Raw genomic sequence first — 55,652 nt, 5'->3', positions numbered from 1 at the left:
CATATGATGGGTGAGAACAAAGCCCGCTTCGACAGCGCTATAGAAGAGATCTTAGACTGTTCGCGTCAGTCGCTTGGGTCGTCACAGTTGCACTTAATTTGAGATTCTCGGCCGACAGAATCTCTAATTAAGTGCCAAATGGGAAACAACGGCCGCAATCTCACGGTTAACAGCCAAACGACACCGCTGGTCGTTCCCGGCCGTCGGCAGTGCTCCAAGAGCAGCCGTCAGTTGGGCTGCCAAGGATTGCGCATGGGCGTGATAATCGTCGCGACGAGGCTTACGATCCTGGGGGCGGTTAGGAAACTCATATTGTGCCTCGACACGAAAAGGCTCGAAACGGATATGCAACAGCTCGTGCGCCGAATAGTCGTCACCGTTCGCCATCAATCCCCCATTTGATCAGCGTTGAGCGTTCAAGCGTCCCTTGAGTGCCTGGCGATCGTCCAGCGCGGCACGCAAGGCGGCCGGTGACAATGTCTTTGCGCCTTCGAGGATGGCATCCTTGACGACGGTGTCGGCGGCCCGCACGAGTTCGGCCTGGCTGAGGCCCTTTGTCGCCGGTTCCACGTCCGACCACGCCTTGTCGGCCAGCTTCAAGGGGCGGAGCCGCCGCGATAGCAGCGTGCGGGCGGCGTCACCGTTCGGCACGTCGTATTCGACGATCTCGTCAAATCGGCGCGAGAGGGCGCCGTCCAGGATCTCGGGATGATTGGTAGCAGCAATCACGATGCTGTCGGTCGCGTTCGGCTCTTCCATGAAAGTCAGGATCGAGTTCAGGACGCGGCGGATTTCGCCAACATCGTTGCTATCCCCGCGGACCGAGCCGACCGCGTCGAACTCGTCGAAGAGATAGACGCCGCGCGTCCTAGCAACCTGGTCGAACAGCAAGCGTAGCCGGCTTGCGGTCTCTCCGAAAAACCGGCTGAAGAGCGAATCCAGGCGAACCGTGAACAGCGGGAGATGAAGCTCTGCCGCCAAGGCCGCCGCTGTCATTGTCTTCCCGGTGCCCGGCGGTCCTACGAGCAGGATATGCGAGGCGGGAACCTGGCCGTGGTCGCGCAGCAACGCACGCTCTGACTGCTGCCGGACGACCCGGTTGAGGCGAGCGCGGATCCGGTCCGCCAGCACCATTCCATCGAGCCCGGTCTTCGGGTAGGCGCTCTGGACGAACTCCAGCAGCTCGCCACGCGGCCTCGCCATTGGCACGACGGACTGCGCCTTGGGCGGGTCGCTGACGCGGTCTCGCAAACGTTGGACGATCCGCTTCAGCTTTTCGGCCTCGGCCGCGTTTCCGCTGCGAGCCTCCTGGGCCGCGACCTGCAGCGCGATCGACAGAAATTGGTCCTCGTCGCCGGCAACATGGGAGCTCAGGAGTGCGATAAACTGCTTTGCCGACATCTGCACCTCCTGTCATGTTGTTGGCGAGCGACTGCGCACATCAGTGCACGTTTGATCCAGAATGAATATACTCGCGACAAGGTTTCCAAGCTATTTTGTCAGGGCGGAAAATCGTATGGTTGCTTTTGCGTATATAATTCCGGGCACGTGAGCAATGCCGCTGAGAACCAGATCTCTCACTCAGCCTGGCTGGATGTTGAGCTTGAGGTCTCCCGGCACTCACACATTCGACACCCCCATTTTTCCAGCTGGCCCGCAGGATGATGGACAGCCGTTCGTCATTTTACTTTTGAACGGTATTGCACCTGACACTAGTGGAAGAATTGAGATAGTTATCAATAATGGCAATCTTGTCATCGACCGAGGGCTTGGTGCTCCTACGATTGTATCTGCGTCATATGAATTGTGTTTCCCGAACTGCTAAAAAAAGTGGATAGGCGCGCCTTATAGTGGTCGCCTACGAAAATTTCTCGATAATGTTGTGGCTGGGCTTATGTTGTTGTTGAGATTTCGAAGTCAAAACAATAGGATTGGGCTACAAAATCAATCCGCAATGCTCGGATCAAGCAATTGATTTCAAAGCCCACTTTATCGGAACAAGATGCCCGCGATTTTTGTCCATGTTTCCGACATCCACTTTGGTCAAGAGCGCGATGAACGCGTTCACATCCATTCGGATGTCAAGGCACAGTTGGTTGCCGATGCCTCCGAGTTCGTCGGTCGTTTGCCCGGTACGGTGGCGCACGGAATTCTGGTGACCGGTGACATCGCCTTTAGCGGTGTAAAAGAGCAATACGATGATGCTGGCGCTTGGCTCGATAGCCTTGCGCAAGGCATCGGCTGTCCTATCCACAGCATACAGGTCATTCCGGGAAATCATGACGTCGACCGTAAGAAATCATCCCTGAGCGCTAGCCATTTGCTTGACGTCATTCGCAAAGGTGGCGCCTCGGATTATGAGCGCGTACTGGAAAACGATGTAGATCGCGCGTCACTCTTTGCCCGCTTCGAAGACTTTGGCCGGTTTTGTGAGGGCTACGATTGCGCGCTTGACGTACACGGTCGTTCCTCATCCAATCTTCGCGTTGAATTGGCTCCGGGGCGAACAATCCGTTTCATCCGGATGAACTCCTCGCTTCTGTGCACGGGCGATGAAAGCGATGACGAGCCAGAATTGATGGTGGGTCACCGCCAGTTTATCATTCGCCCCACGAAAGGAGAGGAAACAATCGTTCTCCTTCACCACCCGCTTAATTGGTACAAGGACAGCGAAGACGCCAACACTTATCTGAGGAGTCGCGCACGCGTCCTGATCACCGGGCACGAACACGATCCAAAGGTGAAGGTAGAGGAAGTCGAGGACGGAAGTGACCTGCTCCTGCTTGCAGCTGGCGCAACAGTGCCGTTTAAATCCGACGACATCTATACGTTTACCTACAATATCATTGAATTTGATTGGGACTCGGCAGCCGACGCCCTCGTTGTTACGATCCATCCTCGCGCCTGGAATCCAAACCGGGCCCGTTTCGAGGCTGATGAAAAGCGTCTCGGCGGAAAATGTCCGAGGTTCGTGCTAGGATCACCCAATTTCAAGAACAACGCTAGCCCGCAAACTTTACAGACCGACCAGAATTGCGCCGGTTCCACTGCAGACATCGAGGTGGAACCAGTCGTCGAAATTGTCGCCGCACAGGATTCAGATATGGAGCTGCCCGTGCCGCCCGAAGTCGAAGGATACCGTCTGCTGCTGCTGCGCTTTTTTCGCGATCTCACTGAAGCTGATCGTCTGCGCATGCTTGTCGAGCTGGGCGCATTCGAGGACAATTCTGAGGCGCGGGTGACACAAGCCATTGAGAGGCAACTTTTCGACTGGCTGGTGCGCAAAGGACGGATCGCGGACATAGAAGCTTCTATCCAAAACATCCTGGACAAGAAAAGGGAGGACCATGCTGAATGAGCGACATAGCAACGCATATGCGGATCACCGGCTTACAAGTGACGAATGATGATGTCGATTCGCGCAGTGCAGCCGTCGCTGCCTTGAAAACCGCCTGGGGCAAAATCACCGCTACGGAAAACATCCTCGGTAAAGCAGCCGACGTTGCTAGCGCAATATCAGGCGATGGAGTCCCGAGCGTCGCATTGGGGACGGAGGTCCAAACTGCGATACAAAAGCGCGCTTCCGCATTCCTTTATAACGAACGTCCGTTTGACGTGGGCATTGTCGCCTCCAGCGCTGCTCTCGGGATTATGTCAGACGAACCTCATTTGTCAGGGTGGGTGATCGCAGACGTCTGGGCCGCTGCCCTTTGGTCTGTTCTTGGTTTTCAGCAACCGCTTGAAGATCCGAAGCGAGAGGCCCTTCGGCTTCAAATCCTCGAAACCGCAAGGATCAGAAGCACGTCCGGGTCAGAAGTTGCGCGTCGTCGCGTCGCCGTTGGTGAGTTCAAGAAAGTTGAACTCGTCGCGGGCGAGGAGGAAAAATTCTCGTCGGCTTTCGAAAAGGCCACCGCCTCGACTATTGATGCGCTTCGCCGGAACTCCGCGCTGGACCGCGAAGAGCTCGACTTTCTTTGGTGGTCGCTCCGAGGCCGTAGCCGGCTTTTGGGCAAGGCGTTTTCGGAATCAGACGGAGTGGTCAGCGCGGTAGCCGCCGGAATCGAGGCCGCCTCTCAGCTGCGCCGGTTGCCTTGCGAAGTCCATCACGACCTGGTTCTCGCGAAACTTACCAATAATCCCAAAGTTGATCTCGTCGAACTGCTCGCCAGAGTCGGTGAAGATCGGAGCGCCCTGGGCGATCCTTTCGCGGATGGATTTGTCGCCAGACACCCCTCGGTCTTTCCCTTACTTCACGCCCTTGCAACGGGAAATGCGAATTCCGACTACGCCGCGGTCAAACGATCGGCGGAAGAGTGGGCCGGACGGGGTCTGCTGGAGGCGGGATTGGAGACGGTGCTGAGAAACGGGCCGGCGAAAATATGAGCAAAGCCTGTCAGTATGAGGGATGCACGGTCGGCGAGACCGGTCGCTGTGCTCTCGAAAATGATCCGGAAACCTGCGCAAACCGCACAGCCGTTCGAGGGGAAGGCGACGAAGCTACACTCTCCCCTGACGGTTCTGAAAGCGGTATTGGCGCCCCGGTGCTGACTACACCAGAAGAATTGCCATCATTTCCCCCAAGCTCGACGCTGAAACCGGAGGTGATCGAGGCGATGATGGCAGGTCGTTACGTGACCGTCGTTGGTATTCTGGGGGATCCGGAAGCCGGGAAGACGGCTTGCCTGGCGAGCCTCTACCTGTTGTTGTCACATGCGCTGTTGGGCCGCTGGTCGTTTGCCGACAGTCAAAGCCTCATGGCATTTGAGGAGATTTCCCGCGGTGCCCGACGCTGGAACGATGGGCAGACGCCCGACGAAATGACGGTGCATACAGAAATGGCTGACGAACGTCAGCCCGGTTTCTTGCACCTTCGACTTCGGAGAGCAGAAGATGGCAAATGCTTCGATCTAGCGCTACCAGATTTGCCCGGTGAATGGACCAAGACACTTATTCGATCCTCCCGAACCGATCGCCTCGAATTCGTCCGCTCCGCCGACGTGGTCTGGCTCGTAGCCGACGGGAGGATTTTGTCCGATCGAGAACTACGCCAGGGGGCCATAACCCGTCTTGGGCAGTTGGCGGGTCGACTGCGATCGCTTATGAATGGCCAGTCTCCAAAGTTACTGCTGGTCGTGACGCACCGTGATTTGGTCGAAGTCTCCGACGCTGTGCTAACCCGAATTCAGGCTGAATTTGGAAAGCACGGGCTTGAAGCGGAAATTATCCCGATCGCGCCGTTTTCAGACGACGCAAAAATCGCACCGGGGTTCGGACTCAGCAATCTCATCTCGTCCACCCTTGAGCGGACGGTGGACCGGCCGGATTTCTGGCCACAGTCGCCTAACTCCTCCGGCGAAAGATCCTTTCTGAGCTATAGGCGGAACTCATGAACGACAAATCAATCATCCTGCTCGGAGGGCCCGACTCAGGTAAGACGAACTATGTGGGGCGGCTTTGGCATTCGCTTGACGCGAAAAACTGCCGCCTGATCGCAGCAGAGCAACCCTCTGAAATTGGATTTGTTCTCGACACGGCGGAGCATCTGTTTCAGGGGCGATTTGCCCCTCGCAGCGAACATGCTGATGACCGCCGCGACTTCGAGGTTGTCGTCTGCTCTCCCGATGGAAGCGGCCGCGCCGCGATAGTGATACCAGACATCTCCGGTGAGCTTTGGCAAAATGCCGTCGCAAGTTCCGAGATCGCCTCCGACTGGATGGACGAGCTGATCCATGGGCATGGAGCGTTGCTATTTGTACGCGTGGGTTCTGACCTAGATGTCCGACCGCTGGATTGGGTCACATCGAGAAGCCTTCTCGCGAAAGTGGGGGTCGAGGAAGACCGGGGGAAGCTTCCAACCCAGGTAATGCTCTGCGAACTCGTGCGATATCTTGAGCTGACCATGGCGAATGGACAAGATGGCAAGAAGCCAAAACTCTCCGTGATCGTCGCAGCTTGGGACAGAGTGGATCCGGGTACGTTCGAGCAGGGCCCGGTTGCCTACCTTGGCCGGGAATACCCGCTGCTTGCTGGCCGTCTATCGGACACTAAAAAGCTCGACGTCCAGGTCTTCGGCCTGAGCGTGGTCGGCGGTGACCTCGCGGTAGATCCGGAATTCCGCGATCGATTTCTCGAACATGGCCTGGATGACCACGGGTGGGTTGCGGTCTACGACACGGAAACTGGCGCGTGGCGGAAAGATGTGGATTTGACCCTTCCCATAGCGTGGGCCATCGGTGCCTAGCCGATGACAGGAACGTTCACCAGTCAACTGCATGGATATAAGCACGGACACCAACTCCTGAGCTCTTCTGCGAAAATTTCCAAGGGAGATCAGGCGGTCATTGATAGGCTTTCCGATGTCGCTGGCCCGCTGAGGCCCGGCGAAGCATTCGATCCATATCTGACAGCTTATCCTTTGCCCAGCGGCGAGTTCTTCGTCCTCGCAAGGACCTGGCAGGACCTCTCGGTACCAAGAGCTGGATGCGTCAGAACGTTAAGCCTGGTCATTCCGATCGAGACATGGTCGTCATCGCCGACACTGAGTGATTTCCTCGACAGCCTTGCACTCTCCGAGATGCCAATGACCGCTACAAGCGGGACAGTCACTCACGCGCGCCACACACCGCTGCCATCGGTTTCCGATTTCGCCGGAAACGAGTTACTGGAGGCAATTTTCTTGGAAGAAGCCAAGCCGGTCGCTATTTTCGATGCGCCTGAACCTGAGTTGATAACCGTGAGACTGTTAACGGCGCTATGGCCGACAATGCGGAAGCGATTTGCCGTCTGCACCTTTGCGCTGTCACCACGGAAAATCGAAGGTCGAAGTTTTGACCTCGTATTCGCTCCAAAGGATGCGCGTTCCCGGTTCGCAAAGTGGGAGGGTCGGCGCATTGATGCAAAAGGAGGGACAAGCACCCGTCACCGCTGGACCCGCTCCATTATCGACCGTGTGTTTCACGAGCCGATTCCAAAGCTGTTAAGCGACCAGGAGCTTCGTCTCGTCGGCTCCGAAGACAGTGGTAGCTCGTCCGCGCTCCGCATTGTTCTTCTCTGGGAGGAGTTGCACAAGAATCTGGAACGAACGCCTTCAGCGGCACTGGGACTATTGGATATCGCCAACTCAAGATCGGGTGCCGACCCCGGGGTCATTGCGTCCTTGCAGCCCGCCATCGCCGAAGCCGCCCATAGAGCTGTGTCGACCTTTCCAGCGACAGAAGCTTGGGAATTCATTGGTGCGCTTACAAAAAAAATGCGGGGATCGGCGTTTGCTTCTGCCCTCCCGGCAATCGGCGATGCGGCTGGCGATCTTGCCGCAAAATCGCCAGCTGGGGCTATTGCGTTGGTCGAGCAACCTGACGCACAAGGTGCCCTTTCGGCAATTGTACCGCAAATTGCCAACGGTCTTCGTGTGGGCTTCGGCGACGCGACTGAACATGCGCTTATTCAAGCCCATCCGCTGGCTCTTTCGCGTCTCATTTCGTCCAGCGTGGATCTCGCCGCGACGCTCGCCAGCAGCGCACCAATGATTAGACGCGTCGCTGAAATATTGCCGCAACTTCCACCAGATAGTTTTGATGCCGTCAAGGAAGCGCTGCTCCCTGCTCTCGTACAGGATTTTCAACGCGAAGCCTTCCTACCACTGGTCGCATCGCTCTCAACCGAAGAACTTCTCGAGGAAGCGCGCCACCTCGCAGCAGTCAGCATGTTTGCTGCAGAGAGTTTTATCCCCGTACTGAGCAATCGAGCTCATGAGCTTGGCGCCGATCGACGCTTGCGCGACTTGCTTGTCACCTTTGGCGCGTCGCAAGGCCGTGACCAGCTTTTGGCCGCGGGCTTGGAGCCGACAGAAGAAGATGTCGATTGGTTGCTCGATGAGCAATCTATAGGTCCCAAGTTGAAAGAAAATCTATTTTTGGAGTTGTTGCGGCGAGCCACAACAAATGAATTTGCATCCTTCTTCCGCAATGATCACTCGGCAGAGGAAATTGTTCGCAGCATTCCAGACAGCGCTTCGGACATCCTGTTGCGGGCAGCCGGCGAGATCTGGTTGCCGCTATCGGTGCATCTGGATGTTGTTTCACGGCTTCTTCCTATGGTCTCGCAGCATCAAGCGCGCGACCTTCTATGGCGGGTCATCGAACGATGCCTTCGGGAGGAGTCTTTGGAGAATGGGCCAACCACAATCGCTCACTTACTCGACCTTCTTGGGGAAAAGCTGGACGGAAGCCGCCTGGCTAAAGCCGGGTTGGGCCAAGACCTTCCGCCTCGGCTTTTCAACCGGAATATGGTTGCCTTTGGCGCAACTGCTGAAAAGGCGCGTAGTCGCCTCCTTCATGCCATTGATGATTTTGCTCGCGTTCTTTCCGAGCGATATTCGCTCGATATGGATCGCGATGCCGGGATTGCTTGCGCACAGCTATTTTCTGACGCAGAATCTCTTGATCGCGGAGCCCATCTACGCGCATCTGGCAGGCTCTTGCCTACCTTGTTGAGATCCGGGGGATCGCCGGTCTCGCCCGTGATCGCTGCAACATTTCCGGCTGTATATCGTGAACTGGCTAAGGAAGATGACGTGCCAGATCTACTCCGGTTCATCCCGTTTTTTGATTGGGACAGATGTAAATCTGCAAGACGGGAACTTGTAGACGCTTTTCTTAGATCTCGTACTTGGTCGCCGGGCGATCTGGCATTGACCGCCTTTCGTGCAGGAGACCTCCAGAGATTACTTAGACGCGTCGCGAAAGATGATGAAGGTGGACAGTATATCAAGAGGCTAAGCCACGAGATCCCTCGCCTCCCCTTGGATGCCCGCAGTGACATCACACGAGCTGTCTCCAATTTGTATGAAGACTGGCCAGCGAAATATGATTGGCGAGATTGATGATTTTCCCTTTCGAAGGTTCGCAAGTGAGCGTGCTGCCCAAAGCCTCTTGGGTAGAACCGCCAAATGCTAGTTGAGATCGACCCTCATCAGAAACGCCAGTTCGACAAGTTCCGCATTTCCGTCATGGACATTGCCCATTCTCTTCAGTGCGCGCGCTTCCTCATCAAGAAGGGCTGGCATTCCAACGAATGGGAGCGGCGCGGCAGCATTTACCTGCAGCAGTCCGCGTTCATGACGTCCCTTGTCGTTTCATACGCTCGCCCGTTCACAACGGCCCGCGGTCTTCCGGGTCTGCCGGCGCGGCTTATAAAGTGGACCGACGAGGAAAAGATCTTGCACGACCGAATTTTAAGATTGCGCAATGAGGTTTACGCTCATTCCGATGGGGTCTCTTATTCATTCCAGCCATGGCAATCCGAGGGCTTAACCACGGTCATTGAAATGTGGCCGCAGCGGCGCCTATCAAAGGAAGACACGTTGGCCTTCGACGCAATGGCAGCGCGAATCTTGGAAGCGCTACGCGAGCGCATGCGGAATATCTTTCCCGCGCATTGAAGGCCTGAGGGAAGGAGCTTGGTTGATAGTACCGCAGCTTGCGTACTCCGAGAGAATAAATCTCATATTAGCGATAGATCAAGTCACCCCCCACGCCCGAAACCTCCCCCTCCCCGTCATCTCGCGCAGACCGAGCTCCAAAACAATCCGCCGCGCCGCCTGCGGCGTGACGCCGAGGGCTTTCGCCACCATCCCGGCCGACACCAATGGCTTTGCCATTACCAGCTCGACCAGCTCCGGCAGTTTTGAAGACGTCCGCCGCCCATCGAGCTTTCGGTCCATCATTGTCTTCGCCAGCGCCAGCCGGTCATGCTCTTTCAAGCCAATCTCGGCGGCCGCAAGGAGCCCATGGGAAATGGCCAGCAGCCGGGTCTCGCGATCGCGATGCCGGCGCCGATCGACGGGAATGGTTTTGAGGCCGAGGTTGATGGCGGCGAGATGGGTGCCGGTGGTGACGCCGGCCTGCCGCAAAATCGAGGCACAAAGCAGTCGGCCGAGCCAGGGGACATGCTGCAGGACAAAAATCTCGTTCCAGGCGTCGAGGGCGATGATCGCCTGCAGCACTGGCGGCAAGTTCTCCGTCTGGCGCAACACGCCGCGCCATTCATCGAGCCGGGCGTCCTCGTCCCAGTCAAGATCATAGACCAACGGATCCTTTTCCGCCGCGCCGCCACGGCCGGGACGGGTTGCGTTCTCGATCGCTGCCTCCGATCGGGCGAGCACCGCATCGATGGCGGCATAGTCGAGACCGGGGAGATTTTCGACGTCATCACCATCCTCTGCCTCCCCTTCCGGATCTGTCTCGACTGGGCGCCGGTTGGCAGCGGCCGTCGTCGCCTCGTCCGCATCGGCAGATGTGATCTCCGCAGTTTTTCGCAAAGTGCGAATGCCTTCGGGTAACAGTGCCCAACCGGGGAGTTGGGATGCGATGCGCCGGCGGGTCCTCAAAACGTCGCGGGCAATGGTGAGTTCGTGAGTGGGGGTACGGATATCACGGGTGGCGTCGTGGAGGACGAGGTCTTCGAGATGGACGAGTTCGCCGTCGATCCAGAGGGACGCACAGGCATCGGCGAAGTGGGAGCGCTCAATCCATCCTTGGCCGACCGGCGAACGGGCGATGCGCTCGTCCAGGCGCGTGAAAGCGATACCAGCGTCGAATGCCGGCCGCATCAGGGCGGTCATGCTGATTTTCGCGATCTCATAAGCCATTGAAATCATGGTAAATGATTTCTTAAAGGAACTCCATCTGAATATTATGGTTCTTCACATGGTACGATCGCGGGTTGGGCCTCTAACCATCGATAAGTATCTATTATCGGAGGTGATTGATCTCGAGTCGCAAATCAGAAAGAATCCGGCAATCCCACGGCCGCTCAGCCGTCAAAAGCCGCCGATCCGGAGTTTCTCTGTGGCCAAACCGTCCATTTCCAAGACCGCAGTCGATCGTCGCGTCGACGAACTCGACACCATTGCCAGCGTGCTGCCGATCGATCGGCGCGACGAACTGGCCGAATTGTTGACCGACCAAGACATCGAAACGCTGCGCCACCTGGTCAACGAGGGCATGGGCGAAAACACCTTGCGCGCCCTCACCTCCGACCTTGCCTATCTGCAGGCATGGTCGCTGGCCGCAACCGGGGCCTCCCTCCCCTGGCCGGCGCCCGAAACCTTGGCTCTGAAATTCGTCGCCCACCATCTCTGGCAGCCCGACCAGCGCGAGATCGATCCTCACCACGGCATGCCAGCTGATGTCGAGCAGAGCCTGCGCGAGCAAGGCTTTCTTCGATCTTCAGGACCGCATGCACCCGACACGGTGCGGCGGCGGCTCGCCAGTTGGTCGACACTGACGAAATGGCGAGGGCTGTCAGGCGTCTTCTCCTCCCCTTCGCTGAAATCCGCGATACGCCTCGCAGTTCGGGCAACGCCGCGGCCAAGGAAACGCAAGAGCGCGAAGGCCGTCACCGGCGACGTCCTGGCAAAGCTGCTCGCGACCTGCAGCACCGACAGCCTTCGTGACATCCGCGACCGGGCAATCCTGATGGTGGCTTTTGCCTCGGGCGGTCGTCGTCGCAGTGAGATTGCCGGTCTGCGCAGGGAGCAGCTCACCGTCGAGCCACCCATCACCGTCGAGGGAGCCCCTCCCCTCCCCTCTCTCGCCATCCATCTCGGTCGCACCAAGACGTCAGGTGCCGAAAGCGATGAGGCCGTTTATCTGACGGGCCGGCCCGTGGATGCTTTGAACGCATGGATGGCGGCTGGAAGAATCGAAAGCGGGAGTATTTTTCGGAAGATCGATCGTTGGGGCAATGTCTCGAAGCGGGCGCTGGAGCCGGGCGCGGTCAATGCGATCGTCAAGCAGCGGGCCGAGATGGCTGGACTCGACCCTGCGGAATTCTCGGCGCATGGGTTGCGGTCGGGATATCTTACGGAAGCCGCCAACCGCGGGATCCCCCTCCCCGAAGCAATGGAGCAGTCGCGACACCGTTCGGTGCAACAGGCCTCCAGCTATTACAACAACGCGACCCGCCGAAGCGGGCGCGCTGCGCGTATGCTTTGAAGACGCGGATCGGCCGGCACTGCCTCCAGATAGACCGCGATGAATCTACAACGAAGACTTGCCGATTGAGGCCCCGCCATCGACATGAAGCGTCTGCCCCGTAATAAACCCATCGTCATCCGATAGCACGAATTCGATTGCCCCAGCGACTTCCTCCGGTCTTCCGAAGCGGCCCATTGGAACGCCGAAGAGGTAACGCGCTTCGCTCTCGCTGCCGACAGGATTGTTCGCCCGAAACAACGCCGTCTCCGTTGGCCCCGGCGAAACGGCGTTCACCGTTATTCCGCCCGCAGCCAGTTCAAGGGCCCAGCTCCGGGTGAAGCTGACAAGCGCCGCCTTTGCTGCGGCGTAGCTTGGCGGGGCTGGAGCCTGCGGAGTTTTCGGCACATGGGCTACGATCAGGATATCTGACCGAAGCGGCTAACCGCGGCATACCCCTCCCCGAAGCCATGGAGCAGTCGAGGCATCGTTCAGTGCAGCAGGCGTCGAGCTATTACAATAGCGCTACCCGTCGAAGCGGTCGTGCTGCACGTTTGCTGTGAAGGCAGGCGTCTACCCGCGATAAAGCTTTCGTCGTCCGGTAGCGTAAAAGCCGCTCTCGCGTCGATTGGCATAGACCAGGCCCAGCCATCAATTCAACGAGAAATTACGCGCACTCATCTCGTATAAGCATCAGTAATTTATGAGGAAAATTCCAAAAAAAACGGCTGACAAGATTGTAGCGGTTGTATGAGAGCCCTACCTCGTCATCTAGGTTCAACACATTGCGCTTATTGACATCGCTAACCCGCAAGCCGGTTGCCATCGTCGTTTGCCTTGAGCAGCGACATCAGCATAGGCCCAATTGAAAACTCTCCTCGTTCCGAGCGTTTAGTCAGATCACGTAGATAACCACCGGCCGAGTTGATGTAGTTCGAGCGCTCTAGGATGCACGCCATTGCCGCGGCAGCATTCTCCGGCCCCATCGCATTGCAGGCCTCTTCGTAGGCTGAGGGACTTACTCCGAGCATTGAGCGGACCACTACGGCCGCCGTCATCAACTCGCGCCAATTCGATATGCCACCGCCCGGCCCATAGTCTACGATCTGGGGGCAAGCTCGAAGGACCATACCGAGCGGAAACGACTTGATCTGTTCTGCATTCGGCCTTTTCTGTTCAACGCCTATCCTCTTGGCTGGCGGCTCTTCCGGCAAGCTTTCGCCCTGCTCTTTTCCAGAGCTAGGTTCAAATTCATGGATAGATTCGGTATTTGAATTCTGTATGTGGCGTTCATTTTGAATGGCATTGCCGTGCATATAGTCGGTATTTAACTGCATCTCCAGGAGGTTGATGACTTCATTCCTCAAAAGCTCCATCTCGTCGAGTGTTGCTTCGACCTGGGCTCTGTCGGGATAACGAGGTAGTCGACCAAGAATTCCAACATACATCATCTCGACGTCCAGCCAGTTTCCTGACGCTCCTTCTTCAATCGCAGCCGTAATCAGCTTACGGACATCGCGACGGCAGATCGTCAGTGCTTCTTTTGCCCTGCGGAAGCGTACACGTTCTGCTGCGACTTCCTGCGCAAGTAGGGCAAGCTCCGCCGCACGCGTGAGCAGCGGGCTGAGATCGAAGCCGTATGCCTGCTCAATTACGCCATCTCGACTGCGATGCGCGTAACGCTTGCCGTTTGGACTATCCCGGCGCTGGATAAGTCCGGCATCGACCAGTGCTCCGAGTTGCCGGCGGAGTGTGCTTTCTGTGATCCCATGAGCGCGGACAGATAGCTGCGCATTAGATGGAAACACGACAAGTCCATGATCCTGGTCGAGCTGTGGCTCAGGGTAGAACGTCAAGAGAGCATCGAGAACAGCGAGCGCTCTGTCTTGCAGACCGAAGCGCTCCCTCGCCTCACACACGTCACGAAACACTTTCCACTTTTCTACGCGTGCGCCTGGGCTCGGTGCTGTGATGGCCAGTTGCCCCTTAACTAGGGCAAGAGTAGCCGGTCGCCGCCCAAAAGGCGTCGTTACATGTCCCGTTTGCATTTTTTCTCTCACCTTTCTCTAGGCAAAAGAAATTCGCTCACCAAATCGGTGCCAACACTCTTGACTGCGATTCCGGGAAATGCGATTCTCGATCCTGCTAGAGATGACGAGAGAGGCTTCCACGGTTTACCGTTTGGGGGCCTTTTTCTTTTGCGGTTTAATCTCCGTTGCGTTCGGTTTTTGACCGTTTGTACTCGTCATACAAACGGTCCATCCGGCCCGAAAGCCACTCGCTGAAGGGCTTCGCTTCGACATTCGAAAGCTCAATCGCAACCTTCTTCGATTTGGTGTTCATTACGAAATTCAGTGAACTGTCGCTCGACGTCCAATCCCTCCCGGATGCGTTGCCCTTGGGCTTCTTAGCAGCCGATTTGACCTTGTAGCGCTTCAGGTAATCATGAAGTTCGTCGAACCGCTTCTCTTCTGCCAGTTCAACGAACCCTGCGGTCTCCGTAAATTCAGTGGCAACCTTCAAGAGGGCAGGAACGAGAAGTAGTTGACGCAGGCTAAGCCACTTGTCGCGCCCGATTTTTTTGGACGCACCGAGAGCTTTGATGATCGCAGCAGGGACCACTTCCACGACACCGAGCATCTTGGACAACATCGCCTCGTCGATCGCGAGAGACGACCGCACCACGTCCTTCGTCATGTTGGACGCAAGCAGGTTCTGTGCGAAGTACGCACGTTCGATGAAGGATAAGTTTGAGCGGGCAGAGTTTTCCTGCCCTTGGGCGATTGCGGACGTGATGTCGTCAAGTTTTTTGACAACCGCCTTGACCGAAATCCCGAGCTCTTTGGCGACCTTGAGACGACGGTGCCCGAAAACGACCATGAAGCGTTGGCTGTCATACGAGCTAGGCCGAACCAGGATTGGTGTCGTCTGACCGGATTCTTTGATCGCCTGTTTGAGCTCCTGGTATTCTTCGCCCTCATCCGACAGCCGATCGGCCACGAATGATACATCTAGCAGCCGCGGATCCAGCTCCACGACGACCTCGCCCTCCATGAGCTTCTTGGTGTTTTCGGCGAGATCTTCAATCGATCGCACAACCGTCTTCGCGGCGCCCGTCATCGCGTATCCAGGCTTTACGGGAGATTTGTCGGTCGATATCGACGCTATATCAAGCTTCGCAAATGGATTGTCACGCGCCATGACCGAACTCCAGCTTTGACTTCAACTCCGCTAAGGCATTATTTCGCCTTGCAAAAATAGGGAAAAAAACGGCTGACAAGTTTGTCATTTCCGCCCCCAAGCATTGTGTATCAGGTCGACAATTTCACCATTTGCGGCATTCAGGCTTTCCATTGCTCGATCGTAAGTAGACCGAACGAACTCTCCCCGCTCGACCTCGTACAAAGTCTGCTTTTTGATTGAAGCGTCGGAAATAGCGGTAGATTTAAGAACGTGGTTTCGCAGCATCTGCTGAGCAAACATCGACTGCATGAAGCCGACCATCTGCGCTTGCGGAATGTCGGTCGGCTCAAAGCGTGTCACGAGGTAGCGGAACCATTCCACCCTGATTTCGGCACCAGCCTCTGCAACAGGGGTCATAATCCCTCCCAGCATCTGTAGGAACTGGCTCATCGACATGATGTCCAACATCTGGGGATGGATTGTAATCAGGATGCCCGTGGAAGCCATCAACGCGGTGATAGTAAGGTAGCCGAGCTGCGGCGGGCAGTCGATGACAACCACGTCATACTTGTCGTCCACTTCTTTAAGCGCATTGACGATGCGCATGTGGAACAACCGACCCTCGTAACCTTTTCGAGAAGAAATTGACAGTGGCACATCGTATTCAAATTCCTGCAGCACAAGATTCGCCGGTACAACGTCTAGTCCTGGAATATTGGTCGACTGAATTACCGCTGATATTGGCTTTCGCTCCTCATCGAAACGAAGCGCTTCGTATAGGGACGCTGTATCATCGAGTTCGGGCTGAATGCCGAACAGTGACGTTAGCGACGCCTGGGGATCTAGATCGATGGCAAGCACACGGTGACCGGTGAGGGCGAGATACTGTGCTAAGTGTGCGGCGGTCGTTGTCTTCCCGCTTCCACCTTTGAAGTTCACGACCGAAACGACTTGCATCGGCTCGCCTTCGCGACGTTGAGGAACGTAATAGCGCTTGTCGGATTTTTTGTTGGCTTCGAGATATTCGCGAAGCTCCCGCATTTGATCGGCCGTATAATATCGGCGACCGCTGACCGATTCGATCTCCGGGCCTTTCCCTTCGGAATGGATTTGTCGGAGATGGCTTTGGGTCACACCCATGAAATCGGCGACCTCGCCGAGCTGAAACTTGCGTAATCCCTTACGAGCGTCCGGCGGATACTGTTGGCTGCGCAGCATATGCAACGCGCTTGAGATCTTTGCCCCTTGCTGGGCGATCTCGACGTCAAATCTGTTGGGCAGCTGGCTCATTTTGCAAACTAATTCCTAGGTGGCGTCACTTTCGAAAAAATGGCCATAAAGCCATAATTTGCGCAACTATCGTCCGATTCCCCCTGCGCGACAAGGAATTTAAAGTTAACAATGTCTTAAGATGATCCAAGACCATCGCAAAAACGCGTGATTAGGTGTTATATTTCAGTGATTTGGACATTTCATCGCTATCGTCCATGTCCTTTCTTTCCTCAGATTTTTCCGCCCTTTTCTGAGGCGACCCAGAAGCCCCTTGAGAGAATCGATGGGAACCTGACGGAATCACCTCACGCAGGCGACCCACAAATTTGTACGTGGACATCAAAGCGTGGCGCGGCTCTTTTCCCTCACAAACCAATCAGCGAGGAGAAAGCTGCAATGCTTCAGTCGCATTCCCGCCTTGTGCGCAAGCTTCAAGAAGCACTGGGCGATCGTTTATGTATCGCCCTCGACGACCCTGGCGTCGTCGAGATCATGCTCAACCCGGACGGTAAAGTTTTCATCGAGCGGTTAGGGCAGGGCATTGCGCCCGCGGGTGAGATGGCTGCGACAGCAGCGGAAACAATCATCGGCTCCGTCGCACACGCTCTACAATCTGAGGCGGACGATGAGCGGCCGATCATTTCGGGCGAACTTCCCATTGGCGGACACCGCTTTGAAGGGTTGCTGCCCCCGGTTGTCGCGTCCCCAACGTTCACGATCAGGCGCAGAGCCTCCAGGCTGATCCCACTCGACGACTATATCGCTGACAAGGTGATGACTGAAGCGCAAGCCACAGTGATCAGGAGCGCAATCGCGAATCGGCTCAATATCGTGATCGCGGGTGGAACGGGCTCGGGCAAAACGACTCTCGCCAATGCCGTGATCGCTGAAATCATAGCCTCAGCGCCGGACGACCGCATGGTCATTCTTGAAGATACTGCGGAAATCCGGTGTGCGGCAGAGAATGCGGTGTGCCTGCATACCAGTGACACGATCGATATGGCGCGACTGCTCAAGAGCACCATGCGCCTCCGTCCCGACCGCATCATCGTTGGCGAAGTCCGCGACGGCGCCGCACTAACGCTGCTGAAAGCCTGGAATACTGGCCATCCCGGTGGCGTCACCACCGTCCACTCCAATACCGCCATGTCCGCCTTGCGTCGTCTGGAGCAACTGACCGCCGAGGTCAGCCAGCAACCGATGCAGGCTGTGATCGGCGAGGCCGTTGATCTTGTCATCTCGATCGAGCGCGCGGGGAGGGGGAGACGGGTACGAGAGGTCATCAATGTCGAGGGCTTCAGCGGTAGCCGGTACCAGACCGAACATTACGCTCAAATTGATGAGGACATTCATGCTGCATAATCGCTCTTTTCGCCTCGGACTGCTCGCTGCGATGTTTTGCGCGGCGCTTGCCGCGCCAGCCCTTGCCAGTTCCGGTGGGAGTCTTCCCTGGGAGGGGCCGCTTGAACAGATTCAGGAATCCATCACTGGGCCAGTCGCAGGAGCAATTGCCCTCGCCGCCATGGCGATCGCCGGCGGAATGCTGATCTTCGGCGGCGAGCTCAACGATTTCGCGCGACGACTCGTCTACATCGTACTGGTCGCCGGTATCCTGCTGGGGGCGACGACGATTGTCGGACTGTTCGGTGCGACCGGCGCGTCGATCGGCATCACTGCCACAAGTTTGCCAGGGACCGTTTCCCAGCCGATGTCCGTTGCAAGAGGGGAGGGGGCCAATGGGTGAGCCGCATTCCGCTCTCCAACGCAATCGCATTCACCGCGCTCTTTCACGACCGAATCTGCTGATGGGGGCAGACCGAGAGCTCCTGCTTGTCACAGGGCTGGTGGCGATCATCCTGATCTTCGTCGTGCTTACCCTGTATTCAGCGCTGTTCGGCATCGCCATCTGGTTCGTGATCGTCGGCGCACTGCGCATGATGGCAAAATCCGATCCCCTCATGCGTCATGTCTACGTGCGGCATTTGCGCTACCGGCATCACTACCTGCCCACGTCTTCGCCGTGGCGGCGTTTTTAGAGGTGCAATGATGGTCGCTTTGCGTTCCCTTCGCCCGTCTGCACCGTCGTTCGCCGATCTCGTGCCCTATGCCGGACTGGTCGACAATGGGATCATTCTTCTCAAGGACGGAAGTCTCATGGCGGGGTGGTATTTTGCCGGCCCTGACTCCGAGAGCGCCACGGATTTCGAGCGCAACGATCTGTCCCGTCAGATCAATACGATCCTTTCACGGCTAGGTTCCGGCTGGATGATCCAGGTCGAGGCCGTGCGCATCCCAACGACTGACTATCCTTCTGCGGAACGCAGTCATTTCCCCGATGCTGTCACTCGAATGATCGATGATGAGCGGCGCAAGCACTTCGAACAAGAGCGCGGGCATTTCGAGAGCCGGCATGCGCTCGTCCTGACATATCGCCCTCCCGAGCGCCGGCGATCTGGCGTCACGCGTTATATCTACTCGGACACTGAGAGCCGGACGGCGACCTATGCCGACACGGTGCTCGACAGTTTCAGGCGCTCCACGCGAGAGATTGAGCAATACCTCGGCAACGTCATCTCCATTGAGCGTATGCGGACGCGTGAGGTGCCGGAACGCGGTGGCACCCGCATTGCCCGCTACGATGAGCTGTTCCAGTTCATCCGGTTCTGCATCACCGGTGAAATCCACCCAGTCCGTCTACCTGAGATTCCCATGTATTTGGACTGGCTGGCGACCGCGGAGCTAGAGCACGGCCTAACCCCGAAAGTCGAAAGCCGTTTCCTGGGCGTGATTGCGATCGACGGTTTGCCGGCCGAGAGCTGGCCAGGCATCTTGAATCGCCTCGATCTCTTGCCGCTCACCTATCGCTGGTCGTCGCGCTTTATCTTTCTGGATGCTGAGGAAGCAAAGCAGCGGTTGGAGCGCACGCGCAAGAAATGGCAGCAAAAAGTACGGCCGTTTTTCGACCAACTTTTCCAGACGCAAAGCCGATCCGTTGACCAGGACGCAATGGCCATGGTCGCGGAAACTGAAGACGCGATCGCCGAGGCATCTTCACAGCTGGTCGCCTATGGCTACTACACGCCGGTGATCATTCTATTCGACGAGAGCAGAGAAAATCTTGCCAATAAAGCCGAGTCCGTTCGACGGCTAATCCAGGCTGAAGGATTTGGGGCGCGGATCGAGACGTTGAATGCGACGGACGCGTTCCTCGGGAGCCTGCCAGGCAACTGGTACTGCAACATCCGGGAACCGCTGATAAACACCCGCAACCTCGCAGACCTGATCCCTCTCAATTCCGTCTGGTCGGGCAGTCCGCTTGCGCCCTGCCCGTTTTATCCACCCGACGCGCCGCCACTGACACAGGTGGCTTCCGGATCGTCACCCTTCCGACTGAACCTTCACGTGGATGATGTCGGGCATACGCTTATTTTCGGACCAACCGGTTCCGGCAAGTCAACGCTTCTCGCGCTCATCGCAGCGCAATTTCGCCGGTATAAGGGTGCGCAGGTTTTCGCCTTCGACAAAGGCAACTCTATTCTGCCGCTGACGCTGGCCGTGGATGGCAATCACTATGAAATCGGCGGCGAGGCAGGAGAGGGGGCTAAGCTTGCCTTTTGCCCTCTCTCCGATCTCTCGACCGATACCGACCGCGCCTGGGCTTCCGAATGGATCGAAACACTCGTCTCCCTGCAGGGTGTCACGGTCACCCCGGACCACCGAAACGCCATATCTCGGCAGATCGGTTTGATGGCGGGGGCGCCAGGCCGGTCGCTGTCGGATTTTGTGAGTGGCGTTCAGATGCGGGAGATCAAGGACGCGTTGCACCACTATACTGTTGACGGCCCCATGGGCCAGCTTCTCGACGCTGAACAGGATTCGCTGACCCTCGGTCAATTCCAGTGCTTCGAGATCGAGCAACTGATGAATATGGGCGAGCGAAATCTCGTGCCAGTGCTGACCTATCTGTTTCGACGTATCGAAAAGCGGCTAACGGGGGCACCAAGCCTTATCATTCTCGATGAGGCGTGGCTGATGCTCGGTCACCCGGTTTTCCGCGACAAGATCCGCGAGTGGCTGAAGGTGCTGCGAAAGGCAAACTGCGCCGTCGTTCTTGCCACTCAATCAATTTCGGACGCAGAGCGTTCGGGCATCATCGATGTCCTGAAGGAATCCTGCCCAACCAAGATCTGCCTCCCGAATGGGGCTGCCCGCGAGTCCGGGACACGGGAATTCTATGAGCGCATCGGCTTTAATCCTCGCCAGATCGAAATCGTCGCAGCCGCTATTCCAAAGCGGGAATATTACGTGACGTCGCCGGACGGACGCCGTCTTTTTGATATGGCGCTGGGGCCGCTCACCCTCTCCTTCGTCGGTGCTTCCGGCAAAGCCGACCTCGCTCGGATCCGGGAACTTCTCTCAACCTTCGGCAAAGACTGGCCAACCCAATGGCTCAATGAAAGAGGGATCAATCGCTATGCTTGACCATATCCTATCGCTCAGAAGAAAATCCGCCACCGCTGTCGTGGCAGCTTTTGCAGTCTGCGCTTCGGCACCAGCATTTGCCGGCTCAGCGACGGGCGCTGCAACCGAGTGGACACAGCTTGCCAACAATGCACAGCTCGTCGACCTCCTTAAAAGCTCCGGCCTGCAAGTCGACAATCAGCTGACACAGATCAGTCAGCTGGCCGAGCAGATCCAAAACCAGCTGAACATCTACGAAAACATGCTGCAAAACACGGCGCAGCTGCCCGATCACATCTGGGGCCAAGTCGAAAACGACCTCAACCAGCTCCGGGATGTCGTCGATCAAGGACAGAGCATCTCTTTCTCGATGGGGAGCGCAGATGATGTGCTGAAGCAGCGCTTTCAATCCTATGCTGAGCTACAGACTGCCGCCGCCAACGGGACAGACCTGTCCTCGAGCTATGCCAGTTGGTCAGATACCAACCGCGACACCATCGCCAGCACGCTCAAGGCTGCAAGCCTGACGGCTGACCAGTTCGACAGCGAGGAGGACACGATGGACTCGCTCCGAAACATGTCGGAATCGGCCGATGGTCAAATGAAAGCTCTCCAGGTTGGCCACGAAATTGCGGCGCAGCAGGTCGCGCAAACGCAAAAGCTGCGTGGTCTAGTATCCCAGCAGATGACGATGATGGGGACGTGGTTGCAAAGCGAGCAGACCGACAAGGATCTCGCGCAGGCAAGACGGAAGGAATTCTTCAGCGGCGCAGCACCGTCCACCTCCGGCGGCGAGAAGATGAAGGTGGAATGGTGAGAACGAAGCTAATCTTGATCGCAATCGCAACGTCGCTCGCCATTGGCAGTGCCGGTCTATGGTTCTTGATTCCCGAGAAACAGGGCGCGCAGAACCGACGCGCAACGTTTTTCGGCTCGTCGAAGACCTACCCGACTTCTGGCGGAGAGAAGATGAAGGTCGAATGGTGAACCGATGACAATTTCCAACAGCGAACTTCGGGTCGCTCTGCTAGTTGTCACACTACCTGTCGTGATTGCTCAGCCGGCTCTTGCACAGGAAGGCTCTGTTCTAACTTCTCTTCAGACCCAGATTACAAGTGCGGCCAAAGGGTGGGAGACCACCGTGATGGACGCAGCGAAATCTCTCTTCTGGATTCTCGCCACTATTGAAATCGGAATTGCTGCTGTTTGGTTGGCATTGCAGGCCGCATCACTGGACAGCTGGTTCGCCGAGCTCGTCAGGCGGATCCTGTTTGTGGGATTCTTTGCCTTCGTGCTGACGCAAGGACCGACATTCGCCAAAGCCGTGGTGGACAGTCTTTTTCAGATCGGCGCCGGTGGAGGTACGGCCTCACCTGCAGACGTCTTCAATGCCGGTCTGACGGTAGCAACGAAGATGTCAGCCAAAGTGCAATTCGGGCTTTTCGAGGATAATGCACTGGCGATATCGGCCGCATTTGCAATGGTCGTGACGGTGATCGCATTTTCTCTCGTCGCAGCAATCTTTGTCTCCGTCATGGTCGAGATGTATCTTGGACTTCTCGCCGGGATGATCATGCTTGGGCTTGGCGGCTCGTCGTTCACCAAGGATTTTGCTGTCCGATATCTGGTTTACGCGTTTTCGGTTGGCATGAAACTGATGGCGCTCGTCATGATCTCCCGCATTGGTTCCGAGGTACTAATCGGGCTCGCCAACGAACCGAATATCGGTGATCAATTTCAGACCGCACTTGCGATCGCCGGCATCGCCGTCGTGGTGTTCATCATCGCGATGTATGTGCCGAACATTATCCAAGGCGTCGTTCAGGGAGCGTCCGTCACTGGCGGCATGGAGACCATTCGTCATGGCGGCCAGGCTGCGTCGTTCGCTGCCGGCGCCGCCTTTCTTGCGGCTGGCGCTGCGGGGGCAGGATATGCCGCAGCACAATCGGCTCGGGCCGCGGGATCTTCGACCGCCGGCGCTACTCTTCGCGGGATTGGTGCAAGCTTTGGTTCAGGAGCACAGGCCGCAGGATCCGCGGCCAAGGAGAAGGCGATCGGGTCACCCGGTGCCTATGCCGGCTCCATCCTTGGCCTGGCGAACGCGAAGCTCGACCAGGCTCGTGGCAAAGGAGCCTCACCCGGTCAGCCGCCGGAGCGGCAGGACAAATCGTAAATTCAAGACAGGGAACACAATATGGCAGCGCAACGCGCCCCCGAGAACCCGTACCTTGCCGCGAGGCAGGAATGGTCGGAACGATACGGCTCTTACGTGAGGGCGGCCTCGGCATGGCGGACGGTCGGCATCTTGAGCCTTGGCATGGCGGCAATCGGTTTCGGCTACTCGCTGTATCTGAGCACGCAGGTCAAACTCGTGCCGTACATCGTCGAGGTCGACAAGCTCGGAAACACCGTCTCGGCAGGATTTCCGCAGCAGATCGAATATGCTGATGCCCGGGTCATCCGGGCCACGCTCGGCGGTTTTATCACCAGTTTCCGCTCCATCACGCCTGATGCCGTCGTCCAGAAACAATACATCGACAGGACCTATGCACTTCTTCGGACAAGCGATCCATCGACCCAGAAGGTCAATGCCTGGTTCCGGGGCAACTCGCCATTCGAAAAGGCTGTGAAAGCGACCGTCGCCATCGAGGTGAACAACATCGTCGCGCTGTCGAACCAGACCTATCAGATCGACTGGACTGAGTACGAACGGGACCGCAAGGGCAAGGAAATCGCGACACGCCGATTTCGCGGCATAGCCACGGTGGCGATCACCGCGCCCCAGGACGAGGCAACGATCCGGCTCAATCCCATCGGCCTCTATGTCAAGGACTTCGACTGGACCGCGCAACTGTAAGGGCAGGGGACTTCAATGAATACAAGGTTAGAGCGGGCAGCGCTTTGCTGCATGACCGCACTTGCGCTTTTGATCACGGCGACGACAACGGGCTTTACCCAGAACCTGACAACGAATGAGGCCAAGGGAACCACGCTCTCCAACAAATGGCGTGGGCAGCGGGGACTGGTGACGACGGGAGCCGACGGAAAGGTCATCTTCCTGTTCGGTGAGACGCAGCCTTCTGTCGTCTGCTCACCTTTACAGGTCTGCGACATCGAGCTTCAGGGTGGGGAGATTGTGCGCGACGTTCTTGTCGGCGACACCGTGCGCTGGAAAATCGAGCCCGCAACATCCGGTGCTGCCGGCGGACAGGCAATTCACCTGATAGTCAAACCGTCTGAGGCCGGGCTGGTCACATCGATGGTCGTGACGACGTCGAGGCGCACTTATCATATTCAGCTCAAATCGCATCCAAGCCAGTACATGGCCCGCGTTGGTTTCGAGTATCCGGAGGAGGCCGCGACGAGATTGTCCGACATCAACGCTCGCATTCAGACGATGACCAATGCCGACGGCGGCGTGCCGCCAGAGCAACTTGCCTTCGCCTATTCACTGAGCGGCAGCGCGCCCTGGAAGCCGAAGCGCGTCTATTCAGATGGACAGAAGACCTACATACAGTTTCCGCGAGCACTCTCTGGTCAGGATGCGCCGGTCCTCTTCGTGGTCTCTGGCGGGCAAAACCGGATCGTAAACTACCGGATGAAGAACGACATGATGATTGTCGATTACAACATCGACAAGGCTGTCCTTGTTTCGGGCGTCGGCTGGCGTCAGCAGAAAATCACCATCCGGCGGGGAGGCTGATCGATGCGCCTTTGCGTTCTTCCTTTTGCTGCTGGCGTTCTTCTCTCTGGTTGCCAGACCGGAACAGACGCGCTTTCGACGAGCGCCGCGCCTTCGACGGTAACCGGCCCCGCCGCAAGCGCGATCGCTGGCGACATAGCTGGGCGTTATGCCGAGCAGGCAGGGTCAACCGTCACACCGATCAGGCTTCACAGCGACGCATCGGAGTTCTCGACCGCGCTCGAGGCCGCGTTAAATGGGTGGGGTTTCACTGTCGTGACGGATGACAAGGCACGCTCCGTCAAAGATACCGCCAAACCGATCGAGCTGGCATATTCGTTGATCGACGTTGATGGACAGGTGCTAGTGAGGCTTTCCAGCGAGACACTCGAGCTTGGGCGGGCCTATTCGGTGTCATCTGGTGGCGCCACGCCGGCGAGCCCGCTTTCATTAATGAAGCGAAACTGAGGAGAGACAGATATGGTCCAGTCGCTCCAGCTCGGCAATCCGAGCAGCGCCTCGCAGGAAAAGGGCATGAAACGGCTCAATCGCCTGCCGGTGTTCTTTGGTATCGGTATCGCAGTCGTCGTCGCCGGTGTCCTTGTCTACGGCATCTCATCCCGGGGACTACGTTTCGGCGACAGAATTCCGGATGAAGCAGGCTCGAACGTCCCGGCATCGACCTTCGCTGATCAGATGAAGCGCGGGGTGAAAGACGGCATCATCGGGGATCGCGAAGAGCAGCCCGTATTCCAGCCCACGCCTGCAACCCAGACAAAGGTGGAGGCCAAGCCGATTGAAGAGGAGCAGATAAAGCAGCAGGCACGGGAAGAGCGCCGACCGCGAATGGAGTCGGAAGAAGAATGGTTGGCCCGACTTCGCCGCGAGCAGCGCGAACAAGTCCTGCGTGAACAGCAGCGACAGCGGATGGCCAGCCTTCAGGCCCGTGCGACTGCATTTGACTCGCCGCTGAAGGTCAAAATCTCGGAGTTGGGAAATATCTCCAACGACACCAGGACAACAGACCGGAAGCCGGCCACCAATAACGGTGCCTCTGATCTCTACGCCGCTGCCATGAAATCAGGTTTGATGGGGCAGAATGCCGATCCAAATGGACAGACTTCGAAGGAAGATTTCTTCAACGCCGACATCAAGGATCTCGGCTACTTGCCGAACCAGGTTGTACCCCAGCAGTCGCGCTATGAATTGAAGCGCGGCTCGGTCATCCCTGCGACCATGATTACCGGTATCATTTCCGATTTGCCGGGCCGGATCACAGCGCAGGTGAGCCAGCACATCTACGACAGTGCCACAGGGCATTTTCTTCTCATTCCGCAGGGTACCAAATTACTCGGCCGCTATGACAGCAAGGTCTCGTTTGGCCAAAGCCGCGTTCTGGTCGTCTGGACGGATGTCATCTTCCCGAATGGCTCAACACTACAGATCGGTGGCATGGCTGGAACGGACTCGCAGGGCTATGGCGGGTTCTCTGATAAGGTCAATAATCACTATTTCCGCACCTTCGGTTCGGCGGCGCTTGTTGCACTGATTGGTACTGGCATCGATATGGCAGTTCCGGAGAGTTCCACCCTCGCCACACAGGATACAGCCTCTGACGCGGCACGCAGGAACTTTGCGGAGACCTTCGGCCGCGTCGCGGAGCAGACGATTTCCAAGAACCTGAATGTTCAGCCCACTATCCAGATCCGACCGGGCTACAAGTTCAACGTTCTCGTCGACCAGGATATTGTCTTTCCCGGAAATTATGGCGGTTGAGGCACACGTTGCCGCAACCGCCCTTTGGACAATTCCTGGGTCAGGCCGATATGCGCACGGTCTCGCTGTCCGCCTTTTTGTGCGGCCGATATCCTGCATAGAGGGGAGCCCCGACTCCGAGCGCCTGCTGCATGCGCGTGCGAACCTCCTCTGAAACTTCGAAAACACCGCAGCAAACCGGCGAGCGACCATAGCCGTTTGCGCGGCCAACCTCTTCAACGGCGAGCCCCGCCCGACGATAGACGCGCGCCAGGTGCGGCTCGTAGTTCGAGACCAGCGTCTCGATACCGTGCGACAATCCGCATTCGCACAACGCCAGCAACAGCATGCCGAAAGCCTTGCCCGTTTCCAGGTTCGCAAAGTCCTCGGAGAGTATTTCCTCATCGAGGCACATTCGCGTCCCTTCGTAGATTCCGGGTGCGATCAGGCTGGCACCCGCAAACGTGTCGCGGAAGACGTTGTAAAGAAGCGTCGGGCCGGTGGTTGGCATCAGCCGCAGCGTTCCGTAAAGGCGATCCGCGCGATCATTGCACCACATCAGGTAAGCCGGCCGCAGAGCATCGTACTCGTCGCGCTCGCAATCACCATCGATTGTCACGGCCCAACCGAGTTGATCGTGAAACACGCGTTTGCGCAGGCGAAATGCCTGATCCATGAGAGCCTGATAACGGGTGTATTGATGCGCTTGAACCAGAATGAACAAGGTTTATCTCCAGCTGTTGATCTTGGCTGGAAGATGCCGCCCGGCGGAGGAGCCAGATATTCCCGCATATGGTCAGACCCATATGCGGGTATTGTCAAAGGCTGGCGGGCGGTCGGCTCATATCGTGATCACGCGTAGCTTCAGGGCAAGAGTGGCCGCCGCCGAGATCGTGGCGCAACCGAGTTTTGTCCTCGCCGACTTGATGTAGCTGCGGGTCGTGTGATGCGAAAGGCCGAGAATAAGCCCGATATCTTTGTAATCTTTGCCGAGCGCGCTCCAGTACAGGCACTCACGTTCCCGCGGACTCAAGACCGGGATCGGATCGCTCGCTCCATGTAGCTCGAACACTGCCATCTGGTGGACGAGATACGCGAGATCGAGCCATTCACTCCGATGAGCACTGACCAGATCCTCCCAGTCTTCGGCGGTGGCGTTCGAATTCAAAGAGAGGATGGCACGACGGCCGGCTTTATCCGATATCGGGATGGAAAAGCCAAAGCGGCCGATCCCATGGCGTATTGCGTCCTCCAGAAACACCTGCATCTCGGGCGTGACGTCAAGTTCTCGCCAATCGAATGGCAGTTGGCGCAGAAAGCCCTCGCGCGCGACAGGATCGATGGTGACATAGCCCTTCAACAAATAGGTGGATACCCACGCATCCGGGTAGGTCGTGCGCACGAAAGGAGCATCAAAATCGCCGATCACAGTCGAAGCGAGATGGTAGGTTATGAAATCGACGCGATAAACCGACTGTATCAAATGGAGTGCTTCGGTCACCGCGCCCGCCTTTGCAAGGAGCTCCTTGACGTCAGAAAAATCGGCGAGAGGTCCTGTCAATATACGCTTCCTAAGCACTGCGGCCTGACAATCTGCCTCAGAGATCGAATGATCAGCCAAAGGAGTTCGGCAGCAATGCAGAACTTCATGGGATTGTGCCGTAACCTGATTGCTTTCTCGGTTCAAACGCAACTTCCCGGCGAGGATAGGCATTGCTATGCGGAGGTTAATTTAGTTCGACGATTGGACGAACCTTCGTTTCAGTTTGGACACCAAAACGACAGCGCCTCTAGGCTCCTTCTTCAATCGCTGCCGCGAGCCGACCTCGGACGCCAACAAATCTGCGGTGGCGCGGATGAGGTTAGGTCGCTATAAGCGCTGGTGAGGCAGTACGCGCTGCCTCCGGGCTTAGTAACCCGACGCATGCCGGTTTGGCGTCCGCCGTTAGGGCGCCGAATTCCTCGATCTATGGTCGGGGAGCCATGGACGTATGTCCAGGTTCCTCGGAACTAAAGGTCTATGGGCCGGCGCATGCTCGGTTACTAACTCCCCGATCGCCAGGGGTCAGGAACTATGCGGGGGCGCACCGCGCATTCCTGTTTTGGGAGTTGAACATGGACGCCAACGACCGATTGAATGGCGAGGCAGTCGATCTTAAGCCGCTGATAGGGCTCTTGCATGGGCTTCCGTCACCGCTCGTTGAGCGTCTCACGATCGATGCAATCCGCGAACATCGGGATCTATTGGAGCGGGCAGAAAATCTGTTCAATGAACTGCCGGCTGACGTTAAAGCCGGCAAGGAGCTTGTTAGCGATACCCATATTGCCTATCTCGAAGCAACCATCAGGATGCACGCGCAAATGTCGGCGCTGACCACCCTCCTGCACATTCTGGGCTATACGCCCAAGGTCTGACCCGCCAGATCAGCCTAAATCAGGCCGCGTCGTATAGCCAAAGCCACCACCTGCGCATGATTGGCCAGATTGTAGCGCGTTCTGACATCGTCAATCGCAGAGCGGACGCCAGCATACTTTGCCTGCTCCAGTTCAGCGATCACCTCGACCGTTTTGCCAAGCGACAGCCAGCGAATGTAGTTTACCTGCTTCGGCGTCAGGACGATCTTTTCCTCGATGGAGGGCGTGACCCGCATGTGCTCAAGACGCGTATGAAGCTGGGCGACCGCTGAGGCAGCCATAATCGCATCGATCTCCATATCACTGGCAAGCAAAGGCTTCGCCGATGCAAAGGTCAGCATGGACATCGCACCGTTGGCGGTGGCGACCGGGATGGAAACGCCCGAGCGAATGTTGAAATCAGCGGCTTTCGAAAAGAAGTTTTTCTGCTCTTTTGACAGCGAGCTCTTGTCGGCTTCGCCGGACCAGGCGAAAGCGCGCCTTACCAGCTGGGCCTGACGCATGACCGGATCGATGAACCGGTAGTCCAGCGTGTCATAGATTTTCTGCCAGTCGATATCGTAGTTGGAGACCGCATAGGTCTGCCCGGGACGAATGTTTACGAAGGCATAGCCCACAAAATCGAACCGATCAGCAAGATTGGCCAGGGCGCCCTTCACCATGGACTGATCGTTTCCGATCACGGTGATATCCAGCAGTTTCTCGACCCAGTTTGACATCCATACTCTCCCTGTAAATCGCACCCGTTGCGCGGTGGCGAAATGCGTCGGCAGTCAGAGGGACCGCGACGCGCGCGAACAGTGACCTGGTAAAGAATGAAGCATATTCAATCGCATAAGTTGACCATCACGGAATGGTTTTCTAAATCGTTTCCGCGAGATTGAAAACCTCGGAATTTGTTTATTCGCGGAAAACGTGTCGGGGTGTCGACCGACCGACCTCACTTTTCAGACAGTGCGGTCCATCCACCTGTTATTGTCTTTAAAAATGTCCTATATCTGGACTGTCATTAGAGAGAGACCATGTTGCAGCTCACACACGATACCGAACAGCTTGCCCGAAAGGTTGCGGCCCGTGTGGGCCGTAGACCGGATGATCTTATTCGCGCGGCGCTCGAACGTGAGGCTGCGGCGCTTGGCGTTTCCACTGATTTGCCTGTTCGCAACCGCATGACCGTCGAGCAGATGATGGCCGTCGGCGAAAAGGTCTCGGCGCTGCCGCTGTTTGACCCATCGTCGCCGAAAGAGATTCTCGACGACCTGAACGAACAATGATCGTCGTCGATTCCTCCGCAGTAGTCGCCATCCTCGAACGGGAAGACGACAGTGGTCTTTATGCTCGCGTAATTCAGGATGCCGACGATCTCACGATGTCGGCCGTCAACGCCCATGAATGTGCGGTCGTTCTACGACGCCGTAGAGGGCCGGAGGGTGAGCGAATCCTTTGGCTCTTTCTGACAGACAACGGCGTCCAGATCCTGCCCTTTGATGAGGAGCAGGCTCGAAGAGCTTCAGAGGCCTTCGGAAAGTACGGCAAGGGCATCGATGCGAAGGCCAGGCTTAACCTTGCCGACTGTGCCGCATACGCGCTCGCCAAAAGCCTTTCGGCGCCTTTGCTGTTCAAGGGAGATGACTTCATACACACCGATATCGAAGTCGCGGCACGGTAGGCATAAGTGTCCGCGCCGGGCTATCTTGACGCCCGAACTCCAAGTTCGGTGGATGGCCTTGACGAGCTCAGTGTCACGAATACACCGCCGGATTGCAGTGTTTGGGCGTTACTGCCCGCCGATCCGGGACAGATCGACCCGAATTCCCGCGGTTCCAACCTCCTTTTCGTCTGAGGGCTCCCCTTCGCTCTGGGAGGCGGTGGCATCAGCAGGTTTGTCTGCGGCATCCGAAGAAACTTCCTTCCGATCGACGATTGTACCACCTGGATCCTCCGCCTGAAACACGCTTTGCCCCTCGAACTGGCCGGTGTTCCAAGCGTAAACGGCATCTTCGAAGATCTGTGGAAGCACCTCTTTGCTCGTTGGGTTGCCATACCATTTAGCAACGATGCGCATGATCTTGGAAAACATCCTCGTCCCCATGCGAAGATTTTCGCAAGGTGCGATCAGATCTGGTTTCAGCTCGGACGCGTCCTTCACGCCGACACCCGCCGGGAACTGTGTGAGGCCCACACGCACGACGGCCTGTCCGACATACTGGCGTATGACCTCCATCGCCTCGTCTGGCGTCTTCGGTTTTGGTACAAGGATGAGCCGCCCTCCGGCTTTGACCGTGACAGCAAGCGGATCGCCCGGACCGACAGCGGACACGAACTGCTCGACGATGGCGGGTTTCAGGGAGGGATCGGCACATTCCGCGATAAAGGCAGCATCCATGACGAAGGCTCCAAAGTTCAGCTGTTGAAGGAAATCACAAGGGGAACGCCGAACAGAGCGGACCAGGCTTTGGCGCTCGCGCGCTGGATGGCAACAATGTTGCCACCCGTCGTCCACCAGCCATTGCCGATCAAAACGATCGCGTCGGGTCTATAAAGCATCGACTGGAGAATGGGCCACAGTACGAGCTGCTCGTAGCAGATAAGAGGCGCGATCTTTCGGCCAGCGACCTCGACGACAGGATTGGCCAAGAGGTTGGCGCGGGCGCCGCCGGTCTCTCCTGTCCATCGCTCCCATGGACGCCACATAGAAACCGGCACAGGCATGCGCTCGTGATAAAGGACACGTCCGCCACCCCCATCAATAGCCACCATCACATTGTCGTAGCCATTCGCTTCAATCACGGCCGCACCGGCGATTACCGTCACATCGGCCCCCAGCAATTCTTCCCGCCAGAGACGTTCAAGGGTTGGCGTCCAGAAGCCCAGCGCGCTCTCAGGCAGAACCACCACGGCTGCGCCAGATCCCGCAGCCTCCCGAACGAACGCGATCAGGTGGCGTTGACGTTCCAGCGAGCGGTCACGGCCGAGGCTTGCACCCATTTCAAGGTCGACACCACGCCACCCCTCCAGTAGAATCTGGTTTGTCCCCGATGCGGCGGACCAAAGCCATAGACCTGACAGGGTAATGGCGATAGCCGGCCCGATCCGGGTTACGAGACCGATCAGGCCGGCTGTCAACGCGAGCAGCCCCCACCATCCCCATCCCGGAAACAGAATGCCGGCCGCCGTCAACGGATGCGCCCAGCCGGTGATGCCGAGTGGCGGCAGACCGTTGAGAGCCAAGATGAGCAGATAGCGCCTTGCTTTTGCCGAGCCCGACCGCGCCGTCCAAAGCGCCGCATGGACAGCAACGAAAGACGATGCTGCCGCGACCCAGAAGCTGAGGCCGGCCCAGAGATCCACAGCAAAGAACTGTGCGACGCCCGACGGCAATCCTCGCGACGCCGCCAGGAAATAGCCGGCCGCGACTAGAGCTGCCGCGATCCGCGTCGGCGATCGTGCCCAAAGAAGCGGAAAGAAGGTTGCCGCAGGCAGCAGGAGCGCCTGGCCGCTCCAGCCGATCGTACCGACCACCACGGCAAGCGGGACGAGAACGGCAATCATCATGACCTCACGGCGCATAGGTCAACACCTCTTGTGCTAGACCGAGTACGCCGGATTGAGGCACCGGCCCGAAATACCGGGAGTCCCATGAGCCGATAAAGCCGGAATGCAAGTAAACCTCTCTGGCGCGCACCATTCCGCTTTGACCGTGCCGAAGAGACCGCCCCTGTGCGTCCTTCTCCATGATGCGGGAGCTGGGGATTGGTACGCCATCAATGGCGACACGATCGGTGATGTCCACGCGCTGTCCCGCCACCGCGATGACCGTCTTTATCAACGGTGCGAACCCACCGGGGCAAAGTCCCGGGCGGAGATATTCGCGCTGCCTCGCCTGGCGCATGGTGACATTGTCAGGCGGGCAGACGAAAACCGTATCCCCGGGCAAGACGGAGCGATTGAGCGGAACGATGCGCCAGAGGCCGAGCCGCTCACTCGGTGTCGTGTTGATGCGCAGACCACCAATCCAACCGGCGGCAAAGAGGACGCCCAACAGGCCGGCGGCGACGGATAACGTGACGCAGGCGCGGCGTCGCTGGCGAGGCATCGTGCCACTTTCAAGCATCATCATAATCATTTCAGGGAAAGCCCCTTGGTCTGGGTTTGCCGCGCTGTTTCAGCCTGCTTCAACGCCAGCGTGGTGCGCTCGTGCGCGGCGAGTTGCTGCACAGTGCGCATGCTGTTCCAGGCCGACTGCACTTCGCTTTTCTGCGACGGGTTCATCCCGGCCGTTATTTTGTGAAAGGTCTCGCCGTTTGCATCTTTTGCAGAGATCGGCAGCAGGCTGCGTTCTCCGAAACGCTCGGAAACAGCCTTGGCGAAGCCTTCAAGCTCAGCTTTCACGTTTCTGTCGGCCAGCGCATATTCGAGACCGGCGGGAAGATCGTTGCGATCGATCGCATCGCGGATCCGCTCAAGCGTTTGCTTGGCCGATGGCGAGAGGGCAGGGATGTCGATGGAGACCTTGAGACGGATTGCCCGCTCTTGCGCTTCATGCTTGCGCTCCGCCTCGACGCGCGCCGTCACATACCGCTCGAGGTTTCGCGCCAAGGCAGGCGCGTTGACAAGCGCCATGTCGCGCGCGGCCTTCTCATTCGCTCCGGCGAAGATGCCGGTCTTGCCCTTGAGCGCTCCAAACCTTTCCGGCTCAGCTGCGATCTTCGCAAGCGTTGTCTGCGCTCTTGCCGGATTTTTCAGCATGGCATCGACATTGACCGCCTTGAACGCGGTCTCCGGCTCGGCGAAGACTTGGATAAAGCGTGTCGTGACCTCCTGCCATTGCTTCTTCAAACCGGGATCGGCGACTAGGCGATCCTCAACGGCCTGGCCGATCGATTTCGGGAACGTCGTAATGCCTGATACCATCGGCTTGGCCTCCATGACGGGTTTCGAGGTCGTTTGAATGTTCGTGCGCTTGAGACCGAGCTGTGCGCCGCTCGTCGTCAGGCGGGCGGTGAGATCGAAGAGCTTCTGTTTCTGGCGCACGGTCCAGTCGAGGCGGTCGCGAACGAGGGTGCGCGCGACATTGACCAGATGCAGGCCGCGCGCGTCGGCGAAGCGAAGGGCCGCGCGATAGAAGGCGCCCTTTTCGTAGTCGAGCGTCGTTTCCTTTGCGCTCTTGCGCGATAGAAGCTCGGCCAGTCCGCCCGCCTTGGCGAAGGATCGCGAGCCATAATAGACGCCGAGATCCTCGCGATGACGGGTCATCGCCACATAAGTCAGGTGACGGTCGAGGGATAGCGAGGCCAGAACCTTGACCCTGTCGACGGTTGCGCCTTGGCTCTTATGGATCGTCGTCGCGTAACCATGATCGACGTTGTTGTAGAACCGCTGCTCTACGCTGATCGTCCGCCGGCGCTCGCCCTCGCCAATCTCGGCAACGATACGCCCCGGGGCGGCTTCCACGACCTTGGCCAGCATGCCGTTCTTGACGCCAAGCGAGCTTTCATTTTTGAGGAAGACGATCCGATCGCCGGCGGCGAAATGACGGATACCGTCTTCCGTCTTGAAGGCGTGACCGCCATCGACAAGCCCGCGCTCGACGAGCTTGGCGCGTGCCAGGGTATTGAGGATCCGCACGTCGCGGCGAAGGTGGGCTAGGATCAGCGATGACCGGGCCGGATCGTACTCACGGTTCCAATCGGAAATAAGGTTTTCGACGGCTTGCGACTTCAAGGTCGATCCCATCATCCGACCGTTTGCACTGTAGGATGCGACAGCCTTGGCGATGTTGCCGCGGGCGAGATCGAGCGAAGCGTCGCGCATCCATTGCTCGCGCTGGCGATAGATGGTTTCGAGTTTGGCGTAGCCGATGCGGTCAGTGATGGCGCGGAAGGCGGCACCTGCCTCGATCGGCTGCAACTGTTCGGGATCACCGATGAGAACGAGCTTTGCCCCGCGCACCGTTGCCTCTTCGACAAGCAGCGCCATCTGTTTCGAAGAGACCATGCCGGCTTCGTCGAGGACCATGACAGTCTTGTCGTCGAGTTGGTCGCGACCTTGGGCCCAGCGGAGTTCCCAGGAGGATAATGTGCGGGAAAGAATACCCGCTTCCTTTTCCAATCCTTCGGCCGCCTTCCCCGCCAGGGCGGCGCCAACGACACGATAGCCGGCCGCTTCCCAGGCCTCGCGCGCCGCCTTCATCATCGTGGTCTTGCCGGCGCCGGCGCGGCCGATCACGGTTGCAATCCGCTCAGGACCTGCAACATGCTCGATGGCCGTTTTCTGCTCATCCGAGAGGCGCTCATGGCGCTCGAACACCGCCTCGATGATCTTCTGACGGACGCCATGTGATGATCGCTGGGACAGCCAAATCGACCGGTTTGCCATCTCGGCCTCAAGGCGGATCATCTCACGCGTGGTGAACCGCGCCGGCGTACGCACGCCTGAGCTAAAGTCGATCCGCTCGCAGTCGAGACGCAGCACGTCCAGATGCTGCATGATCCGCGCCATCAAGTTCTGGAAGAGAGCTGCGTCGTCGACATAGCGATGGAGGACCTTCGCCACGTCCTGGTTGTCGAAAACGCTCTTCTCCCGGGTGATCAGATCGAGCACGATACCGGGATTGCGCTGGATGCGCCGGACATTGTCCGCGCGCCGCTCCTCCTGCAATTCGATCCGCTCGAGCTTCCGTGACCGGGCTGTGGCCGGCCCGTTTTCTGTTTGCGATTTTCGCTCGATGGCGGTGGCGCCGACCCCGATATGAATGGTCGGTGTCAGGTCGATACCCTGCTTTTCGAAGGATCGGCCATCGATGCGGATATCCAGCCCGGCAAGCACCAGGTGCCGGTTCTGCACAGCAAACCATCCATCACGAAAGGAATTGAAGTCCTCGGTGCCACCCGCCCAGAGTTCATAGATGATTTTGCCAGTGTCATTGCGAATGGGCTGGCCGTCTGGTCCAAGAACAGCAACCTTCTTGGCACCAAACCCGTCCCCGCTCAGAGGCCGCAATGTCGTCATCAGGTGGACATGCGGGTTTCCGGGTGCATCGTGATAGACCCAGTCCGCGACCATACCCTTCGACGTGATATGCTCGGCAACGAAGTCTCGCATCATCGCGATGTTCTGCTCGGAGGATAGCTCGATCGGCAGCGCGATGGTGACGTCCTTGGCAAGCTGGGCGTCGACCCGCTTCTCGAACACCTCGACCTTGTTCCAGAACGCTTCTGAGGCTCCCGAGACCGATCGATCGGCAATCATGGCGCGCAGCCAGTTTGGCGCATCGGCAGGGATCACAAACTCCTCGTGCAGAAGACCCTGCTTCCTGGTGTAGTCGATTGTGCGTGCTTCCCGCTCATACTCCATCCTGGCGCAGTGCCGGTAGGCCGCAGACAGCACTGCGCTGCGGCCAGAGCCACGGGCGACAATGCTAACTGAGAAATGCGGGACGGCCACGGGTGGAGCGCTCCTTCTTGCGAACGAAATCAACAGGTTGATCGCAAGAGGTGGCCCCGCCAGGGGGCAAAAGCAGAACGTCGCGTCAGCGACGTATAATTGCGCCCTTGGATCCGCTCTTGTCGAGCGGCGGGATCATTCGCCAAATGCTGACGTTTTGGCGAGGTACAAATTTGTACCTGTCCTGCCGGGGAAAAATCGAGGACTCTCATCCCACCATTCCACGGATATCACTGGAGATTGCATCCCGATGAAGAAGCCAACGTCGAAAATCCGCGAAGAACTTGCCCGCTTGCAGGAACAGCTGAAGCAGGCGGAAACGCGTGACGCCGAACGCATCGGCCGCATTGCGCTGAAGGCCGGACTTGGAGAGATCGAAGTCGACGACGCCGACCTTCAGGCAGCTTTCGAGGACGTTGCAAAGCGGTTTCGCGGAACGAAAGCCGGATCGAACGGAAAAGAAAAGGGTGCCGCTGGAGCGACCGGAACATCGTCGGCCACGTCGCTCAGTGCTGGCGCGGCTACGAGCCAGGCTGGCGAGGCTTGAGCGGATGCAGCGGCTGACCACGGCAGAGGCCAGAAAGAAAGATGCTCGCGAGAAGATCGAGTTGGGCGGCCTGATCGTCAAAGCCGGGATGCGCTATGAAAAGCGCGCGCTGTTGCTCGGTCTGTTGATCGAAGCGAAGACGAGGATCAAGGGCGATGAGGCGGAGCGATCCCGTCTGATCGCAATCGGCGCGGAGGCATTCGGCAATGACAGCGAATAAGATCCTGCTCGCCCTTGTCCCGCCGGCGATGATGATCGGCATTGCACTGACTTTGCCGGGGATCGAACAGTGGCTCGCGACGTTCGGAAAAACGGCGGAGGCGAAATTGCAGCTTGGCCGGATTGGCTTGGCACTTCCTTATGTGGCGAGTGCTGCGATCGCACTGATCTTTCTCTTTGGCGCCCAGGGATCGGTCAATATCAAGTCGGCAGGGTGGGGCGTCGCTGCCGGATCGGGCACCGTCATTGCACTCGCCATCGTTCGGGAAGGAATACGGCTTTCGCAATTTGCCGGAGAGTTGCCAGCGGTCCGGTCGATCCTGTCCTATATCGACCCGGCAACAATGACAGGTGCTACGGCAGCTCTGTTCTCCGGCATCTTCGCGCTGCGCGTAGCGGTGATCGGCAACGCCGCATTCTCGCGTTCCGAGCCGAAACGCATCCGCGGTAAACGCGCACTGCATGGCGAGGCGGAATGGATGAAACTGCCGGAGGCAGGGAAGCTGTTCGCAGAGGACGGCGGCATCGTCATCGGCGAGCGATATCGTGTCGATCGCGACAGCACGGCGGCACTCTCGTTTCGGACCGATATGCCTGAGACATGGGGCGCCGGGGGAAAGTCACCGCTGCTCTGCTTCGACGGTTCGTTCGGATCGTCACATGGCATCGTGTTCGCCGGCTCCGGCGGTTTCAAGACAACGTCGGTCACGATTCCCACGGCGCTGAAATGGGGCGGCACGCTGATCGTACTTGATCCATCCAATGAGGTGGCGCCGATGGTCAAGGCTCACCGGAGCGAAGCCGGCCGTGATGTAATCGTGCTCGACCCGAAAGATCCCGATATCGGGTTCAATGCCCTGGACTGGATCGGTCAGCATGGCGGGACGAAGGAAGAGGATATCGCTGCGGTCGCCTCGTGGATCATGAGCGAAAGCGGCCGCGCCAGCGGCGTACGGGACGATTTCTTTCGGGCATCCGGCTTGCAACTGCTGACGGCGATCATCGCCGATGTCTGCCTCTCCGGTCATACGGAAAAGCAGAATCAGACGCTGCGGACTGTGCGCATGAACCTCTCGGAACCGGAGCCGAAGCTGCGGGCGCGGCTTCAGGAAATCTACGACAACTCCGAGTCCGATTTCGTAAAGGAGAACGTGGCAGCGTTCGTGAACATGACGCCCGAAACCTTCTCCGGCGTCTATGCCAATGCGATCAAAGAAACCCATTGGCTGAGCTATCCGAGCTATGCCGGTCTCGTGTCCGGTTCGACCTTTTCGACCGATGACATCGCATCGGGAAAGACCGACGTGTTCGTCGCCCTGGATCTTAAAACGCTGGAGACCCATGGTGGTCTGGCAAGGGTGATCATCGGCTCATTCCTGAACGCCATCTATAATCGTGACGGGGCGATGCCGGGACGCGCTCTGTTCCTTCTCGACGAGGTCGCTCGCCTGGGTTTCATGAGGATCCTTGAGACGGCACGCGATGCCGGCCGCAAGTACGGGATCACGCTTCTGATGATCTATCAGTCGATCGGTCAGATGCGCGAAACCTATGGCGGACGCGACGCCACCAGCAAGTGGTTCGAAAGCGCGAGCTGGATCAGTTTCTCAGCGATCAACGATCCGGAGACCGCGGACTATATCTCCCGGCGTTGTGGAACAACGACAGTCGAGATCGATCAGGTCAGCCGGAGTTTTCAGGCGAGGGGTTCGTCACGAACCCGATCGAAGCAGCTGGCCAGCCGACCATTGATCCAGCCACACGAAGTCCTCCGCATGCGTGCCGATGAGCAAATTGTGTTCACCGGGGGAAATGCGCCGCTTCGATGCGGTCGCGCGATGTGGTTCCGGCGAGCCGACATGAAGTCCTGCGTTGGCGATAACCGCTTCCATGGAAAACGTGGACCTTTGGATATGAAGGTCTGAGGGACAACCCGGACCCGAAGATCGAGCGATGAGATATTGGGAAGCCTGCGAGGCACAGGTCACGGCAGAAGAGGCAATCGAAGAATGCCGCATCCATCAAATTGAGGCAATCGTTCGCGACAGCGATAGCGCTTTGGTGGATGTCATGACCGGTGATGTCATCGCTCATGCAGACGAGCAAGCCGACTATTGTGGCGCCGATATTCTCGGTTACCTGGGATACTGATCAGTGGAAGTCGGCTATCGCGGGAGGATCGTTACCGGGATCGGCGAAGACCACAGTTGGGCTTCGTTCGCTTCAGCGAATAGAGCCGTACGCCAAAGGCGGACCGCCCCGCGCTCCTTCTGTCCATACTTCACAAAACTGAATCGTTCCGCGACCATCGATTCACAACTCTCGTTGGACGCATGGGCCCGATTGCGCGATTCTCTCACCATGATCGCCCAGCCCTATCACCTTTATGTCGAACGCACGAATGCTGAGAAAAACATGGCGCGCTTCTATGCCATGTCGATCGAACCGACCCTCTTCGGAGAGGCCTGTCTTATGCGGCGCTGGGGACGCATCGGAACCAGAGGCCAGCTAAAGGTTCATCACTTCGAGCAAGAGAAAGACGCGGTTGAATTGTTCCTCGATCTCGTCAGGCAAAAACGCCACAGGGGATACCGTACAATCAACTCGGCTCAACATACGTACCGGGACAGCTTGCAGCGGCGTTAGCGCCAGCTTCACCGAAGAGCGATATGAAAACCATCTCTGACGGATCGAACTCAAATTGAGACCCATGGAATTGCAGCAGAATGACCATAGCCTTCGGCCAGAGGTCCGTTATCCCGTGAGAAAGATCATCGTCGCGATCGCAGTATCCGGCTGTGCGCTGGGCGCTCACATATTTGGGATCGTTCCAGTCGCCGAGGCTGCGAGCTTGGTCATCAGTCCGGAGACGACATACCGGAAATGTTTCGGTGGTGATCGCTTCGCCTGCGTCGTGGACGGAGATACTCTCTGGATTGAGGGCGCAAAAATCCGCATTGCCGATATCGACGCTCCCGAGATCAGCGAGCCGAAATGCGCAACGGAGCTGGCGCTGGGAAATAGAGCGACCGATCGCCTGATCGAACTGGTCAATCAGGGCTCCTTCAAGCTTCGCGCATGGCCCGGACGCGACGAAGACAAGTACGGTCGCAAGCTCCGCGTCCTCATCCGTGACGGCAGGAGCCTCGGTGATATCCTCGTATCGGAAGGCCTGGCCAGAACCTGGACGGGCCGTAGACAGCCCTGGTGCTGAAACCGGCCCACGATTGCTGGCCGTTGCACAACGCCGTTATCGGCGCCTGCTCCAATCTGTTTCAAAGGAGATCTCGATCTCGACGAAGAACGGGATCTTGATCGCGAGCTTCAGGCCGAGTTTGCCCTTGCGGAAAAAGTGGCCGATAACCTTGCCAAGGGAAGAAAGCTTGCGGCCTGTGGCGGCCAGGAATTGTGCGAGGCGTTGCATGGTCGTTTCTCCTTGTCGATTGCGGACATCGCAGGGATCGGCCGCAGGCCGGGACAAGGAGGGTTGCATCGGTACGGCCGCAGCGAAGCGGAGGACTTATCGACACCTGAATTTTGGCGCGCGAGGAGACGCGAAGCGGCGGGGAAAATTCTGATGGCGATGAGTTGCTGCCCGACGACCGGACCGCAAATGCCCGCTTGGTACGATCGCTCATTCTGAGCAGCTTCCCCGCTAACCGTATGCCACCAAAAAAGACGGACCTGGCTCGATGCCGGGTCCGTCTTTACTTCTCGGCAGAGGAGAAGGCTCCGCCGATGGCGGAGCCCCGTGATGTCAATCAGTCCCGGTTCGGGCGGGACCAGATGAGCTGGAGACCATCCTCGCCTTCAACTTCGGCAAGCGTTGCGTAGATCGGAGCCGGGAAGCTCGGATCGTCGAGCTTGACCGAGAGGTAGTCGCGGCCCTGTTCGGAGGTTTTCTGCCAGGCGGCGCCTAGCTCGACGCTCCCGGCGTAGACGCGAAACTGCGGGCCCTTGTCGGAGGGGTTCTCGACCCGGGCAATGCGGGCCTTGACGTTGAGGGCGAGCGTGCGGATGGAGCCGGTGAAGCCGTTTTCTGTGGAGGTGAATGTGCCGATGGTTGCCATTGTCGTATTCCTTTTCTCGTGTTCGGGCCGCGCCCATCGCGACCTCGATAGCTGTCAAAAGACCGGTGACGATCGGACCGCACCCAATAGGGCCGCAATGAAATGGAGGGCGGCAAGTCGCAGATTTGTTAGTGGGCGAGGAGGAAGGCGCAGCCTTCCGGGGTAAGAAATCTACGACTTGCCGTTGCGGGAAGACGATCGAGGCGCAGCCGGTCTCCGGTCAGACATGCCTCATCGAGCTCGCAGATGGGTTGCCGGAAACTCTGGCGTGAAGGGATATGGCAATGGTGTTCCGCCAAACTCGCCTGGGCACGAATGGCATCTTGCGCCATCCCCCGCTTCGACCGTCGCTGCTTGCTTCAGTCGGGGACACGCGCCTCTCATCATCGGCCCACCTTGCCCCACCTACCAGGTGCGATATCGTTGCGCGGATCGCAATCTGGAGGACCAATGCGTCAGTAGACCAAGCCGTTCATCATCGAGCGCAAGCCGTCCGGAAACCCAAACCCGACGCTCAAAAGCGGCCAATCTGGGGCAGGCGGGGATGAGGACATCGCACAAGGTCTCAAGGACGAACGGGATGATGATCACGCGGCCACCACTGTTGGTGACGACCGCACCTGAACGTCAGGCCGCAGCCTTCACATCCGCTGCTTCCGGCTGCAAGGAATGCAGGAAGCTCACGGCGCGCTGCGCATGGGCTGCCGCCTGGAAGATCGCCCGCTTGTCGTTGGCAAGAACCGATAGCCACGACTGCAGATAGGATGCATGATCCGGCCGCGGCTCGAGCTCAGGTGCGATGCCGAGATCGGCGCAGAGGAAGCAGCTACCGAGTTCGGCAATGAGTTCTTCGCGGGCGCGATCCGTCCGGTCCTTCGCATAGCGCGACAGGTCACGTCCGACGCGATGTGCAGCCGCCGTCCAGTGCGTCGCCTCATGGCTGACGACGGCCGCATATCCGGCTGCATCGCTGAACGCCTCGAAGGGCGGCATCTGGATGTGATCCATGATCGGCGAATAATAGGCCTGGTTGCCGCCGTGCCGGATGACCGCGCCGGTGTTGCGGAAGAAGAGATCGGCGCTCTCTATTCGCTCGACAGGATCCCGGACCTTGTCCGGCGGCGCATAATAGCTGTCAGGCAAACCCTCGATCTGCTCGATATTGAACACCGTATATGCCTTGAGGAACGGAATTTCTCGATCGACATCATTGCCGTTTCCATCGGCCACCGACTTGGTAAACCGGCTGGCGAAGACGACCGTCGAGCCCGTTTCGCCCTTCCGCACGGTGCCGCCCAGTTCAAGGGCCTGCTTGAAGGTCATCCACATCGAGGAGGAGAATCCCCGCGATACCTGCTCCGACCACAGGAGCAGCACGTTCATGCCGGAATAGGGGAGGCCATTGTGGCGCATCGGCCGGCTGATGCGACTATGCGTGTTGGCGGCGTTCCATGGTTTCATCCAGGGACGAACGCCCTGTTCGAGATCTTCAACGATCCGATCGGTGATCCGCGTATAGATGTCGATGCGGTCCGATTCTGCTTTCCTCGTCATGACTTCTTCTCCTTTTCTCAGGACCCCGCCTGTCGCGGTCCGTCACGAGGTCCGAAGTCAGGGGCCGATGGTGCGGCTATGCACCGGAACGGCCGCAACAGCGTGGAGGACGGCGAAGCCGTTGCATGGACACCCGGGTCCTGCAGGACCGCCGAGCGGGACGGGCCGCGACAGACGCGCACCCAGCTTTCATTTTGACATGAGACAAGGCCGGCGCCCGCAAGCGCCAGCCTCGAAACAAGAAGAAAGGGGCGGGGGAAACCCCGCCGTTCGTATTATCCGAAAGCGGCCAACTGAGCTTCGGCCGCCTTGCGGTCGAGCGATGCGCCCGGATTTTCGACCGGCCGGTCGAAGGGCTTCCAGATCTCGCCGATGACCTGTTCATAGGCCACCACTGCGCCCTCGGCTGCCATGCGCAGCGCGTGGGACTGGACACCCATGTCGGCCGCGAACTCCCGCTTGCGCTGGGCGGCACTATCGTATCCGACCGGACCGTCGAGGTCCTCATCGCGGGCGTCATTGGAGGCTTTGGCCGTTGCGTCGCGCGCCTCTGTGACGGCGCGGGAGTAGAATTGCCCGGCGCCATGCGCGGATCCGACAAAGGCCCCGACGATGCGCTGCAGATGGATCTGCATGGCCTTCTCGCCGAGGCCTTCGGACAGGCTTTCGGCGGTCTCGACGATCAGCCGCTCGTGAAGGCTGCGGATGCCTTCGCTGTCGACGACTGCCGTGCCGAAGCTTGTCGCGATCTTGGACGCCTGGGTGGCGTCGGGGCAGGAGAGGCGGACCATTTCGAGGGTGGTAGCGCGTCGAGATTGCGAGACCCGTGCGTTGGAGCGATTGGGGATAGAGGGCTTGGCCATGTCTGTTCCTTCCTTGGCTTCCGAAGCGGTTCCGGCCCGTGCCGGTCTGCCCTTCGATGCGGACGACCAGGAACCGGCAAGGGACGGGCGGCTTCACAGGTCCGATTCGGCTGAGCCAGCAGGGCAGGGTTGCGAGCCAGCAGGTCTTGCCTGAGCAGACCGCGAGCCTGCCCTCGCGCAGAGAGGCTGGATCGGCCGCCCCGCGGCGCGCAAGCGGCCTTGAAACGACCGGCCGCCGGTTCAGACCGCAGCGTACAAGAAGGGCAGTCCGCCACGGGTCCGATATCAATCCCAAGGCAAGCGACAGACATGGCCAAGCCCACCATGACGTTGACATCGCAGCCGGGCAGGACATCGCCAGGTCCTTTCGCCTCGGGTCCTCCTATATCGCCGGATGCAGCACAGGCTCGCGGTCGCGACGCTGGAACGCCCCGATGACCTGCTCCTGCATCGCCAGCCTGCAGGCGATCATGTCGAGTTCGACCCAGCGCTCGAAGGCAAGGCGGTCGACGATCTCCCTATGGTAGAGACGGGGATTGGGCCGGCACCGCGCGCGGCTCCGGACCTTCACTGTGGTCGCCTGTCTTCCGGCGCGCGCCGCAATCTGGCGAGTCAGACAATCGAGATGCCGCTGGGTCTCGCGCCGGGCGCCGATTGCTTTCGCCAGCGGCCTCAAGAGGCGGATGTCGATCATGACCCATCCCCCCGGTTTCGCCAGCCAAGGAAGGAGGAGGGGCCATCATATTTAGCGTGGCGAGCGAGATCGATGACGAAGCCGAACCGCCCCCGCACCGCATATTCGTCGCTTGCCACCAGAAAGCGGCGTTCTTCACCACCGCGGATATGGCCTCCGCCGATCTTCGCCACGACCTCCGTCATGCCGGGGCGCTGATCGGACAAGATTGCCGACATAACGATGTAGTCCGCTGCATAGCGTTGATCGAACACACGGCGATCCTTGGCCCAGCTCTCACCCTCGGCAAGCGAGCAACCGCGGATCGTCTCCCAGACGTCGGGCCAGGTATTACGGAAGGTCTTTTCTGCCATCGACCGCTCGTAGGCGGTGAACAGGTCCGGGAAACTGATCGCGACGATCGCCCATTCGCAGTCTTCCTCGTACCAGGGCATATCCTTGCGCAGCAGCGGATGGACCTTGGCATTGCGCTCTGTCGACAGATGGAAACCGCCATGCCCTGATGTCAGGTGAGCGACGACGCCCTCGGCATAGACAACCGCCCTCTGCGATCCGCCCCATGGTGTGCTTACCGACATGCGGGTTTGCACGCGGTTCAGCTTGGCCACATCGCGTTTGTGACCAGCAGTCTCGGCAACGCGCGCCCGGAACTCGGCCTCATCGGCAACCCGGCCGTCATGCCCGATGAATTCTGCCCGCGTCAGATCTGCGAGTGGCCGACGGATCGCACCGGCGCTTGCAACAAAAGCAAACCCGCTCGGTGATGTGACCATGGCAAGGACCAGGTCACCGATGCGGGCGACGGGCAGGCCGTCCGCGCTGGTGGCAAACTCCACCCCCGAAAGATCGGGGGTGGATGCTGCCATGTTCGAATTGAGGGCGGCAGTCATGCTGCAACCCTCTGATCGACGTCTTCGTCATGCACATCATGATCGGGCAGATCCGCATCCTCAGTTTCGCCTTCGACCACATCGTCGGTATTGTGTTCTGGCTGATCTACCGATGGATCATCGGTACGGCTTTCCCCTTCATCCTGGGGCGTGGCGCCGATGACACCCGTGGCTGCGCCTGCCCGGATCCACTCGAGCAACTCGTCGGCAGGCGGCGCGAAGCGGGCCGACGCATGCACGAAGTGTTCGCACGCGAAATGCTCGACGAGTGCGGCGCGGGTTTCGCGGACCTTCGGGCGCGGCTGGATCGATGCCTCAGCGCAAGAGGCTTCCAGTGCCTGGCGCGACAAGCACAAGAGGAAATCTTCCGAGCCCATGTTTGGCAGGAACGCGTCGGCGCCTATCGCCTCGCCGGCGATGCGCGCGACCATGCCGCTGTTCGACATGCCCCGCCGGCACGAGAGGACGTCGATCAGCACCGAGCGGGCGGCGACCCGAAGCGTATCCTGATCGAAGGCGAGCTTGCCATGCTCGTCAAACAAGCCCACGACATGGCGCGAAAAGCGCTTGCCGCCGTAGAAGGTGCCATCTGCGCCGGAGTCGACGCGGACATTCTGGCCGGCGAAGGCCAGGACCATCAGCGCCATCAGCATGTCATCCTCGATCGGCGCGCGACCGAGTGCATCGTGCAGGGCATCGGTCCTGAAGTCGCCTATCATGTCATGACCCTTCTGGGTCACATCGGGCCGGGCCTTGGGAGTAGTGATCGTGTCGCCATCATCACTACCGGCTGCGGATCCCTGGCCGCCAGTGCCGTTCGACTCCGTCGCCTCCGGCATGCGGTAATGCACCGTCTGGACCTTGCCGTCACGATCGAGGTAGAACGCCGTATGGTCGGACTTGGAAGGCTTGCCGTAAACTTGGGATCCCTTCTTCGGCAGTTCCGGCTGGCCCCAGCTGTTGACCTCGACGATCGCGCCGCGCTTCGGCAGGTTGTGCGTCATCCACTCGTGTTGAGCGCCGAGGAAGCCCTCGACATTGGTGGTGTAACGACCGTCCTGGTCGGCCGGCGCGAAGAGGTCCTCAACCCACTCAATCCCATAGGCTTGAGCCAGATCATCGCCGAAGCTCGCATCCTTGGCATACATGCGCTTCTTCGTGAGCGCATTGGCGATCTGCCACCATGGCGCCGTATCACCCTTCTTCGGCTTATGGGCCTTCCAGACTTCTTTCTGATCGACCTGACTGGCGGCAGCAATAATCCGCAACTGCTGCTCGGATGGCATATCGCCGAGCGCCATCTGTTCGAGCATGGCTGGAAGCACATTGGCAAGCAGGCGCAGCTTGCGGATCTGGCGGACGGGAAGAGCGAGAGCGACGGCGATCGCTTCCTCGGTCCAGCCGAGAGCGACAAGGCGCTCGATGCCACGCCATTGATCAACGGGGTTGAGAGCCTCGCGAACGCTGTTCTCGACCATGGAACGCATCGCGCCATTGTCGTTGGCTGCATCAACGACGAGGATTTCGATTTCTTCGAGACCGGCCGCGATGGCGAGACGCACCCGACGATGCCCGGCGTCGATAATGTAGCCGTTTCCACCATCGGTTTCCGGCGCGACCACGGGCGGCTGGACGATGCCGACGGCCTTGATCGTCGCTAGCATCAGCGCATCGGCCTGCGGCGACGACTTCGACTGGCGCATCCGGTCGGGGTTTTCCTTCAGAGCGCGTGGGTCAACCTTGATGATCTGCATAGGATTTGTCCTTGTCTAGAGGGTTCCGGACCGGCGCCTTGCCAGCCCTTCCTGTCTTCATTTTTCTCGAAGACACCTCCCGGACCGCCGAACGGCCGGACTGACGCAACTGCGGCCGAGCATCCCTGCTGCGAAGGACAAGCGGGGCTGACAGCCCTGCGAAGAACGAGTGGCCGGGATAGCGCAGGCAGCGGTTGAGCGTACGCGTCGGCAGGAGGACCGATCAGCGATCGGTTCATTCCTCCTCCTTCTCTTCCGTTTCTCTTTTGAAAACCCGGCGCGCGCTGCGGCCAGAACGGCAGGTAAAATCCTCGGCTGGAAACACAAACGCAAAAAGGGCGCTCGACCCGCGAGGGGAGCGCCCTTTTGCTGATCCCGGACGACATCGAAAGCCACCGCAATAGCGGCGGCAGGACATCATCTGAACGGGAAGTGATCCTCAGATATGGATGAGGTCGAGAAATTACAAGTCTCGACCCCATCATTGCAGCGACGGGGCTGGAGCCCGGCGCCTGGGCCAGGCTGGACTTGCGTTCTCATGCAGCAATCGGTTCCGCATCAGCGATAGCGGAGGCCGCCAGTTGCTCCTCGACGTCGCGAAGTTGCTTCCTTTTAGCGCCGAGCTCGTCGCCAAACTGGAATGTACCGCCGATGCGCGACTGGTACGACCCCAAGCGGCGCTCGGCCTCTTCGAGACGCCGACGATACTGACGCAGCTCTTCTTCGAAGCCATCAAGGCCATGCTCAAGTCGGGAAATGGCACCGAGCGGCGTGACCGTGATCGCCAGATCGACCTCGTACTCCGCACCGGTACGTTGAAGCAGCGTCTCATAGCGATAGCCATCACCCTTGCCGAGGCGCTCGCCCTCATAGACCAGATCGAAACCGCCGATCGTCGCCAGATGCACCTCACCTTCCTGCTGAAGCTGCAACAGCGTGAGGATCTCCTTCATCAAGGCCCGGCCAGCCTCCTTGCGCTCGGTGTGAAGCTGCCCGAGCACCGTCATACTGAAAGCATCGCCAGTGGTCGGCCTGAGACGCTGGATATCCTGACCAATCTCGCCGATGCGCCGGGTCGAGACCTCGATCTCGCGCTCGGCATCGCGCATCTGCCGGCGCACGGCGTACTGGTCGTCCTCATGGGCGGCACGCAGGCGTTCGAGCCGCGCGATGTCGGCCTCGAGTCCCGCTTTCTGCATCAAGCGCTCGTCGCCAGACGCGATGGCCTTCGCCATAGCGAACTGGTTCGCAGCGCCTTGGCCGACATCGTCCAGCCTGCGGATCGAGGTGTCGCCAGACAGCGCGGCGGCGATAAAGCGGGCCTTACGTTCATTGTTCTGCCACATGGAAGCATCGAGTGATCCCTCCGTGGCATAGGCGAAGATGTCGACCTCGTCATGCTGATTGCCCTGACGCACGATGCGACCCTCCCGCTGTTCGATCTGCGACGGCAGCCACGGCACATCGAGATGGTGGAGCGCTTTGAGCCTGAGCTGAGCATTGACGCCGGTGCCCATCGTCTCGGACGATCCGATCAGGAAACGGACCTTGCCGGCGCGGACATCGCCGAACAATCGCTGCTTGGCCTCGGTCTTCTTGTAATCCTGCATGAAGGCGATCTGCGACGCCGGCACGCCCTGCCGGATCAGCTCGTCGCGGATGAAGCGATAGGCCGAGAAGCCGCGGGACTTTTCGACATTGATCGTACCCAGGTCGGAAAAGATCATCTGTGCGGCGCCCGGCAGATCGAAGTCCTTGCCGTCGGGGCGGCGATAGACGGCCTCGCCGGTTTCCTTCCAGATTCGATGGGCATTGCGCACGAGCAGATTGAGCTTGTTATTCTCCTCGTTGTCGGCCGCCGGCATGACGAAGCGCAGGTCGATCGCCGCATGGCGGCCATCCGTGATAACCGACAGCAGGATGTCGTCGCCGGGCTTGGCCGGCCCCTCGCGCTGCTCGATCGCCTTGATCCTGCTGCCGAGGGTCTGCTGATAGGTCTTGAACAAAGCCGTCGGCTTGGCAGTCATGATCTGCCGCCGGCCGGTCGAGATGTTGGGCACCTTCACGTATTGCCGGAGATCCTCGGGCATCACCACATCGGCAAACGAGCGGAACATGGCGATCAGCTCCGGCACGTTGACAAAGGATGCGAAGCGGCTGACCGGCTTATATTTGCCGGATGGCTGGATCTCCAATTCCGTAGTTGTATCGCCGAAGCAGGATGCCCAGGCATCGAATTCGTGCAGCCCACGCTCGGCAAGCGCCGCATGACCGAGCAGGCGCTGGATGGAAAACATCTCGCCCAGCGTGTTCGTGATCGGCGTACCGGACGCCAGCACCAGCGCGCGGCCAGGGTTCTTCGTTTCGATGTAGCGAGACTTCACATAGAGATCCCAGGCCCGCTGCGATCCATTCGGATCGATGCCCTTCAGCGTCGACATATTGGTGGCGAAAGACAGCTTGCGGAATTCCTGCGCCTCGTCGATGACGATCTGGTCGATGCCGATTTCCGAAATAGTCAGCAGGTCATCCTTGCGGGTCGCCAAGCCTTCGAGCCGCTCCTGAAGACCTTCCTTTAGCCGCTCTAGGCGCTTGCGCGAGACGCGGTCCTCGCTATCGACCTTGGCGATCAGGTCCTCATAAAGCTGCAACTCATCCTGGATCATCTCGTGTTCGAAGGCCGAGGGCACGGCGATGAAGCGAAACGCCGAGTGAGTGATGATGATCGCATCCCACGTTGCAGTCGCCGCACGCGACAGAAACCGGGCGCGCTTGTCCTTGGTGAAATTGGTCTCGTCAGCGACGAGAATGCGGGCATTCGGATAAAGGCCTAAAAATTCGCGCGCCGCCTGCGCCAGGCAATGGCCGGGGACGACCAGCATGGCCTTGGCAATCAGCCCAAGCCGGCGCTGCTCCATGATGGCCGCCGCCATTGTCATCGTTTTGCCAGCGCCGACGGCATGGGCAAGATAGGTCGAGCCATCGGCAATGATCCGCCAAATCCCCCGTTTCTGGTGCCCATACAAAACAAAGGCGCCAGAGGCGCCAGGGAGTTCCAGGTGGGAGCCGTCGAATTTGCGTGGTGCGATGTTGTTGAAGCGGTCATTGTAGTCGCGGGCCAGCCGGTCGGTTCGATCCGGATCGGTCCAGACCCAGTCCTGAAAAGCCTGCTTGATCTTCTGGAGCTTGTCGCGGGCGGCTTCCGTATCGACAACATTGAGCACGCGGCGTTCGCCGTCGGCATCCTTGAAGACGTCGAAGATCTGAGGCACCCGGCTGTTGAGCGCATCGGCAAGCAGGTCGCCGGCGTGGCGGCGGCTCGTTCCCCATTCAGATGTGCCAGCAGCGCTGTAACCGAGCTGCCGTGCCTCCACCGTCCAGGACCCAAGCTCCGGCATGTGGTGGATGCGGATTTCCGCCTCCATCTTTTGCCTGACGAAGGCGACGATATCGGCGGCCGGGATCCACGGGGCGCCGAGGCGGGCTGTGATGTCGGATGGCCGGAGATCAGCCGGCTGGACCTCCTGGAGGGCGCGCACGTTGCGCTCATACCTCGGATCAAGCTCGGCCGCTGCCTGCGCGGCCGCAAGCTTTGTTCGGACGGCCCCTGAGAGATATCCGTCTGCCGTCTTCCACGATCCATCGGCCGGATCACGGAAGATGGCCTCGCCCAGCTCGTCGACCACATCAGCAGGATCGCTGTGCAGCAGCTCGGCGACATGGTCGATATCGACGTGGCCGCGTTCATTCAGCACGACGGCGAGTGCATCTGCAGGCGAGGTAATCGTCGGTGCGGCAGGCGGAGCAATCACGCGTTCGGAAAAAATCGGGCCGGTCTTCGCGGTGTCGGTCTCCAGATCGTAATCTTCGATTGAGGCGACCAGCCAGCAATCTGGGTCGTCGCGAAACGGCGCGAGGTTCGGTTGGCGATGAGTTTCCTTGACCTCGCCGGTCTCGATATCCTCTTGAACGGACACGGTCGTGTGGTTGATCGGCCCGAAATCGCGCACAAAACTCGACCAGGCGATGCGCAACCGCACCTGGAGATCGCGCCATGGCCGATCGGTTTCCTGCGCCTTCAGGACCTCGCGCACTGCGTCGCGGATCGGGATCAGCTTGCTGATGATCCGGACGTGCTTTTCCGGGACCCCATCGCCTGAGCGACCCTTGCGGACGGTGACCGGCACGGTCGATCCGTCGAGCATCTGCATCAGGCCCTTCGACCGGTCGAGGAAGAAGCTGCCCTCGCGAACAGTCCCGCCCTTCGGCTGCAGATCGACGATCTCGCCGAGTTCTTCCTCCAGATCAATATCGATCGGTGTCGGCTCGCCATTGTAGAGATCGGCCGGCAAGAGGTCGATGGCAGCGGCGAGGGCAGTTTCCAAATCCACTCCATCGCGTGGGCGGCATGTGTAGGTCTCGCCGAACGGGCCGGAGGTCAAGGCGTGTGTGCCGAGCACGAAGTCCGGATGCCGACCAAACCAGCGATTGACCCTGATGGCGCCTTCGTCGTCGGTGGCCGGCCTGATCTCATCGACATCGAGCCACAGCTGATTTCCCTCCGGCTCTCCGGGCTTCCGCTTGCGGAAGAACAGGATGTCGACGACGACATCCGTGCCGGCGTCACGGCGAAAGCTGCCTTCAGGTAGCCGCATCGCTGCGATCAGGTCGGCCGACTTGGCGATATGCTCGCGTGCCGTGGTATCGGCCTTGTCCATCGTACCATGCGATGTGACAAAGGCTGCGAGCGCGCCGGGCTTCAACAGGTCAATCGACCGGGCGATGAAATAGTCGTGCAAACGAAGGCCAAGCGACCGGTAAGCGCGGTCCGAGCGGACGGTGCGATCGGAGAAGGGGGGATTGCCGATGGCGAGATCGTAGATAGGAGCCAGATCCGTGCGGGCAAAGTCGCCATTGATGATCCGCGCCTTCGGCTGAAGCAGGCGGGCGATGCGGGCGGTGACCGGATCGAGTTCAATCCCGGTTATATAGGCGACGTCGCGATATGGCTCCGGCATCAGGGCCGGGAACAGCCCCGTGCCGATGCCAGGTTCCAGCACCCGGCCGCCGCGCCAGCCCAGTTTCTGGACCCCAGCCCAGATTGCCCTGATGATGAACTCCGGCGTGAAATGCGCATATTGGGTGCAGCGGGCAAGCGACGCGTAGTCGCTCTCGCAAACCGCGGTCTCGAGCGAAGAACCAATATCGTCCCAGCCCTGGCGGAAATCGACCTCGCCCGGCCGACGGAACATACCGTTGGCCAGTTCGCCGGCGCCGAAGCCCGTAAAGCGGATCAACTGCGCCTGTTCCTTTGGCGTCGCCGGCCGGTCCTGCTTGGCAATGCCGTCGGCGACGAGGATCGCCGCGACATTGGCGCGGGCGCGATCCTTCCAGGAGGCGGCCAGCTTGCGGTCACCGTCGAGATAGAAGTTTGCCCGAAGCCTCGCGTGCCGGACAGGCGTTTCAGCGACGGGGAGGGCGGGTGCAGGTGCTGGCGGCAGGGGATCCGGATCGTCGTCATTGGCGGCATCAGGCGAGAACTCGCCGAACGCTGTCACGCCAAGTCCGAGGCCGAAGCCGAAGCCGAAGCCGGACGAAAGCACGCTCGAGCCGAACATGTCTGATGTAAATGGATCGTTGCTCATGGGAAAGCTCCTTGAAATGAGGGCGTGCGCCATCGCTCGGCCACCGAGAAGACCGCTTTCGGCGCGGAGTTTGCGAATGATGATCTGGCTCAGGCGGCCAGGGCTGAGGGGAGGTGGCGTAGATGCACCGGCAGCTTGGCCGCGATCTCGTCGTCAGACAGGGTGTCGAGCAACTTCAGAAAGCTGCCTTCACTGCCACCGTAGAGCATCACCGTACGATGGCCTTGCATGGGCTTGGGCCAACGCGCACTGGCATAGCCTCGATAGTCGTTGGTGGTCGTGCTCCAGATATGCTCGAGCCGTTCTTCGCGGCTCATCGCCCGGACTGGTCGGGTTTCGCGGTCAACGATTGCGGTCCGCATCGTCTCGATCGAGTTCGGGTCCGCGAGATCGCAGTAGGTGTGAAAATAACGGACCGCTTCATCGATCCGGATCGCGTAAAACACCGATGTCACCGAACCGGTCATGAATTCCCGCATCGCAAAGATCGGCCCGCGCATCCAGAGCGGCGGCAGAATGTCCAGCATATAGGAGTAGGAGGTTTCATCGATCTCGAACCATTCGCCGGAATAGACGGCAGACTGATCGCCAGCAAAGCGGTCGGGGCGCATCGTGTGCCTGTCGAACATCCGGAACATGTCGGCGCGCTTGGCCACGCCCTGGAATATTTTGCGGGGAAGGGCTATCGAGGTCATCAGCTTGATCCTTTCGGGGGGTTTGGACCGAAGGCAGTACAAGTCGTTTCGACCTTGCCATTCCCTTCAGTCCTTCATGACCCCTTCCGCGCTGCCGGCCTCGTGTCCGGCCGGGTCAAGGGCCGGCGCATGCCGGGCGGAGCCTCCCTTGATGCGGCCGGCGCGCATGCGGCAGGCCTCGTTATTCCCTTCGGTCTTCCTTTCCCGTTTTTCTTTCTCCCTGTTTTTTAGAACCTCGTTCCAATCCTCCGCCGGCGGACGTAACCGCTGCCAGTCGCAGCCAGATGACTCGGCGAGCGCCCGCAATCGTTCTGCATAGAAATCCCCTTGGGAATTGGCATCCGTGGCGGCGACCAGTGTCAGCCCCGGCCGGACCGCAAGGTCGGCAAGCGCCTCATCAGTCGCCGGAGACCACCCACCGCCAGTGCTGAGATAGAGAGTTTGCTCGCGCGAGCCCTCGAGCGCTGCAAGGCTCATCGCGTCGATCGCGGCTTCTGTGACGCAAAGACGAGAGGCATCGCTTGGTCCGAAGCGGAAAAGAACCTTCAAGCCCCCGGTGGCAAAGCCACGCCAGTCGGGACCGCGCTCCTCCCAGCCGACGACGCGACCCTGGCTATCGACATGGGCCGCCCACATACTGCCGAAGGGTCCTTCCCGCAGGACACCCTTGCAAATGGCCTGCCGGGCGATGGCCGTCGGGATCCAGCGCGCCCTGCACAGATAGCGCCAGGCACCGGATCCGGGCGAAGGCGAGGGCCGGCTACGCCAACGCTCGCTAATGTCCATTACTGGCACTGAAGACCGCGAGGACCTCCATTCCGGCCGGGAGAGTTGATACCCGACAATTGACGCGACCGCTTCCATTGCGGACGGGAATGGAATTCCTTCCAGGAACATGGCAAGGCCGAATACATCGCCTTTCTCGTCGCTGAGCGGATCGAACCAGCCGCGCCCGTCATGCGTGACAATGACAATGCTGCCGCTACGCCGGTATTTGACGGCGCGTCGCGTGCTTTCCTTCAGATCGATTTCGTAACCGGCTCGTTCCAGCACGGCTTCGCAACTCACCTTGGCGCGCAGCGCCTCCAACTCTTCTCTCTTCATTGTTTTCCGATCACTTGTCGATCGCCCTTCTTTTCCAATCCGCATACCTGCGGCCATCCTCGTTTCCGCCGCGAAGAATGGAGGGGGCAAGGGCGCGGCAATCAAGGTGCAGATTTGCACCGGCCGCGGCGGAGCTTCCCTTGCGGCCGACAGGTCGCCAGCGGCATTTCTGAGTGGTGAGGGACATGCGGGTCTCAATGAGACCCGCGCGGAAAATATTCATGCACGATCTCAAGATCGTCTTCGTCATCGAGTTCGTCGGACGGAAGGACGCCGAATTCGTCCCCGGATTTGAACAGGGTGACGGGAACCATGAGGATGCGGGAAAGCGAAAATGCGTGGCTTTGGGCGAGTGCAAGATCCTGTGCCATGTGAGAAACCTCCGTCCGGAGCAGGCCGATCCCGCTCGATGGCTCCTCAAAGGACCAGGACCGGTCGCGATCACCGCGCAGGCGAAGACAAGCGGCGGCAGCTTGCTAGCCGACCCCGATAGTGGGTTGATCGAGGGAGATCCGGGCCTGGTCCAGGACGCCATCCATAAGGAGCGGGATTGATTTGCTTCGGCGGGAATTGAGGTATCCGGCAGAGATCGTTCACGGAAGCCAGCTCAGCATTTGTTGCCGAGCATCTGTCTGACCAGCCCACAAGTCAGCGACGGCCGGCTTTCTCCCGATCGGACAAGGCTTTGAGAACAGCGAAGTCCATCTCAGCGCGCGGTTCTATCCGGGCTATCTCGCTTGCGACTTTCGACCAGTGCCAGAACTCGTCGAGATCACCACTGGACCGGCTATGGAACGCACGGCGCTGTGCTTCGTAGTAGGACCCGGCTGGATCCGAACTTGCGAGAAGCCTGGCATCAGTCTGCCATCGCCGCCGTATTGCCCGGCGATGTGCGAGCCATCGTGTGAGGAAGCGGATCATCAATCTCTCGAGACCGGTGGCGACAGAGGCAAGTTACCACAAAATCCGATGACAGAGAGGTGGTATTATATAATGTATTTCAATAGCTTAGCAAAAATCAGATAATACATTTTATGGAACTACTGGCCACGGCGGGTCATTGCGCTGGTGTTGCTTTTTCTTGGTAATGGACTGCTTTGTCGCGTCCAACGGATAAGGCCGACCCAGATCCGCCCGAACGGCTTGCGCACGAGCGAGGTTTGGCCGCTGACCAGTCGACCATCCACCCTTCACGAACTTGCTTGGCCGATGGGGCCACCTCATCAGGGTATTGCCGTGTGGTGGCCCTGATCGTACGAATTTAAGGTCGATAGACGTCTCGACAGTTGAACTTCACGGTGAGCTAGGTCGCACACTCATAAACCAGGTTTGCAAATCGGTTTGATTTTGATTCACTGAAGCCTTGATTTGGAGGCCTCTGATGACCCGTCGCCGGTTTGATCTCACCGATTTCGAGTGGACTGTTAT

The 55,652-nt window shown here is 58.9% G+C and carries 52 protein-coding genes and 1 pseudogene; 29 read left to right on the top strand and 24 right to left on the bottom strand.

Annotated elements, in window-relative coordinates; genetic code table 11:
- Nucleotides 1-123: 123 nt before the first annotated feature.
- Together GVL52_RS26160 and GVL52_RS26155 are read right to left on the bottom strand one after the other, a co-directional pair.
- Nucleotides 124-387, bottom strand: coding sequence for a hypothetical protein (locus tag GVL52_RS26160; RefSeq protein WP_160012341.1), 264 nt, complete (start codon nucleotides 385-387; stop codon nucleotides 124-126).
- Nucleotides 388-402: 15 nt separating this feature from the next.
- Nucleotides 403-1,401 (bottom strand): AAA family ATPase, encoded by a 999-nt coding sequence (locus GVL52_RS26155; RefSeq protein WP_160012340.1) that lies wholly within the window; start codon nucleotides 1,399-1,401, stop codon nucleotides 403-405.
- A gap of 601 nt (nucleotides 1,402-2,002) precedes the next feature.
- Between GVL52_RS26155 and GVL52_RS26150 the strand changes: the two genes are divergently transcribed.
- From GVL52_RS26150 to GVL52_RS26125, 6 genes are all read left to right on the top strand, one after another.
- The gene (locus GVL52_RS26150) at nucleotides 2,003-3,358 is read left to right on the top strand and encodes a metallophosphoesterase (RefSeq protein ID WP_160012339.1); all 1,356 of its coding nucleotides are present in this window, start codon (nucleotides 2,003-2,005) and stop codon (nucleotides 3,356-3,358) included.
- Nucleotides 3,355-4,383, top strand: coding sequence for a GTPase-associated system all-helical protein GASH (locus GVL52_RS26145; protein ID WP_160012338.1), 1,029 nt, complete (start codon nucleotides 3,355-3,357; stop codon nucleotides 4,381-4,383). Before GVL52_RS26150 ends, GVL52_RS26145 begins: the two co-directional genes overlap by 4 nt.
- A complete protein-coding gene (locus GVL52_RS26140; protein WP_160012337.1) occupies nucleotides 4,380-5,390 on the top strand; it encodes a hypothetical protein in 1,011 nt (336 codons plus the stop codon). The genes GVL52_RS26145 and GVL52_RS26140 overlap by 4 nt, the downstream gene beginning before the upstream one ends.
- Complete coding sequence (locus GVL52_RS26135) at nucleotides 5,387-6,241, top strand: hypothetical protein (protein ID WP_160012336.1); 855 nt, start codon at nucleotides 5,387-5,389, stop codon at nucleotides 6,239-6,241. The genes GVL52_RS26140 and GVL52_RS26135 overlap by 4 nt, the downstream gene beginning before the upstream one ends.
- 3 nt (nucleotides 6,242-6,244) lie before the next feature.
- A complete protein-coding gene (locus GVL52_RS26130; protein ID WP_160012335.1) occupies nucleotides 6,245-8,881 on the top strand; it encodes a hypothetical protein in 2,637 nt (878 codons plus the stop codon).
- 66 nt (nucleotides 8,882-8,947) lie between these two features.
- On the top strand, nucleotides 8,948-9,439 hold the full coding sequence (locus GVL52_RS26125) for a hypothetical protein (protein ID WP_160012334.1): 492 nt from the start codon (nucleotides 8,948-8,950) through the stop codon (nucleotides 9,437-9,439).
- 78 nt (nucleotides 9,440-9,517) lie between these two features.
- On the opposite strand, the gene GVL52_RS26120 is transcribed toward GVL52_RS26125, so the two are convergent.
- Nucleotides 9,518-10,657 (bottom strand): RHE_PE00001 family protein, encoded by a 1,140-nt coding sequence (locus tag GVL52_RS26120; protein WP_160012333.1) that lies wholly within the window; start codon nucleotides 10,655-10,657, stop codon nucleotides 9,518-9,520.
- Nucleotides 10,658-10,847: 190 nt separating this feature from the next.
- On the opposite strand from GVL52_RS26120, the gene GVL52_RS26115 reads away from it, so the two are divergent.
- Nucleotides 10,848-11,996 (top strand): site-specific integrase, encoded by a 1,149-nt coding sequence (locus tag GVL52_RS26115; RefSeq protein WP_160012343.1) that lies wholly within the window; start codon nucleotides 10,848-10,850, stop codon nucleotides 11,994-11,996.
- A 45-nt stretch (nucleotides 11,997-12,041) separates the two neighbouring features.
- Here the strand turns inward: GVL52_RS26115 and GVL52_RS26110 are convergent, their stop codons facing one another.
- Nucleotides 12,042-12,383: an SDR family oxidoreductase gene (locus GVL52_RS26110; protein WP_244619286.1), complete on the bottom strand. Its 342-nt coding sequence runs from the start codon at nucleotides 12,381-12,383 to the stop codon at nucleotides 12,042-12,044.
- Between GVL52_RS26110 and GVL52_RS31000 the strand changes: the two are divergent.
- A pseudogene (locus tag GVL52_RS31000) lies at nucleotides 12,350-12,538 on the top strand (integrase); the annotation flags it as partial. The gene GVL52_RS26110 and the pseudogene GVL52_RS31000 overlap by 34 nt on opposite strands.
- Before the next feature lie 240 nt (nucleotides 12,539-12,778).
- Here GVL52_RS31000 and repC read toward each other — a convergent pair.
- The 3 genes from repC to repA all read right to left on the bottom strand — a co-directional run bounded on the left by repC (nucleotide 12,779) and on the right by repA (nucleotide 16,448).
- On the bottom strand, nucleotides 12,779-14,023 hold the full coding sequence (gene repC / locus GVL52_RS26100; protein WP_160012332.1) for a plasmid replication protein RepC: 1,245 nt from the start codon (nucleotides 14,021-14,023) through the stop codon (nucleotides 12,779-12,781).
- A 157-nt stretch (nucleotides 14,024-14,180) separates the two neighbouring features.
- Nucleotides 14,181-15,176 carry a plasmid partitioning protein RepB gene (repB, locus tag GVL52_RS26095; RefSeq protein WP_160012331.1) on the bottom strand — a complete coding sequence of 332 codons (996 nt, stop codon included), beginning with the start codon at nucleotides 15,174-15,176 and terminating at the stop codon, nucleotides 14,181-14,183.
- 84 nt (nucleotides 15,177-15,260) lie between these two features.
- Nucleotides 15,261-16,448 carry a plasmid partitioning protein RepA gene (gene repA, locus GVL52_RS26090; protein WP_160012330.1) on the bottom strand — a complete coding sequence of 396 codons (1,188 nt, stop codon included), beginning with the start codon at nucleotides 16,446-16,448 and terminating at the stop codon, nucleotides 15,261-15,263.
- Between the two features lie 378 nt (nucleotides 16,449-16,826).
- Here repA and trbB point away from each other — a divergent pair, with 378 nt between their 5' ends.
- The 11 genes from trbB to trbI are packed head-to-tail and all read left to right on the top strand — an operon-like array spanning nucleotide 16,827 to nucleotide 26,349.
- Complete coding sequence (trbB, locus tag GVL52_RS26085) at nucleotides 16,827-17,792, top strand: P-type conjugative transfer ATPase TrbB (RefSeq protein ID WP_052821131.1); 966 nt, start codon at nucleotides 16,827-16,829, stop codon at nucleotides 17,790-17,792.
- Complete coding sequence (locus GVL52_RS26080; RefSeq protein ID WP_015647763.1) at nucleotides 17,782-18,174, top strand: TrbC/VirB2 family protein; 393 nt, start codon at nucleotides 17,782-17,784, stop codon at nucleotides 18,172-18,174. Before trbB ends, GVL52_RS26080 begins: the two co-directional genes overlap by 11 nt.
- A complete protein-coding gene (locus GVL52_RS26075; protein ID WP_015647762.1) occupies nucleotides 18,167-18,466 on the top strand; it encodes a conjugal transfer protein TrbD in 300 nt (99 codons plus the stop codon). The genes GVL52_RS26080 and GVL52_RS26075 overlap by 8 nt, the downstream gene beginning before the upstream one ends.
- A gap of 10 nt (nucleotides 18,467-18,476) precedes the next feature.
- Nucleotides 18,477-20,912: a conjugal transfer protein TrbE gene (locus GVL52_RS26070; RefSeq protein ID WP_160012342.1), complete on the top strand. Its 2,436-nt coding sequence runs from the start codon at nucleotides 18,477-18,479 to the stop codon at nucleotides 20,910-20,912.
- Nucleotides 20,905-21,708, top strand: coding sequence for a P-type conjugative transfer protein TrbJ (gene trbJ, locus GVL52_RS26065; RefSeq protein WP_160012329.1), 804 nt, complete (start codon nucleotides 20,905-20,907; stop codon nucleotides 21,706-21,708). The genes GVL52_RS26070 and trbJ overlap by 8 nt, the downstream gene beginning before the upstream one ends.
- Nucleotides 21,702-21,878, top strand: a complete 177-nt coding sequence (gene trbK / locus GVL52_RS26060; protein ID WP_160012328.1) for an entry exclusion protein TrbK — start codon at nucleotides 21,702-21,704, stop codon at nucleotides 21,876-21,878. Before trbJ ends, trbK begins: the two co-directional genes overlap by 7 nt.
- 4 nt (nucleotides 21,879-21,882) lie before the next feature.
- Entirely contained in the window at nucleotides 21,883-23,064 is a 1,182-nt protein-coding gene (gene trbL, locus GVL52_RS26055) for a P-type conjugative transfer protein TrbL (protein WP_160012327.1), read from the top strand.
- 21 nt (nucleotides 23,065-23,085) lie between these two features.
- Entirely contained in the window at nucleotides 23,086-23,748 is a 663-nt protein-coding gene (locus GVL52_RS26050) for a conjugal transfer protein TrbF (protein WP_160012326.1), read from the top strand.
- A gap of 15 nt (nucleotides 23,749-23,763) precedes the next feature.
- On the top strand, nucleotides 23,764-24,594 hold the full coding sequence (trbG, locus tag GVL52_RS26045) for a P-type conjugative transfer protein TrbG (protein WP_160012325.1): 831 nt from the start codon (nucleotides 23,764-23,766) through the stop codon (nucleotides 24,592-24,594).
- Between the two features lie 3 nt (nucleotides 24,595-24,597).
- Complete coding sequence (gene trbH / locus GVL52_RS26040) at nucleotides 24,598-25,041, top strand: conjugal transfer protein TrbH (RefSeq protein ID WP_070149945.1); 444 nt, start codon at nucleotides 24,598-24,600, stop codon at nucleotides 25,039-25,041.
- A 12-nt stretch (nucleotides 25,042-25,053) separates the two neighbouring features.
- Nucleotides 25,054-26,349 (top strand): IncP-type conjugal transfer protein TrbI, encoded by a 1,296-nt coding sequence (gene trbI / locus GVL52_RS26035; protein WP_160012324.1) that lies wholly within the window; start codon nucleotides 25,054-25,056, stop codon nucleotides 26,347-26,349.
- Between the two features lie 40 nt (nucleotides 26,350-26,389).
- Here the strand turns inward: trbI and GVL52_RS26030 are convergent, their stop codons facing one another.
- The gene (locus GVL52_RS26030; RefSeq protein ID WP_160012323.1) at nucleotides 26,390-27,052 is read right to left on the bottom strand and encodes an acyl-homoserine-lactone synthase; all 663 of its coding nucleotides are present in this window, start codon (nucleotides 27,050-27,052) and stop codon (nucleotides 26,390-26,392) included.
- A gap of 117 nt (nucleotides 27,053-27,169) precedes the next feature.
- Nucleotides 27,170-27,829: a LuxR family transcriptional regulator gene (locus GVL52_RS26025; RefSeq protein ID WP_244619287.1), complete on the bottom strand. Its 660-nt coding sequence runs from the start codon at nucleotides 27,827-27,829 to the stop codon at nucleotides 27,170-27,172.
- A gap of 614 nt (nucleotides 27,830-28,443) precedes the next feature.
- On the opposite strand from GVL52_RS26025, the gene GVL52_RS26020 reads away from it, so the two are divergent.
- Complete coding sequence (locus GVL52_RS26020) at nucleotides 28,444-28,743, top strand: transcriptional repressor TraM (protein WP_160012321.1); 300 nt, start codon at nucleotides 28,444-28,446, stop codon at nucleotides 28,741-28,743.
- Between the two features lie 14 nt (nucleotides 28,744-28,757).
- Here GVL52_RS26020 and traR read toward each other — a convergent pair whose 3' ends face one another.
- Complete coding sequence (traR, locus tag GVL52_RS26015) at nucleotides 28,758-29,462, bottom strand: transcriptional regulator TraR (protein WP_160012320.1); 705 nt, start codon at nucleotides 29,460-29,462, stop codon at nucleotides 28,758-28,760.
- A 303-nt stretch (nucleotides 29,463-29,765) separates the two neighbouring features.
- On the opposite strand from traR, the gene GVL52_RS26010 reads away from it, so the two are divergent.
- Both GVL52_RS26010 and GVL52_RS26005 read left to right on the top strand, forming a co-directional pair.
- Nucleotides 29,766-30,017, top strand: a complete 252-nt coding sequence (locus GVL52_RS26010; RefSeq protein WP_018326249.1) for a hypothetical protein — start codon at nucleotides 29,766-29,768, stop codon at nucleotides 30,015-30,017.
- Complete coding sequence (locus GVL52_RS26005; protein ID WP_160012319.1) at nucleotides 30,014-30,412, top strand: type II toxin-antitoxin system VapC family toxin; 399 nt, start codon at nucleotides 30,014-30,016, stop codon at nucleotides 30,410-30,412. The genes GVL52_RS26010 and GVL52_RS26005 overlap by 4 nt, the downstream gene beginning before the upstream one ends.
- Before the next feature lie 108 nt (nucleotides 30,413-30,520).
- Here the strand turns inward: GVL52_RS26005 and GVL52_RS26000 are convergent, their stop codons facing one another.
- From GVL52_RS26000 to traA, 4 genes are read right to left on the bottom strand one after another with little or no spacing between them, the layout of a single operon-like run.
- Nucleotides 30,521-31,129 carry a TraH family protein gene (locus GVL52_RS26000; RefSeq protein ID WP_160012318.1) on the bottom strand — a complete coding sequence of 203 codons (609 nt, stop codon included), beginning with the start codon at nucleotides 31,127-31,129 and terminating at the stop codon, nucleotides 30,521-30,523.
- A gap of 17 nt (nucleotides 31,130-31,146) precedes the next feature.
- The gene (locus tag GVL52_RS25995) at nucleotides 31,147-32,313 is read right to left on the bottom strand and encodes a conjugal transfer protein TraB (RefSeq protein ID WP_160012317.1); all 1,167 of its coding nucleotides are present in this window, start codon (nucleotides 32,311-32,313) and stop codon (nucleotides 31,147-31,149) included.
- Nucleotides 32,303-32,869: a conjugative transfer signal peptidase TraF gene (traF, locus tag GVL52_RS25990; protein ID WP_160012316.1), complete on the bottom strand. Its 567-nt coding sequence runs from the start codon at nucleotides 32,867-32,869 to the stop codon at nucleotides 32,303-32,305. Before traF ends, GVL52_RS25995 begins: the two co-directional genes overlap by 11 nt.
- The gene (traA, locus tag GVL52_RS25985; protein WP_160012315.1) at nucleotides 32,866-36,189 is read right to left on the bottom strand and encodes a Ti-type conjugative transfer relaxase TraA; all 3,324 of its coding nucleotides are present in this window, start codon (nucleotides 36,187-36,189) and stop codon (nucleotides 32,866-32,868) included. Before traA ends, traF begins: the two co-directional genes overlap by 4 nt.
- A gap of 250 nt (nucleotides 36,190-36,439) precedes the next feature.
- Between traA and traC the strand changes: the two genes are divergently transcribed.
- The 6 genes from traC (at nucleotide 36,440) to GVL52_RS25955 (ending at nucleotide 40,169) form a co-directional block, all read left to right on the top strand.
- On the top strand, nucleotides 36,440-36,736 hold the full coding sequence (traC, locus tag GVL52_RS25980; RefSeq protein ID WP_046797659.1) for a conjugal transfer protein TraC: 297 nt from the start codon (nucleotides 36,440-36,442) through the stop codon (nucleotides 36,734-36,736).
- A gap of 4 nt (nucleotides 36,737-36,740) precedes the next feature.
- Nucleotides 36,741-36,956 (top strand): type IV conjugative transfer system coupling protein TraD, encoded by a 216-nt coding sequence (gene traD, locus GVL52_RS25975; RefSeq protein WP_160012314.1) that lies wholly within the window; start codon nucleotides 36,741-36,743, stop codon nucleotides 36,954-36,956.
- On the top strand, nucleotides 36,943-38,880 hold the full coding sequence (gene traG / locus GVL52_RS25970) for a Ti-type conjugative transfer system protein TraG (protein WP_160012313.1): 1,938 nt from the start codon (nucleotides 36,943-36,945) through the stop codon (nucleotides 38,878-38,880). Before traD ends, traG begins: the two co-directional genes overlap by 14 nt.
- A gap of 28 nt (nucleotides 38,881-38,908) precedes the next feature.
- Nucleotides 38,909-39,106, top strand: coding sequence for a hypothetical protein (locus GVL52_RS25965; protein ID WP_070149936.1), 198 nt, complete (start codon nucleotides 38,909-38,911; stop codon nucleotides 39,104-39,106).
- Nucleotides 39,107-39,280: 174 nt separating this feature from the next.
- On the top strand, nucleotides 39,281-39,601 hold the full coding sequence (locus GVL52_RS25960) for a WGR domain-containing protein (RefSeq protein ID WP_081341790.1): 321 nt from the start codon (nucleotides 39,281-39,283) through the stop codon (nucleotides 39,599-39,601).
- Nucleotides 39,602-39,665: 64 nt separating this feature from the next.
- Nucleotides 39,666-40,169 carry a thermonuclease family protein gene (locus tag GVL52_RS25955; RefSeq protein WP_160012312.1) on the top strand — a complete coding sequence of 168 codons (504 nt, stop codon included), beginning with the start codon at nucleotides 39,666-39,668 and terminating at the stop codon, nucleotides 40,167-40,169.
- A 36-nt stretch (nucleotides 40,170-40,205) separates the two neighbouring features.
- Here the strand turns inward: GVL52_RS25955 and GVL52_RS30510 are convergent, their stop codons facing one another.
- The 10 genes from GVL52_RS30510 to GVL52_RS25910 all read right to left on the bottom strand — a co-directional run bounded on the left by GVL52_RS30510 (nucleotide 40,206) and on the right by GVL52_RS25910 (nucleotide 54,224).
- Nucleotides 40,206-40,379, bottom strand: a complete 174-nt coding sequence (locus GVL52_RS30510) for a hypothetical protein (protein ID WP_174007836.1) — start codon at nucleotides 40,377-40,379, stop codon at nucleotides 40,206-40,208.
- 337 nt (nucleotides 40,380-40,716) lie between these two features.
- On the bottom strand, nucleotides 40,717-41,025 hold the full coding sequence (locus GVL52_RS25950) for a DUF736 domain-containing protein (protein WP_018326263.1): 309 nt from the start codon (nucleotides 41,023-41,025) through the stop codon (nucleotides 40,717-40,719).
- A gap of 627 nt (nucleotides 41,026-41,652) precedes the next feature.
- On the bottom strand, nucleotides 41,653-42,579 hold the full coding sequence (locus GVL52_RS25945) for an ArdC family protein (protein WP_160012311.1): 927 nt from the start codon (nucleotides 42,577-42,579) through the stop codon (nucleotides 41,653-41,655).
- 275 nt (nucleotides 42,580-42,854) lie between these two features.
- A complete protein-coding gene (locus GVL52_RS25940; protein ID WP_160012310.1) occupies nucleotides 42,855-43,442 on the bottom strand; it encodes a hypothetical protein in 588 nt (195 codons plus the stop codon).
- A gap of 382 nt (nucleotides 43,443-43,824) precedes the next feature.
- The gene (locus tag GVL52_RS25935) at nucleotides 43,825-44,136 is read right to left on the bottom strand and encodes a hypothetical protein (RefSeq protein WP_160012309.1); all 312 of its coding nucleotides are present in this window, start codon (nucleotides 44,134-44,136) and stop codon (nucleotides 43,825-43,827) included.
- Nucleotides 44,133-45,026: a hypothetical protein gene (locus GVL52_RS25930; RefSeq protein WP_160012308.1), complete on the bottom strand. Its 894-nt coding sequence runs from the start codon at nucleotides 45,024-45,026 to the stop codon at nucleotides 44,133-44,135. Before GVL52_RS25930 ends, GVL52_RS25935 begins: the two co-directional genes overlap by 4 nt.
- Nucleotides 45,023-46,780, bottom strand: coding sequence for a ParB/RepB/Spo0J family partition protein (locus GVL52_RS25925; RefSeq protein WP_160012307.1), 1,758 nt, complete (start codon nucleotides 46,778-46,780; stop codon nucleotides 45,023-45,025). Before GVL52_RS25925 ends, GVL52_RS25930 begins: the two co-directional genes overlap by 4 nt.
- Before the next feature lie 536 nt (nucleotides 46,781-47,316).
- Entirely contained in the window at nucleotides 47,317-52,425 is a 5,109-nt protein-coding gene (locus tag GVL52_RS25920) for a DEAD/DEAH box helicase family protein (protein WP_160012306.1), read from the bottom strand.
- Between the two features lie 89 nt (nucleotides 52,426-52,514).
- Nucleotides 52,515-53,120 (bottom strand): DUF1419 domain-containing protein, encoded by a 606-nt coding sequence (locus GVL52_RS25915; RefSeq protein WP_160012305.1) that lies wholly within the window; start codon nucleotides 53,118-53,120, stop codon nucleotides 52,515-52,517.
- Nucleotides 53,121-53,186: 66 nt separating this feature from the next.
- A complete protein-coding gene (locus tag GVL52_RS25910) occupies nucleotides 53,187-54,224 on the bottom strand; it encodes a DUF3991 and toprim domain-containing protein (protein ID WP_244619284.1) in 1,038 nt (345 codons plus the stop codon).
- Nucleotides 54,225-54,445: 221 nt separating this feature from the next.
- On the opposite strand from GVL52_RS25910, the gene GVL52_RS30995 reads away from it, so the two are divergent.
- Nucleotides 54,446-54,778 (top strand): hypothetical protein, encoded by a 333-nt coding sequence (locus GVL52_RS30995; protein WP_244619288.1) that lies wholly within the window; start codon nucleotides 54,446-54,448, stop codon nucleotides 54,776-54,778.
- The last annotated feature ends 874 nt before the right edge of the window (nucleotides 54,779-55,652 follow it).

This window comes from Rhizobium sp. 18055 (assembly GCF_902706285.1).
Classification (GTDB): Bacteria; Pseudomonadota; Alphaproteobacteria; order Rhizobiales; family Rhizobiaceae; genus Rhizobium.
Note: the sequence above shows the minus strand (reverse complement) of the source record. Positions and strands in the feature narration are given on the sequence as shown.

What these genes read in the sequence shown, in the direction of transcription:
- GVL52_RS26125 (WP_160012334.1), top strand. Translation starts at nt 8,948, where the DNA reads ATGCTAGTTGAGATCGACCCTCATCAGAAACGCCAGTTCGACAAGTTC.
- GVL52_RS25930 (WP_160012308.1), bottom strand. Translation starts at nt 45,026, where the DNA reads ATGACTGCCGCCCTCAATTCGAACATGGCAGCATCCACCCCCGATCTT.
- GVL52_RS26130 (WP_160012335.1), top strand. Translation starts at nt 6,245, where the DNA reads ATGACAGGAACGTTCACCAGTCAACTGCATGGATATAAGCACGGACAC.
- GVL52_RS26155 (WP_160012340.1), bottom strand. Translation starts at nt 1,401, where the DNA reads ATGTCGGCAAAGCAGTTTATCGCACTCCTGAGCTCCCATGTTGCCGGC.
- GVL52_RS26070 (WP_160012342.1), top strand. Translation starts at nt 18,477, where the DNA reads ATGGTCGCTTTGCGTTCCCTTCGCCCGTCTGCACCGTCGTTCGCCGAT.
- traG (WP_160012313.1), top strand. Translation starts at nt 36,943, where the DNA reads ATGACAGCGAATAAGATCCTGCTCGCCCTTGTCCCGCCGGCGATGATG.
- GVL52_RS25915 (WP_160012305.1), bottom strand. Translation starts at nt 53,120, where the DNA reads ATGACCTCGATAGCCCTTCCCCGCAAAATATTCCAGGGCGTGGCCAAG.
- GVL52_RS25955 (WP_160012312.1), top strand. Translation starts at nt 39,666, where the DNA reads ATGGAATTGCAGCAGAATGACCATAGCCTTCGGCCAGAGGTCCGTTAT.
- GVL52_RS26080 (WP_015647763.1), top strand. Translation starts at nt 17,782, where the DNA reads ATGCTGCATAATCGCTCTTTTCGCCTCGGACTGCTCGCTGCGATGTTT.
- GVL52_RS26120 (WP_160012333.1), bottom strand. Translation starts at nt 10,657, where the DNA reads ATGATTTCAATGGCTTATGAGATCGCGAAAATCAGCATGACCGCCCTG.
- GVL52_RS25925 (WP_160012307.1), bottom strand. Translation starts at nt 46,780, where the DNA reads ATGCAGATCATCAAGGTTGACCCACGCGCTCTGAAGGAAAACCCCGAC.
- GVL52_RS26000 (WP_160012318.1), bottom strand. Translation starts at nt 31,129, where the DNA reads ATGGATGCTGCCTTTATCGCGGAATGTGCCGATCCCTCCCTGAAACCC.
- GVL52_RS25950 (WP_018326263.1), bottom strand. Translation starts at nt 41,025, where the DNA reads ATGGCAACCATCGGCACATTCACCTCCACAGAAAACGGCTTCACCGGC.
- GVL52_RS25945 (WP_160012311.1), bottom strand. Translation starts at nt 42,579, where the DNA reads ATGACGAGGAAAGCAGAATCGGACCGCATCGACATCTATACGCGGATC.
- GVL52_RS26145 (WP_160012338.1), top strand. Translation starts at nt 3,355, where the DNA reads ATGAGCGACATAGCAACGCATATGCGGATCACCGGCTTACAAGTGACG.
- repC (WP_160012332.1), bottom strand. Translation starts at nt 14,023, where the DNA reads ATGCAAACGGGACATGTAACGACGCCTTTTGGGCGGCGACCGGCTACT.
- GVL52_RS26140 (WP_160012337.1), top strand. Translation starts at nt 4,380, where the DNA reads ATGAGCAAAGCCTGTCAGTATGAGGGATGCACGGTCGGCGAGACCGGT.
- traC (WP_046797659.1), top strand. Translation starts at nt 36,440, where the DNA reads ATGAAGAAGCCAACGTCGAAAATCCGCGAAGAACTTGCCCGCTTGCAG.
- GVL52_RS25910 (WP_244619284.1), bottom strand. Translation starts at nt 54,224, where the DNA reads ATGAAGAGAGAAGAGTTGGAGGCGCTGCGCGCCAAGGTGAGTTGCGAA.
- trbH (WP_070149945.1), top strand. Translation starts at nt 24,598, where the DNA reads ATGCGCCTTTGCGTTCTTCCTTTTGCTGCTGGCGTTCTTCTCTCTGGT.
- GVL52_RS26010 (WP_018326249.1), top strand. Translation starts at nt 29,766, where the DNA reads ATGTTGCAGCTCACACACGATACCGAACAGCTTGCCCGAAAGGTTGCG.
- GVL52_RS25935 (WP_160012309.1), bottom strand. Translation starts at nt 44,136, where the DNA reads ATGATCGACATCCGCCTCTTGAGGCCGCTGGCGAAAGCAATCGGCGCC.
- GVL52_RS26075 (WP_015647762.1), top strand. Translation starts at nt 18,167, where the DNA reads ATGGGTGAGCCGCATTCCGCTCTCCAACGCAATCGCATTCACCGCGCT.
- repB (WP_160012331.1), bottom strand. Translation starts at nt 15,176, where the DNA reads ATGGCGCGTGACAATCCATTTGCGAAGCTTGATATAGCGTCGATATCG.
- repA (WP_160012330.1), bottom strand. Translation starts at nt 16,448, where the DNA reads ATGAGCCAGCTGCCCAACAGATTTGACGTCGAGATCGCCCAGCAAGGG.
- GVL52_RS25940 (WP_160012310.1), bottom strand. Translation starts at nt 43,442, where the DNA reads ATGGCCAAGCCCTCTATCCCCAATCGCTCCAACGCACGGGTCTCGCAA.
- trbB (WP_052821131.1), top strand. Translation starts at nt 16,827, where the DNA reads ATGCTTCAGTCGCATTCCCGCCTTGTGCGCAAGCTTCAAGAAGCACTG.
- GVL52_RS30510 (WP_174007836.1), bottom strand. Translation starts at nt 40,379, where the DNA reads ATGCAACGCCTCGCACAATTCCTGGCCGCCACAGGCCGCAAGCTTTCT.
- traD (WP_160012314.1), top strand. Translation starts at nt 36,741, where the DNA reads ATGCAGCGGCTGACCACGGCAGAGGCCAGAAAGAAAGATGCTCGCGAG.
- trbL (WP_160012327.1), top strand. Translation starts at nt 21,883, where the DNA reads ATGACAATTTCCAACAGCGAACTTCGGGTCGCTCTGCTAGTTGTCACA.
- GVL52_RS26135 (WP_160012336.1), top strand. Translation starts at nt 5,387, where the DNA reads ATGAACGACAAATCAATCATCCTGCTCGGAGGGCCCGACTCAGGTAAG.
- trbI (WP_160012324.1), top strand. Translation starts at nt 25,054, where the DNA reads ATGGTCCAGTCGCTCCAGCTCGGCAATCCGAGCAGCGCCTCGCAGGAA.
- trbJ (WP_160012329.1), top strand. Translation starts at nt 20,905, where the DNA reads ATGCTTGACCATATCCTATCGCTCAGAAGAAAATCCGCCACCGCTGTC.
- trbK (WP_160012328.1), top strand. Translation starts at nt 21,702, where the DNA reads ATGGTGAGAACGAAGCTAATCTTGATCGCAATCGCAACGTCGCTCGCC.
- GVL52_RS25920 (WP_160012306.1), bottom strand. Translation starts at nt 52,425, where the DNA reads ATGAGCAACGATCCATTTACATCAGACATGTTCGGCTCGAGCGTGCTT.
- GVL52_RS26005 (WP_160012319.1), top strand. Translation starts at nt 30,014, where the DNA reads ATGATCGTCGTCGATTCCTCCGCAGTAGTCGCCATCCTCGAACGGGAA.
- GVL52_RS26050 (WP_160012326.1), top strand. Translation starts at nt 23,086, where the DNA reads ATGGCAGCGCAACGCGCCCCCGAGAACCCGTACCTTGCCGCGAGGCAG.
- GVL52_RS26150 (WP_160012339.1), top strand. Translation starts at nt 2,003, where the DNA reads ATGCCCGCGATTTTTGTCCATGTTTCCGACATCCACTTTGGTCAAGAG.
- GVL52_RS26020 (WP_160012321.1), top strand. Translation starts at nt 28,444, where the DNA reads ATGGACGCCAACGACCGATTGAATGGCGAGGCAGTCGATCTTAAGCCG.
- GVL52_RS26160 (WP_160012341.1), bottom strand. Translation starts at nt 387, where the DNA reads ATGGCGAACGGTGACGACTATTCGGCGCACGAGCTGTTGCATATCCGT.
- traF (WP_160012316.1), bottom strand. Translation starts at nt 32,869, where the DNA reads ATGATTATGATGATGCTTGAAAGTGGCACGATGCCTCGCCAGCGACGC.
- GVL52_RS25965 (WP_070149936.1), top strand. Translation starts at nt 38,909, where the DNA reads ATGAGATATTGGGAAGCCTGCGAGGCACAGGTCACGGCAGAAGAGGCA.
- trbG (WP_160012325.1), top strand. Translation starts at nt 23,764, where the DNA reads ATGAATACAAGGTTAGAGCGGGCAGCGCTTTGCTGCATGACCGCACTT.
- GVL52_RS30995 (WP_244619288.1), top strand. Translation starts at nt 54,446, where the DNA reads ATGCACGATCTCAAGATCGTCTTCGTCATCGAGTTCGTCGGACGGAAG.
- traR (WP_160012320.1), bottom strand. Translation starts at nt 29,462, where the DNA reads ATGTCAAACTGGGTCGAGAAACTGCTGGATATCACCGTGATCGGAAAC.
- GVL52_RS25995 (WP_160012317.1), bottom strand. Translation starts at nt 32,313, where the DNA reads ATGCGCCGTGAGGTCATGATGATTGCCGTTCTCGTCCCGCTTGCCGTG.